Genomic DNA, 57,671 nt, shown 5'->3' on the forward strand with positions numbered 1-57,671 from the left:
AGTCTGCGTGATGATCGCGTAGCAGAATACCTCATCTCCAAAGGCTATGTCACTCAAGAACAGATTGATGAACTGCAATCCGCACTGAATCCAATGTTCTGTACCGATGTCACCCAAAAACAGGATTATATTGCTTAATCTGGCAATATATTCGCAATAAAAAAGACCTCAATTGAGGTCTTTTTTATTTTGTAAGTTAAATCCCTTACATTTTCTTTTCTTCAATATTCAAGGCATTGATAGCAAGCACCGCCTGGGTACGGTTTTGTACACCCAGCTTACGGAAGATTGCTGTTACGTGCGCTTTAATCGTAGCTTCTGAAACATCCAGTTCATAAGCAATCTGTTTGTTCAGCAGGCCTTCAGCTACCATCATCAGGACGCGGAACTGTTGTGGTGTTAGCGACTGAATCCGTTCTGCCAATGCAGTTTCGTCTGCAGCACGCGGATCGAAATTCATGTTGGCTGGCAGATTGGGTGGTAACCAGATTTCCCCTTCGAGGACTTCACGAATCGCTTCACCAATATGGCTTGGATGTGCAGATTTTGGAATATAGCCCATTGCACCATGTGCAATCGCACGCTGGATAATGCTGGCTTCTTCGTGAGCAGAAACGACAATAATTGGAATCGAAGGATATTGGGCGCGAACGTGGACCAGAGCAGAAAAGCCCGATGCACCTGGCAGGTTTAAATCCAGAAGGACAAGATCAGGCTCAGGACCATTTTCTAGACGTTCATAAAATTCATTGACTGCTGCAGTTTCATGAATCTGCGCTTGTGGCAGACTATAACGAACAGCTTGGATCAGAGCATGACGAAACAGTGGATGATCATCAACGATTAAAATATTCATAGGACGTGAGAGAGATCTTGTGCACAGTAGCTCCTATTCTAACCACACAAGCCAGTTTATGGATATGCAAGATCACCAATTTTTTAAATAATGTGGAGTTTTTCTTTAATTTTTTTAAATTTTGGCTTATTTCAATAATTCTTTAATTCTCATCACTTTTTTATATATGATTTATTCCTATTCTGCATAGCTTATCTTTATTCAATATAAATATAGTTATCAGCCATTTATCCAGCTCTCTATGTTTCAGAAGCACATTTTCCGCTTATATAGAAAAATCAGATAACTTTTCAGCATTTCGTTATTTTACACCTACTGCGGCAATCGGGATTAATAGGGTCATTCCGAGCTTAACCATTTTTAGGTACTTCACATGTCCCATTTTTCCGAGCAAAAACCTTTAAACATCGTGGCTGTTTCTGGCGGCCTGAATCACCCATCTAAAACCGAAGCATTGGTTCAAGCCATTCTGGATGAACTGGGTGAAGCGACGCCAATCAATGTACATTTCATTAAATTTAGCGAAATCGGCCAGCTTTTAGGTGGTGCAATTTACCGTAACCAGTTACCGCAACGCGTGCAGGATGAGCTGGCAGCCGTTGAAGCAGCAGATGCCCTGATTGTTGGTACGCCTGTTTACCGCGCTTCATTTACGGGCCTGTTCAAGCATTTCTTTGACTTCGTAGAACAAACGGCGCTGGTAGATGTACCGGTTCTTTTAGCAGCTTCTGGTGGTAGTGACCGTCATGCGCTGGTTCTTGAGCACCAATTACGCCCATTATTCAGCTTCTTCCAGGCACAAACCTTACCAATCGGGGTATATGCCACAGATCGTGACTTTACGCCTGAATATACTATTCACAGCGAATTACTTCGTGCCCGTATTACCCTGGCAGTGGCTCGTGCCTTACCGATCCTTGAATGGGCGCCAGCAAAGGGGCAGCGTGCTGAGGTCATTAAAGAAAAATCTCAGCAAGCCAACCAGAGCCTAGGCATCAACAAGCAAATCGAACAGGAAGAAGTTTTACCTTCAGCTGCAGTGCCAAGCCTGGATGCCGCAGAATCCCGTTTGCACAGCAAGAAAGTGCCAAAGACTCAAGTGGCTTAATGGCCACTTCATTCAGAGGGTAAGAATAATGTCACAAGATAAAAATATTGTATTTGCTTACTGGGTTCCAAATGTCAGTGGCGGTCTGGTGGTCAGCGATATCGAACAGCGTACGGACTGGAGCTATGACTATAACGTCCGTCTGGCGCAAACTGCTGAGAAAGCAGGTTTTGATTATGCCCTGACCCAGATCCGTTTTACTGCGGGCTATAACGCTGAAAACCAGCATGAATCAGTGAGTTTCAGTCATGGCATCCTGGCGAAAACTGAACGTTTAAAAGTGATTGCCGCGATCTTGCCGGGCCCATGGAAGCCTGCGCTGGCAGCGAAGCAGCTGGCCACCATTGACCATCTCACCAATGGCCGGATTGCGATTAATGTCGTAAGTGGCTGGTTCCGTGGCGAGTTTGATGCAATTGGTGAAGAATGGCCGGAACATGACGAACGTTATGCACGTTCAGAAGAATTTATTCGCAGCCTGAAAGGGGTCTGGACCCAAAACAATTTTAGTTTTGATGGTAAATACTACCAGTTCCAAGACTATACCTTGAGTCCAAAACCGGTACAAAAACCGTATATTGAAATCTTCCAGGGGGGAAGTTCCCGGGCAGCACGCGATATGGCATCTCGCGTGTCTGACTGGTACTTCACCAATGGCAATACGCCGGAAGAGCTGAAAAAACAGATCGATGATATTCGTGAAAAAGCCAAAGCGAACAATCACTCTGTGAAAATTGGCGTAAATGCATTTGTGATTGCTCGTGACACCGAAGAGGAAGCGCAAGCAGTACTGCGAGAAATCGTGGCCAAGGCCAATGTTCAGGCGGTGAAATCTTTCGGTGAGGCAACGCGTGAAGCGGGCGCAGCGAGTAAAGAAGGTGAAGGTAACTGGGCCAAATCCACATTTGAAGATCTGGTGCAATATAACGATGGCTTCCGTACCAACCTGATCGGTACACCTCAGCAGATTGCGGAACGTATCATCGAACTGAAAAAAGTTGGTGTTGATCTGGTTCTTTCAGGCTTCCTGCACTTTATTGAAGAAGTGGAATACTTCGGTGAAAAAGTCTTGCCACTCGTGCGTGAACTCGAAACGCAGCAAGCTGAACAGCAACAAGAAGAACAAGAAGCTGAGCTCGTTTAAACTATAATAATGCTCAGCATAACGATTCATTCCCTCAAGGCTCGGCTTGAGGGATTTTTTTTGTGCAATACAGTGTTCTCGGCATAGAGATAGCCGCCTGCTTCATTCTTGACTAGAATGAAGCCAAACCCGATGAGATAGAAATTTAAATTATGTATACCGGTATCGTACAAGGCTTGGAAAAAGTCGTGGATATTCGCCAGGGCAATGGCTTCATTACCATTATCGTGAGCAACGAAAATCAGTTTTTTCAGGATGTCTTTATTGGCGCCAGTGTTGCGATCAACGGCGTCTGCCTCACCGTAACGACTATTGATCAGAAGCTAAACCAGATTCACTTCGATATCTCCGATGTAACCCTTGCCCTCACCACCTTAAAATCTCTTCAAGTAGGTGATGAAGTGAATGTCGAACGCTCTGCCAAAGTCGGTGCAGAAAATGGCGGGCATAATCTGTATGGGCACATCGAAGGCACAGCAATCATTAAAAATCTGGAACATCGGGGTGAAACCTACCATATCGATATTCAGATCCCGGATGGCAATATCAAATACTTTTTCCTGAAAGGGTTTATTGGTCTGAACGGCTGCAGCCTGACCATCAATCGCGTCGATCGCGCCAATAGTGAAATTTCGATTGATCTGATTCCCGAAACTTTGCGTCTGACCACCTGGAAAAATGCCAAAGTAGGTGATGAAGTCAATTATGAAATTGACCAGACCACGCGTACCTTGGTGGATACGCTAGAAAATATTCACCAGCGTTAAAATGAAAGAGCCGCTTATACCATAGGCGGCTTTTTTAACTGATCATTCTGCCCATATCTACGTTTCTATACAGAATTTTCAGGTGGAATGAATAAAATAATCTGATTCCGATTCAGAACGTTATTCCCATGCAGTTGATCTGGTTCCGCCAAGACCTCCGTATACATGACCATGCCGCACTCTGGCATGCTACTCAGCAAGGACCTTGCATTGCGCTAGCAGTCCTCTCTCCCGAACAATGGCAACTGCATCAGGATGCCCGGATCAAAATTGATTTTTATCTGCGCCGGCTCAAATATTTAAAACAGCAGCTACAGCAACTGAATATCCCGCTGATCATATTGAATATTCCTTTGTGGGAAAATTTAGCGCCAGAAATATTGAATCTGTGTCAAACCCTGAAAATTGAAAGCTTGCATGCCAATATCGAAGTTGGCGTCAATGAACTGGAACGTGATGCTCAGGTACAGCAATTACTGCAACAGCAGCAAATCAGGGTCGAGTTCTATCATGATCGCATCCTGTTTCCCCTTGGCAGTATCCGGAATCAGTCTAATCAAGCCTATCAGGTCTATAGTGCCTTTAAGAAAAAATGCTATGAGCGGCTGATTCTGGATGTACCCGCCTGCTATCCTGAGATTGAAACTCAAGATCCAATCCAATTACCTACTGGGCTCACGGATTTTGATCTGGAAAAATTTTCGGCAGATTATGTGGTAGAGCATGCTGCCCAATTTTGGTCTGCGGACGATCAAACTGCCTTGGATCTGCTCGATGACTTTATCGAGGACAAAATGGCTCATTATAAAACCGACCGTGATCTGCCTGCAGTTGATGGCACCAGCCGTCTTTCCCCTTATCTGAATATCGGTGTTATTTCAGTTCGCCAATGTATGCAAGCTCTTTTTCAGGATGGCTATTTCCAGATTGAGGATGTGGGTCAGCAGACCTGGTTAGATGAACTCTTGTGGCGGGAATTCTATCTACAGACCCTGTTTGATTTTCCACGTGTCTCCAAACACCAACCATTTAAGCAAAATACCAATAAGATCCAGTGGCGTAATGCCCCCGAAGACCTAGCTGCCTGGCAGCAAGGCCAGACCGGAATTCCAATTGTCGATGCTGGCATGCGGCAAATGCTGGCAACTGGCTGGATGCATAACCGGGTCAGGATGATTACTGCGATGTTCCTGTGTAAGAACTTGCTGATCGACTGGCGACTGGGTGAAGCTTGGTTTATGCAGCACCTGATTGATGGCGATCTGGCTGCGAATAATGGCGGCTGGCAATGGTGCGCATCAACCGGCATGGATGCTGTGCCCTACTTCCGGATTTTTAATCCGGTCAGCCAGTCCCTGAAGTTTGATCCCAATGGAGACTATATCCGCCAGTGGGTGCCTGAACTGGCGCATCTGGATGCCAAATCCATTCATGAACCTTATGCCAAAAATCCTGATCTGGAACTGGATTATCCAAAACCGATTGTCGATTTAAAAGCCTCTCGTGTACGAGCCATAGAAGCCTTTAAGCAGATTTAGAAGAAACTATCACTTCATCTAATATGAAAAGCCTCCAATATTGGAGGCTTTTTATTTTCATATTAAGAATAAAAACTTGGATCAGGCACTTTCCCGGTCAATATCCATTCCCCAACTTCCTGATATTTATAATCTACCGGATCATGTAAGGTCTGGGTGCGAACATTACGCCAGAAACGGTCCAGATTCAGTTTGGCTGTGGTCGCACGCGCGCCCATCACCTGAAAAATATTCTGGGTGATATAGAGAGATGTATTGGTGGCCGCGATTTTGGCTGTAGCAATCGCCACTGAAACTTCACCACGCTGCTCGGCAGTGAGATCATTGCCCAGATCCCACGCGGCCTGTAAGGTTTGAATCGCTTTATCAGCCAGCAGACGTACACTTTCGAGCTGCACATAAAAATCGGCAAAATGCTTCTGGGTAAAAGGGTCATTCACAGCCTCTTCTACCAGTGATTTAGACCAGGCTTTTTGAGTCTGTACGGTTTGTTTGGCCACTTCAAACGCACCTTCTGCTACACCGAGGAACATGTGTACAAAGATCAGCTGGGCAATTAAAGGACGTAAGCTTGAATACGGTGTACTCAGTGGACCGGGATTTAACAGCAATTCATTTTCATGAATTCTGACCTGCTCAAAATGGCTGGTGCCGCTATCGGTCTGGCGTTGACCCATATTATTCCAGTCACCGAGAAAACTTACGCCCTTACGTGCTGTTGGAATCACCCCAATGAGTAATTTTCCAGCATCGTTATAGCCTGAGCACAGTAAAATATCGGAGTCAATGGAGCCCGAACAGAAGCTTTTATGTCCATCAAAAATATATTCTTTTTCAGCAATTTTTGTTGCGGTAGTTCGACGGTCCAGTGGATTTAAGGTATTGCCCCAGAACAGGTTTTCCCGAGCGGTCTGTTCAAACCATGGGCCATACTGTTCTGGTTGGGAAAATAATTGAACCGTTGCAATCAGCAAATGATGAAACCCATAAACATGTGCTAATGAACTATCGACTCGGGCAATAATTTGAATGGTTTTAAAAATTGTCTGCCAGTCTGCTTCCTGACCGCCGTACTGTTTCGGAATAGACAGACCCAGTAAGCCGCTCTGGCGAATCAGATCACGCTCGGCTTTAGGATTACCGCCCTGCTTGTCACGAACTGCGGCCGTTTGAGCAAAAGTTTCTGCCAATTGCTGGGCAATTTGCAGGGGAGATTGATCTAGATATTGTTGTCGTATATTCATTCTTTTGACCTAAGTTCAGCATGGTTTTAGCTTAGCAGATTGCAGCTTGGCACTATATTCGAAAGCATGCAGAGCTTATTCCTGAGACAAAAATACCGGCAAATAATGCCGGTATTTGAACGTCCCAAATTTATGCCTGATTACGCTGCACTTCAGCGATCAAGTGATCCACGACCTGTGGTTCTGCCAGGGTTGAGGTATCGCCCAGACTGTCCAGTTCATTGGCAGCAATCTTTCTTAAAATCCGGCGCATAATTTTTCCTGAACGGGTTTTAGGTAAAGCGGGTGCCCAGTGCAAGGCATCTGGCGTTGCCACTGGCCCTAAAATTTTACGTACCCAAGCTACCAGTTCACCGCGCAGCTGTTCAGTACTTTCAGTCCCTGCCTGCAAGGTGACAAAGGCACAAATCCCCTGACCTTTGATGTCATGCGGCATACCCACTACGGCAGCTTCGGCAACTGCCTCATGTGCAACCAATGCACTTTCAATTTCTGCCGTACCCAGACGATGGCCTGAAACATTGAGTACGTCATCGACACGACCGGTAATCCAGTAATAGCCATCTTCATCACGACGTGCGCCGTCACCAGTAAAATAGGTACCCGGATAGGTCGAGAAATAGGCGTCAATAAAGCGGTCTGGGTCACCCCAAATGGTGCGCATCTGACCTGGCCAGGAATCCTTAATTACTAGATTCCCTTCTGCCACCCCTTCAATTTCCTTGCCTTCTGCATCGACAATGGCGGGTTGCACACCAAAGAATGGCCGGGTTGCAGAACCCGGTTTCAGGTCGGTCGCACCTGGTAAAGGCGTAATCATGAAGCCACCGGTTTCGGTTTGCCACCAGGTATCAATCACCGGACAGCGGCTTTCACCGACTACCGAGTAATACCAGTTCCAGGCTTCCGGGTTAATCGGCTCACCGACCGAACCTAAAATTCTCAGGCTGCTACGATCACTTTCCCGTACATAGGCATCCCCCTCACGCATCATGGCACGAATGGCTGTCGGTGCAGTATAGAGAATGGTCACATTGTGCTTGTCGACGATATGTCCGGTACGTGCCCAGCTCGGATATTGCGGCACTCCCTCGAACATGACCGTAGTCGTACCATTAGAGAGCGGACCATACAGTACATAGGAATGCCCGGTAATCCAGCCGACATCGGCAGTACACCAGAACACATCATCCTGTTTGATGTCAAAAACTTCTCGGAAAGTACAGTTCACATAAGTCAGATAGCCGCCTGTGGTATGCAGTACGCCCTTAGGTTTTCCGGTTGAACCCGAGGTATACAGGATAAACAGCGGATCTTCCGCATTCATCGGCTCAGGCGGACAGATCTCATTGACGGTCATAATTTCCATGTGATACCAGAGATCACGCCCCTGTTGCATTTCCACCGGATTGCCAGTGCGATGTACAACGATGACATGTTCAACCGATTCGGTACCGGCGACTTTCAGGGCTTCATCCACATTGGCTTTCAGTGGAATGGCTTTGCCCCCACGCATGCCCGAATCTGCGGTAATCACCATTTTGGCCTGACTGTCTTCAATCCGGCTGGCCAGAGAATCAGGTGAGAAACCACCAAACACCACACAATGCACTGCACCAATTCGGGCACAGGCCAGCATGGCAATTGCGGCTTCCGAGACCATTGGCATATACAGCACCACCCGGTCGCCTTTTTTAATTCCGTTCTTTTTCAGTACATTGGCAAAACGGCAGGTTTCATCATAAAGCTCATGAAAAGAAATAATCTTGTGACGGGATGGATGATCCCCTTCCCAGATAATCGCCGGTTTATAAGGATGTTCCTTAAGATGGCGATCCAGACAGTTGGCACTGACATTGAGCTGGCCATCTGCAAACCATTCAATTTTAAAATTGTCTTTATCAAAACTGGTATTTTTAACCTGGGTAAAAGGTTTGATCCAGTCCAGGCGCTGTGCCTGTTCAGTCCAGAACTGATCCGGTTGTTCAATGGATTGCTGATAACGCTCAAAATACTCTGTATCAGTGGTACGTGCGGTTTTCTTAAATTCTACTGGTACTGGATAGATTTCTTTCATTGTTCGCTTCCTTGATCTTGTTCTATCTCATCACGAGAGCTTGATGGCATTTTGTTGATTGTTTTTTATGCATAATGGCAGTATGTACTGCATATTTCAAATCCGACAATCATGCTTTCGTCGTAGATTATTTATTCAAATTCAATCAGAATAACTTCGGATAATGCTCAGCTATGGCCAAAGTCAGCTAGATATTGCTATCGTCAAATAAAATGAGTCTCCCACTCTCGCTGTATTTTATACAGGCTTAGGATCTTGCCCATGAATTCAACTGAACCTTCCTATTTCCCTCCTCCTTTTCCTGCAGCAGATCATCCCTTATCGATCAGGGGCCGATTTGGACGTTTGAGTTTTATTGCCTGGTCCGCATTTTTACAGTTTATTTTCTTATGCAGCAGTATTGCGCTAGGTTTAAGTATTGATATTGTGAACATTGCCAGCCTATCGGTAGATTCAAACTGGCAAATTTCCCTGCACGGCCTGTCCAGCCTGTTTGCCTTGGCGATCATGCTGGTCTACCTGTATTTCGGTATTGTGATTACAGTACGGCGCTTACACGATCTGGACCGCAGTGGCTGGTGGATGCTGCTATTCTTCGTGCCTTTGATCAATCTGTTGGTCTGGATTTATATCGTACTTTTTCCAGGAACAAGAGGTAGCAATCAGTATGGTCCGATACGTACAAGCCCCGTCTGGGAAAAGATTGTGGCCTGGCTGGTGATCATTTTTACCGTACTCAGCCTGTTGGCGACGACTGCATTATTCTCTTATATGAGTGAAGGTGAGCCTTCAAGAATCCCAAGCGAAGTGAAACAAAAAACGACTGAGTTCTTTTAAGGCAGTTGTGTCTGTTTTGCATAAATATATTGTGTATAAATTTCGCTGTTGTTAATTTTTTGCTGTAGTTGAGGCAAAATAAGCGAAATTTAAATTGTGGAGTTTTTGTGGCTGAGCAAGAGAATACTTTAAGCCAGGTAACTGAAGGGACGACTGAGCTCCTGCATCAGGCGACTGAAAAAACTGCCCAAACCGTGATCGAACATACCTCCAAGTACAATGATGCCTATAGCACCATTGACAAGATCATGGAGGGTTTCTGGGAGCGTGTGCCTTATTTCTGCATCGCACTGACAGTCATTGTCATTTTCTGGTTACTGTCAAAACTGTTTAAGTTTTTTGTCCGTAAGACTTTAGAAAACCGTACTTATACCCGACAGAATCTGGTACTGGTGCTGAACCGTGTCGGTAGTACGGTGATTGTTTTCTTTGGCGTATTAATCGGGCTGGTGATTGCGATTCCAGGTTTCACCCCAGGTCAGCTGATGAGTGCGCTTGGGATTGGTTCGGTGGCGATCGGTTTCGCATTTAAGGATATTTTCCAGAATCTGCTCTCAGGTGTACTGATTTTGCTGGGTGAACCTTTCAAGATTGGCGATGACATTATCGTGAATGGTCTGGAGGGTACCGTGGAAGATATCCAGATTCGTGCAACCTTTTTACGCTCGCCAGATGGTCGTCGTATCGTGATTCCAAATGCTACGGTCTATACCAGTGCAGTCACGGTGAATACTGCTTATACCCGTCGCCGCTGTGAATTTTCGGTCGGGATCGGTTATGAAGATGATATCCAGAAAGCCAAGGATATTATTACTGCAATTCTGGATAAAGATCCGACCATCCTGAGTCAACCTGCATTTAGCGTCAATGTGATTGCACTGGCAGACTTCTCGATTACTCTCAAAGCCTTATGGTGGGTCAATACCACTGAAACAGGCATAGGCACCTCAATCAGTGCAGTTCAGGAACGGGTGATACAAGCCTTTGCTGAACATAATATTTCGATTCCATATCCGGTGCAGGAAGTGAAAGTCTATCGTGGCGATGGCCATGAAGATGCCTCAGCTCGCGCTAAACAGTCGACCTAAAACATATGAAATCGCCGTTTCAGTACGGAGAATACGGTTGCCAAGGCTCACTGCTTGGCAGCCGTTTTTTATGAGCAAATCAACTTCATACGGAATAAAGCCACCTTCGGGGCCAATGACAATCGTGCAAGGATGCTGAAGTGCATATGGCATCGGCTGTTCGGCATAAGGATGTGCAACAAAGGCTGGACAGTCTGCTGTAATGAGTCCCGGCAAAATATCTTCAACAAAAGGTTTAAAGCGTTTATACAGCTCAATTTTCGGAGCAAGCGTATCTCCTGCCTGTTCTAGCCCGAGATCGATATAATGATTCAGCTGCTGCAAAAATGGGGTCTGCCAATAGCTTTTATCCACCCGATAGCTATGCAATAAAATGATCTTTTCTACCCCCATGGTCACAGCATCCATGATCAGACGGCGCAAAACTTTAGGACGTGGCAAGGCCACAATCAAGGTAACAGGCAGCTTTGCAGGGACTGATTCTTCTTGAATCGGTTTCAATAAAACTGCTTTTTCAGAAATTTCGACAACTTCAGTTAAATACCGTTTCCCTTCCCGAATCCCAACTTTTAATGTGTCACCAACCTGAATCTCAAGATGCTGTTGCAAATGCTCCAGTTGTCGCTTTGAGCTAATCGGCCATAGTTCAGATTCGGTTTGGCGGGGATCAAGCAGGACGATATTCATAAAAAATTAACTCAACAAATCCATCACTGGATACGCGGAAACTTCATCCACAATTGTCCGAGGCAGGACTCTTTTTGCCTGATATAGGTTCTGCGATATCTCTGCAAAAAGATGGTATATGACGAGTTTTGTGGATGACAAATGGTTTTGTTACTTTTGCCGAAACAAAAGTAAAAGAAAGAAGAGCGCTAGCATTAAATCTATAAAGATAAGGCTTAGTTTTAACCTTATACAATCAATCCATGAAAATCAGCTTCTTCACAAATCAGAATATAATCAAAGATATTGATCAATCACCTGAATATGCCTTTCAAGTGAACCCTGATTTTGCTGCATAATCTTTTGTGCAGCAGTATTCAAGCTTTCAGCTTTAGCTGAATTATTCAGAATTTCTAGCAAAGTCTCAGCAGCCTGCTTAGCATCCTGCACCACTTCTACGGCATGCGCCTGGACAAACTCATCGACAATCGTCTGAAAGTTAAAATAGTTTTTACCCAGAATCGTTGGGACATTCAGCGCAACCGGCTCCAGAATATTATGCCCACCACCTGGTTCATTCAAAGAGCCGCCAACATAACAGGCTTGGCTCAAGGCATACCACAGCCACATCTCGCCCATGGAATCTGCCAGATAAACCTGAGTATCTTCTTCGATACGTTGCCCCACACTACGGCGCTGGGTTCTTAAACCTAAGGACTGTGCAGCCTGGAACACCTCATCAAAACGTTCCGGATGGCGTGGCACTACGATACAAACTAATGCTGGATCTGCATCCAGTGCAGATTTAAGTTCAGCCATCAATTGCTGTTCTTCAGGCGCATGCGTACTGGCTAGCGTAATGATCTTCCGGCCTTGCAAAGACCATTCCTGTTTCAATTGAGCCGCATGATCAATAAATTGCTGCGGTGCCGTAATATCAAACTTGATATTGCCCAAGACCTGAGTTTTTTCTAAAGCTATACCTAGATCAATATAACGCTGCTGGGTTGCGGTATCCTGAACCAAAAGACCTGTTAAATTCTTAAGCATGCCACGGGTTAGGCCTTTGACTTTGCCATAGCCTTTGGCAGATTTTTCAGAAAGACGGGCATTCAATAATAGGCAAGGCACATTAAAATTCGGTGCCTGGTCAATCAGATTTGGCCAGAGCTCAGTCTCCATCAATAACAGCAATTTAGGCTGATATTTTTGATAAAAATCACGAATCAGGGTTTTCTGGTCAGCTGGCAAATATACAGCCTGAAATAAGTCTAAATAAGGTTCTTTCAAGAAAAGTGATTTAGCACGTGCCTGCCCGGTCTTGGTGGTATTAGTCACTAGAACCGGATGCCCAAGTTTTAAATAATATTCAATTAAAGGTTGAGCAGCATTGGTTTCCCCTACGGATACCACATGAAACCAGATCGCCTGCAGGTTTTTAGGGGACTGGAAAGGGCCAAAACGTTCCAGCAGCTCTTGTTGTAATTGTTCCGGACTGGTTGCACGTTTACGTATACGGGATTGATAAAGCGGTTTCGCTAGCGCCAAGGCTGCGTTATACCAGAATGGAGTAGCCACATTGCGCCCCAAAACAGATTCAATCGGCAAAATATAACAGAGCCACATCGACATGTTAATCGATGTGGCTCTTATTTCGAATTATTCTATGGTGCTTAATACTCTAACTTCTGCCAAAGTTGGATAATCAATATAACCTTCAGCCACCTGACTGCCGATCATATTTTCCATTTTCAGCTCATTAAGCGGTGCATTATCAAGCAGACGTTCGTATAGATCAGGATTTGCAATGTAGGCTTTACCAAATGCGACTGCATCTGCCTTTTCAGCTGCCAATAGCTCAATCGCATCTTCACGACTCAGTTGCATATTGGCAATATAAGGTACTCCACCTGAACGCTCTTTCATATATTCGGAAATACTGTCTTCAGCCAGATATTCACGGGTAAAGAAGAAGGCAATCTTGCGCTTGCCCAGCTGCTCCATGGCATAGCCAAATGTTTCACGTGGATCATTATCACCCATGTCATGGTCATCACCACGCGGAGCAAAATGCACCCCTACACGATCCGCACCCCATACTTCAATCAGTGCATCAGTTGCTTCTAGCAGGAACCGTGTACGGTTTTCGACTGAACCGCCGTATTCATCTTCACGCTGATTGGTTTTGCTTTGCAAGAACTGGTCAATCAAATAACCATTGGCAGCATGTAATTCAACACCATCAAAACCGGCTTCTTTAGCACGAATCGCGGCTTGCTTGTATTGCTCGGTAATCGCGTGAATTTCAGAAACTTCCAAGGGGCGTGGCGTAACGTATGGACGCTTTGGACGTAATAAGCTGACATGACCCGCCTGTTGTACTGCACTTGCAGACACTGGTGTTTCACCATTTAACAGATCCGGATGTGATACACGACCAACATGCCAAAGCTGGGCAACGATTAAACCGCCCTTCTCATGAACCGCTTGAGTGACCTTTTTCCAGCCTTCGACCTGAGCATCGGTAAACAGTCCTGGAGTATTTAAATAACCGTTGGCTTCTTCGGAAATCACTGTAGCTTCAGAAATGATCAGACCAGCACTTGCACGTTGCGCATAGTACTCAACCATCATGGGGGTTGGAACACGATCAGCAGTTGCACGGCTACGGGTCAGCGGCGCCATGATGACACGGTTTTTAAGCTCTAACGCACCGAGCGTTAAAGGAGAATTTAATTCAGCCATCGTTACTCCCACCTGTTAAAGGTGTTGTTGTAGGTGTTCGATAAATTGCTGAATCAAAGTTTCATTGCGGGAGAAATATGACCACTGTCCATGCTTGGTCGCAGTGATCAGGCCAGCCTGCTGTAATACCGACAGGTGATTGGACATGGTGGACTGTGAAACCTGGCCTAAACGTTCAATTTGACCTGCACAGACCCCACGTTGAAAGCCACCACACTCTTCCGCAGACAGATATTGCTCCGGAGATTTTAACCATTCCAGAATTTGTCGACGGGTCGGATTGGCTAAGGCTTTAAAAATTAGATCAAGGTCCATAGGCACATCACAATCAGTGGCGCAACGAAACCTCATTCAGCATCTGCGACCATTATATCGTATTTTTTCGATTTATATATCGAATAATTTAGATATAAGAGTCACAGTCTGTTAAAGCTTTGTTACGCCAGCTTTTAAACGATTTCTTACAGGCCCTGTTTCAGGCTTGCTTCGATAAATTTGTCCAGATCACCGTCCAGAACTGCGCCAGTATTGGAATTTTCCACTCCTGTACGCAAATCCTTGATACGTGAATCATCGAGAACATAAGAACGGATCTGGCTACCCCAGCCAATATCGGACTTAGAATCTTCCAATGCCTGTGCAGCTTCATTACGTTTATTCATTTCCAGCTCATACAGCTTGGCACGCAGCTGCTTCCAAGCATGGTCACGGTTGGCATGTTGTGAACGCTGGTTCTGACACGCCACCACGATACCAGTTGGAATATGAGTCAAACGTACCGCAGAGTCAGTTTTGTTAATGTGCTGACCACCCGCGCCTGACGCACGGTAGGTATCGGTACGGACATCTGAAGGATTGATTTCAATTTCGATATTGTCATCTACTTCAGGTGAGACAAACACGGCAGAAAATGACGTATGACGACGGTTGCCCGAGTCAAATGGTGATTTACGCACTAAACGGTGTACACCAGATTCGGTACGCAACCAGCCATAAGCATACTCACCTTCGACACGAATCGTCGCAGATTTAATCCCGGCAACATCCCCATCAGATTCTTCCATCAGTTCAGCTTTAAAACCATGACGTTCGATCCAGCGCATGTACATACGTAGCAGCATAGATGCCCAGTCCTGTGCTTCGGTACCGCCGGAACCTGCCTGAATTTCCACATAGCAAGGGTTTGGATCCATCGGATTGCTGAACATACGACGGAACTCAAGCTTCGCCAGTCCTTCTTCAGCCGCATTCAGCTCAGCCTGCACATCTTCCAGCATGGCCTCTTCATCTGCTTCAACCGCAAGGTCAAGCATTGCTTGGGCATCTTCAAGCTGGGTCGTTAAGCCGTCCAGTACATTAAGTACATTTTCAAGCTCGCCTTTTTCTTTGGCCATGGCCTGAGCACGACTCTGGTCATTCCAGATCGCCGGGTCTTCTAATTCACGCAGGACTTCTTCTAAACGCTCTTTTTTCAGATCGTAGTCAAAGATACCCCCGTAGTGTTTGACCACGTTCGTTTAAGTCTTTTAATTGGTTTAGATACGGATTAATTTCCACGTGAATTACTCTCAATCAAAATTAGGTATAAATTCTTAGGTCAATATTATATCACAGTCTATTTCACCAATTTATAGCGATAAATCCATCTTTAAAGCTAAGCAAGAAAATGTCACTAGCACATTTTTTAATTACAAAATTTGTCAGCCCGATAAAATAGCTAAATATTATTTTTAATACTTTCTCATTCTATTCTTAAATATATTTCGCTATATTTTTATACTCAGTTTTTGATTCATTTTAAAACCCTAAAACCCCTACAAAATAAGATAAAAAATAGCATTTTCAATACATTCCACAATATCTACACACTTTTAATAAAACAAAACATTTTATTTTTAGTTTTTAAATTCAATTAGTTATTAAATGAAAATTACATAATATTACCTTACTCACAATGTAGTAACTTTCCTTTGATTGACGATTATTGGAATTGGTCTAGACTTAAAGTTGTAACAAAAAGTGTATTAATTTTAGCCATATTTTTCAGAGGGGAGTATCCGCATGAAAAAACTAGCAATCGCTTCAGCATTACTTTCAGCCGTAGCTCTTACAGGTACAGCAGCTCATGCTTATCAAGTAGAAGTGGGTGCATCTGCAGGCCTAACAGACCCGGATAATGGTAGCTCAAGCGGCTCTTTTGGTGTTGATGGCACATACTACTTTAATCCAGTTGAAACACGTAATGCACCATTAGCCGAAGCAGCTTTCCTTGATCGTGCAAGTAATGTGAAAGCTCAATATCAATATGATGATTACGACTCTTCAGAACGTCACCGTTATGGTGTAGGTGCTGAATACTTCGTACCAAACTCAGATTTTTATTTGAGTGGTAGCGTAGGTCGTGATGATTCTAAATACGACTATGCACCTGATTTTGACGAAACCGTTTATAGTGCTGAAGTCGGTTATTTACCTGCACCAGGTCTGTTAATTGCAGCAGGTGTGAAAGGTTATGACAATGACTATGATGACGGTGTAGATCCAACTTTACGTGCTAAATATGTGACTACTTTAAGTAATGGTAAAGACATTAACCTTGAAGCTGGCGCTGCCTTTGGCGACCTGGATGAGTACAACTTAAAAGCTGACTACTTCATCGACAAAACTTTAAGTGTTGGTGCTGATTATCAAAGCAAAGACAATGGCCCATATGACTCAAATGAATTTGGTGTAAGTGCACGTAAATTCTTTAATGAACAAGTGAGCTTGGAAGGTCGTGTAGGTTTTGGTGAAATTGGTAACCAAGACTACAACAAATTTGGTCTAGCTGCGAAATACCGCTTCTAATCCAAACTAAGAAATTTCATTCAAAAGAAACCCATCCTCGGATGGGTTTTTTTATTGCACTTTAAACAAGCATTTAGGTAGTTTTTGCACATTGACGGGGCGATTATTATCTGTACAATTTGTTACAACTGTTAATAAAACAGCCATATTTTATAACAAAGAGAGAAAATCTAAATGTTTAAGAAACTTGCTCTTGCTACAGCACTTCTTGCTAGCCTAGGAACTGCACATGCTTACCAAGCTGAACTTAATGTAGGGTATGAAAACACTGATATCGATAACCTTGGGGATCTAGATACATTTTTCATCAATGGAAAATATTATTTAAATGATGTTCAAGTTAAGAACTCTCCACTTGCAGAAGCGGCTTTCCTAAATAAAGCAAGCAATATTGGCTTAGGTTATGCAAATGCAAGCGGTGATGGCGATGAAGATATTGATGTGTTTGGTGTAAGTGGTGAGTTTTATATTCCAAATACTCAATTTTATGTAAGCGGTACTATTAACCAAGTTGATTTTGCAGGTGACGATAATACCGGTTATGCGCTTGAAGTAGGTTACCTACCAGTTACTGGCTTGTTGCTAGCAGTAGGTGCCGCAAATGAAAGCGTAGACCCAGTTCAAGTGGCAAACTATGGTTTCACCGCAAATCTTTCAAATGCACTTACTGTAGGTGATGACACTGCATTATCTTTACGTGCCAAATACGTGACTCAAATTGGCAATCATTTCACCAATTTTGAAGGTTTAACTTATATTGGTGATGAAACAACCTATCGCTTAGCTGCTGATCTTTATATCGATCCAACTCTCAGTGTAGGTCTATCTATTGCTGATTCTACTGCAGATGGTTCAGATACACTGTTCGGTATTAAAGCTCAAAAATTCTTTACGCCAACTATTGCAGCAGGTGTAAATTACCACACAACTGACGGTATTGACTCGTTTGGTATCAATGGTACTTTCCGCTTCTAATCTCTCCGATTAGAAGTCAAAAAACCGCTCACTCGAGCGGTTTTTTATGGCCTATTGCTCTAAATGGATAATCCGCATTTGCAGGCTAACATTGCCATTAAAGACATTTTTATCCAGTTCATAGGCCAGACGTACATGCTGCTTCATCGGATCAAACTTGTATTTATCGATAGCACTAAAAGCAATCGCATCCACAACCTGTCCATTCTCTAAGGCAACACGTAATTTCAGATGTACATCCTTGAGCCAGCTGTAATCCAGAATCTTAAAGATGCCTTCAAAAATCGGTTGAGGAAACTTTTGTCCCCATGGACTTAAGTTTTGCAGTAAATCGACCGTTTCAATTTGGAAAGCTGATGCCGGTAGTTCCCCATCAGTCCACAGCGTAGCGGTAAATAGGCTTTCATCCATCTGTGCAATCAGCTGTTCAAAGACCTGTTTAAATTCAGCAAAATGCTGTTTTTTAATAGTTAGTCCCGCTGCGGCCGCGTGCCCACCAAAATGGCTGACCAGATGCGGATACTGCTCTGCTATCCGTTCAATACTATCCCGGATATGAATCCCTTCAATGGAACGTGCTGAACCTTTGATATGAATCCCATCTTCATCTGCTGCGAACACAATACTTGGACGATGGAACTGTTCTTTTAAACGCCCCGCCACAATCCCGATCACACCCTGATGCCAGTGCTGTTCAAACATGATCAGCGCGGCTGGCAAAGTATTCTCATCCAGCTGGATTTTTTCCAGTTCAGTCAAAGCTTCCTGCTTGATTTTGCCTTCTACCTGACGACGTTCGACATTGAGTTTATTCAGCTGTTCTGCGAGTGGATAAGCGGTTGCCAGATCCGGAGCAAGCAAACACTCGATCCCGATATCCATGGTTTCCATACGACCCGCTGCATTAATGCGTGGGCCAAGCACAAAACCCAGATCCTGCGCTTTGAGCGTAGCTGCATCACGACCAGCAATCTCTAGCAAGGCACTGATGCCAGGTCGGCAAAGATGATGTTGAATCCGTTTTAAGCCGGCATCCACCAGAATACGGTTGTTATAGTCCAGACTTGCGACATCTGCATAAGTACCTAAAGCGACCAGATCCAGATAATTGGTAATAACCGTTGAAGATTTACCCAACTTTTTACGATGAGTCGATAGATTTGCCAGAACATAAAAAGCTACCCCTACACCTGCCAAAGCCTTACTTAGAAAATCACAACCCAGCTGATTGGGATTGACCACAGCCTCTGCTGCAGGTGTAGGCTTGGTAGTTAAGTGGTGATCGGTAATAATCACCTGCATACCATGATCTTGCGCCTGTTTCACGCCTTCATGACTGGAAATCCCGTTATCCACTGTGATTAAAAGATCCGGCGTAAAATTGGCAAAAGCCAGATCCGCAATCGCAGGTGTCAGGCCATAACCATACTTAAACCGGTCAGGAACCAGATAGTCGACATGAGCACCCATATCACGCAGAGCAAGTACCATCAGTGTGGTACTGGTCGCCCCATCAGCATCATAGTCACCGACAATTACGATTTTCTGGCCGGCATCTATAGCCTGATCAATCAGCTGGACCGCTTCCGTTAAACCTTTCATGGTCGGAGCCAGCAGATGCTTGAGTTTCAGCTCCAGCTCCTGTTCAGATTCCACGCCACGGCGTGCCAGAATGTTAGCTACAAATGAAGGCACGCCCTGAAAAGATTCAGGGCGTGTCAGTAAAGGTCTTTGCTTGATTTCAAGTTTAGGCATTGTTATGGCATCAATCGTTGTAGTTTCCACGCCCCATCGATTTTTTCATAACTCAGGCGGTCATGTAAACGGTTGGGGCGCCCCTGCCAGAATTCATAATAGTCCGGCTGCAAACGATAGCCGCCCCAGAATACCGGTTTATCCAGCTCTTCCTGATTGGCAACCTGCTGATGCAGATTCCAGAAACGTTGCTGTAGTTCTTCACGACTCGCAACCACACCACTTTGCGGAGTACTGATATGAGCAGCGATCTGACTTTCACGTGGACGTTTATGATAATAATCAGTCGATTCTTCTTCCGAAATTTTAACTACCTTACCGCTAATCCGGATCTGACGTTCCTGTTCCTGCCAGTAAAACAGCAATTCTGCATACGGGTTTTCGGCCAGATCCAGACCTTTTTGACTGTCATAATTGGTATAGAAATCATAACCCGCTTCAGTGGCACCACGCAGCAACACTGTACGCACATGCGGACGACCTTGTGCATTTGCAGTTGCCAATGACATGGCATAAGGTTCATGCAGCTGTGCAGCAAGGGCATGGTTAAACCACTGCAAAAACTGCATATGCGGATTGGGATTGACCTGATCTTCATGTAGCTCGCCTTTTTGGTAGTTCAGACGCAGTTCACTTAGATCCTTAATCAGATCGCTCATTCACTCTTCCCCCATTTAAGCGGCGTTGGCACGTACCGCATCAGCCAATGAATTTGCCAGTGTGGTTACCTCTGCAAGATCCTCGCCTTCCACCATGACACGGATCACCGGTTCAGTCCCTGATTTACGGATCAGTAAACGGCCACGGCCTTTGAGCTGTTCTTCAGCTTTGCTAAATTCTGCAGTCAAAGCAGGCACTGAGTACGGGTCAAACATGGTATTCAGACGTACATTCACCAAGACATTCGGCAATAATTTAAAATCAGCCACTAACTCGTGCAGTGCTTTATTCTGCTCGACCATCACGGTTAAGACTTGCAGCGCAGCAATAATCGCATCGCCTGTGGTGCTCTTGTCCAAAGTCAGGATATGGCCTGATGGCTCACCACCAATCGACCAGCCTTTTTCTTCCAGACCTTGCAGTACATAACGGTCACCGACTTTGGCACGTAGCAGCTCTACCCCAGCTTTCTCGAGGGCCAGTTCCAGCGCCATGTTGCTCATCAAGGTACCAACAATCCCAGCTGGCTTATTTTTTGCCTGAGTCGCAAGAATATACAGAATATGATCACCGGTAATTTGCTCACCGTTTTTATCGACCATAATCACGCGGTCAGCATCACCATCGAAGGCTATGCCTAAATCAGCACCATGCTCAACCACTGCTTTTTGCAGATTTTCCGGATGAGTTGAACCACAGTTCTCATTGATATTCAGACCGGTCGGTTCATCATAGATGGAAATAACCTTAGCACCCAGTTCACGGAAAACCGCAGGGCCAACGCTATAAGCTGCACCATTGGCACAGTCAACGACAATGGTTAAATCATTCAGGTCTAAATGGTATGGGAAAGTCGACTTACAGAATTCGATATAACGACCATTAGCATCTTTCACACGGAAACTTTTACCCAAGTTCGCGTTATCTTCAATTACTAGTTCTTTTTCCAGTTCCTGGTTGATCTCATCCTGCAAAGCATCAGGCAGTTTTTTACCTTCACTCGAGAAAAACTTAATGCCGTTATCGAAATACGGATTGTGTGATGCAGAAATGACAATACCGAGACTAGCATGCAAAGCACGGGTCAAATGGGCAATGGCCGGGGTTGGCAAAGGTCCAAGCAGATGCACATAAACACCTGCCGCATTGAGTCCTGCCTGTAGCGCAGATTCCAGAATATAACCAGATAAACGGGTATCTTTCCCCAGTACCACCAATGGTTTGTTTTTTTTGCTATTTCGTTTTAATACTTTTCCTGCCGCAAAACCTAATTTCAGGGCAAATTCAGGTGTAATCGGTAACTCACCAAATTTTCCACGAATACCATCGGTACCAAAATAACTCATGCTTTGTCTCACTTCTTAGCGGGTGATTTACATCATCCTTTTTCATTGTGCAACACTGTACACCAAAACAAAAAAGCCGTCATGAGGATGACGGCTTTTTTAGAGTAAACAATCAGCGAAAGTTAACCCATACGGTAGTTTGGCGCTTCTTTGGTGATGGTTACATCATGCACGTGAGACTCAGACATACCGGCAGATGTGATTTTCACAAACTTGGCATTTTGACGAAGTTCATCAATCGTTGCAGAACCAGTATAGCCCATAGAAGAACGCAGACCGCCCATCATCTGATGCACGATATTGCCCATTGGGCCTTTGTACGGTACGCGACCTTCAATACCTTCAGGAACCAGTTTTTCAGCACCGGCTTTAGAATCCTGGAAGTAACGGTCAGCAGAACCAGTTGCACCGGCCATCGCACCCAAAGAACCCATACCACGGTAAGCCTTGTAGTAACGGCCCTGGAAGAATTCAACTTCGCCCGGTGCTTCTTCAGTACCCGCCATTAATGAACCTACCATGATGGTACTTGCACCAGCGCCAATCGCTTTTGCCATATCACCAGAGAAACGGATACCACCATCAGCAATCAATGGAATCTGCTCTTTCAATGCACGTGCAACAGAATCAATTGCAGAGATTTGCGGCATACCAATACCAGCCACAATACGAGTTGTACAGATTGAGCCAGGACCGATCCCCACTTTTACGGCGTCCGCACCCGCATCAAGCAAGGCAAGCGCAGCATCACCAGTGGCGATATTACCGCCAATCACTTGAACTTGTGGGTAGTTCTGTTTGACCCAGCGTACACGCTCGATCACACCCGCAGAGTGACCATGTGCAGTGTCCACAACGATCACATCTACACCAGCATCAACCAGTGCTTCTACACGGCTTGGTGTTTCAGCGCCAGTACCAACTGCTGCACCTACACGTAGACGACCTAGATCATCTTTACAGCTATTTGGATAAAGTTCCGCTTTACGGAAATCAGTTACCGTGATCAAGCCTTTTAATTCATTGTTTTCGCCGACAACGATCACTTTTTCAATACGGTTTTTTTGCAATAAGGCCTGAATGTTTTCTTTCGATTCGCCTTCACGCACAGTCACCAGACGGTCTTGGCCAGTCATGATATTGCTAACCGGCTGTTCCAGATTGGTTTCAAAACGTGTATCACGACCTGTCACGATACCAACCACTTTACCGTCTTTAACCACGGGTACGCCACTGATGTTATTCGCTTGAGTTACAGCGATCAGTTCACGTACTGTAGTTTCTGGGGTAACTGTGATCGGATCTTTCACCATACCGGCTTCAAATTTTTTCACACGGCGTACTTCTGCGGCCTGGGCAGCAATATCCATGTTCTTGTGCAGAATACCGATACCGCCATTTTGTGCCATCGCAATTGCCATACGTGACTCAGTCACAGTATCCATAGCTGCTGAAACAAGTGGGATATTCAGGTTAATGCCGCGAGTCAGGCGTGTCTTTAGAGAGACATCTTTTGGGAGAACAGTAGAGTAGGCAGGGAGTAATAGGACATCATCGAAGGTTAACGCGTCTTGAACGATGGTCAACATAACAGTCTCACTGGTAATTTCCGTGCGCTATTATAAACAAATTTAGCTCTAAATTTCATTGCAATTGCAAAATTTATTTTGTCTAAATCTGGACTTAGATTTAATCCGAATATCTAAACCTGTAAATTTGACTATTCAATCAACAATTTAAATATGCCAGAGTAGTCATCATATTTATTTGCTTTACAAAATCCCTTACTAATTTTTTCTCCCATAAAAAAAGCAGAGTCCATACCCTGCTTTTTAAATCTTGAGTTTGAATTTAGCTCACCCGTTCGAAATTATCATCATTTTCGGCTTCATCCGGCTTAATCTGGATGAATGGAATCATATTGTGTGCCATCCGTGCTTTATTGCACTGGGCATCAGCGATCTGCACTTCTTTACAGGATGAGCTACGTAGCTCGTACATGCCGCAACTCACCTGCTCGCCAATCTTGCCTTCTAGCGCAACACAGCGCGGATTTTTCTGATTGGTTCCCGCCATGCATGAATAGACCGAGGTGACAGGCTCAGTATAGTGCTCAGGCATGGGAATCCCCTCTGCCCAATAAAATGAAACCCTGAAATAGGCGCAACATGCGCCACAACTTAAACATGCATCTTGTGTAGGAACTTGAGACAACATTTCTTATAAATTCTCGTCATCAAAAACAGTTTTTTTGCCGGCGGAAAATATAAAAAATGTTGTTTTTCTACTCAAGAAAAAATTTAAAATTTTCTTGAACTATTCAGGACAAGTAAAAACAGTTTCATCCATTAAATCAGTGCCACATTCCAGTGTTTCAATCCAGTCCAGAAACTGGTTAATCTGTTCTTTACCCACAAATGGTGTTCCATGTTGTGGCACAATCATGTCTACATCCATGGTACGTACCATCTGTACCCATAAACGAATCACCTTGTTATTGCACATATAGCGCTGGTGAAATCCTTTCATTTTCGGAATGTGCGCTGCAAAATTTTCCAGTGGCTTTGAAGCATCCTCGACCATTGACGCCCCCATATCACCAGAAAACAGGATCTTGGCAATCGGGTCATAAAACTGGAAATTACCGACTGAATGTAAAAAGTGCGCTGGAATAGCAATAATGCTGGATTGACCGAGTGGAATGATCTGACCATGATCCGGCAATTCAACCAGACGATCCAGCCAGTTACCTTTCATACGGTCACTCATAAAGGCTGAATTCAGATGCGGCAAGAAACGCGCCCAGAGCTTGGAAGCGACGACTTTGGCTTCGGTATAGACCAGCCAGCGCGGCATGGACGTAATAATGTCCGGATCCTGATGCGATGCCATCACATAATCCAGATTGCTTAACCGGGTATAGCGGTTCAGTTCCATGGTCAACGGTACATAAGTTAAATCACCGCCCGGATCAAGTACTGCAGCACGCTCATTGTCTAAAATCAGAAATTGGTTTGCCTGGACACCTTCACCTTTAACGAGACTGGTAAAACTAATACATTTATGTGTCCCATTATCAAACAAGACTTGCGATGTGGTGCGCTCGAAGGCCATCAGTAATCCCCAATTTTTTTCGTTTAGGATGGTTTTTCTATAGGCATATAACATATAGGGAATTAAATGAACTTACAATCAATAAAACTGGATATATCACTTTATTTATCAGTAAATTGAGCACAATTTCACAATAAAAAATCCCGAGTTTTTAGCTCAGGATTTATACGAAATTGATTTTTATTTTTAAAATAAATAATGTTGTGCCAAGGTGCCCACACCGATGATCAAGAAAATACTGGCGCCAATTTTATGAATCAGGCCGATTGGAAGTTTATTCGCCAGTTTATCACCGATAAATACCGCAGGTGCGTTGGCAATCATCATTCCGACGGTAGTACCCATCATCACCCAAAGCACACTGTCAAAACGTGCTGCCAGTGCCACTGTCGCAATCTGGGTTTTATCACCAATTTCAGCCAGGAAGAACAGCACAAAAGTCGCACCAAACACGCCGTACTTTTGCCATTTATTGATACTGTCGTTTTCATCCCCTAATTCATCCGGAATCAGCATCCAGATTGCCATCCCAATAAAACCGACTGACACGATCCACAGCAAAATTTCTGGCCCAATAACGGTAGTGACCCATTGCCCCAGGGCTGCTGAAAGACCATGGTTAATCAGGGTTGCCAGTAAAATTGCAATTAAAATCGGTGTCGGTTTGCGGAAACGTGCTGCAAGAAGCAAAGCCAGTAACTGGGTTTTATCACCCATTTCGGCAAGTGCAACGATGGCCGTGGAAAGCAGGAATTCGTACATGCGGTCTTTCTCTGGCTGGCATTTTCTACCGATGATTCACCCTTCCCGCCAGCCAAAATCTGCAGAATGGTAAATCAAAGGTCTTGCCAACAAAAGAAAGCTTCGAGAAGCTTATTTGGTTCTTTGCTATGATGACCATGCCCTGTTGAGCAAATATGTTGACCATCACCCTTCTGCTTTGCGCAAAAGGCGGCTACTCCCCAATGAAGTGCGCCCATTATAGCCAAGCGTGTTTATATTTACAAATTGTCATATAAAAAAACCCTGCCGGAGCAGGGTTTTTATTTTCATACATTCATGAATCAGATCAAGAGTGTACGAATATCCTTTAACAGCTTGGTCAGCTTATTGGTAAAGCGTGCAGCATCGGCACCATTAATTACGCGATGGTCATAAGATAGTGACAGTGGCAGCATCAAACGTGGATCAAAGCCCTCCCCATTCCATACCGGTTGCATGGTCGCAGGAGAAATACCCAAGATCGCCACTTGCGGCCAGTTCACCAACGGCGTAAATGCTGTACCGCCAATTGAGCCCAAGCTGGTGATGGTAAAGTTCGCACCTTGCAGATCTTTAGGTGATAATTTCTTATCACGCGCTTTCTGGCTTAACTCACCGAGCTCAATAGCGATCTTCTTGATCGACTTCTGGTCCGGGTTACGTAATACAGGAACAGTCAGACCATCTGGCGTCGCAACCGCAATGCCCATATGGATCTCATTCCGTAGCAATACCGATTTACCGTCATCAGACAGGTGACCGGCAAACTCACGCTCTTCTTTGAGCAGATAAGCTACAGCCTTGATAATGAAAGCCATGATGGTCAGGCCAATACCTTCTTTTTTGAAGTTGCCTTTCAGCTCATTACGCCAAGCTTCCAGCTCAGTGATATCGGCTGCATCAAACTGGGTCACTTGTGGGATGTAGTTATTTAACGATAACTGCGGAATCGAAACCTGTTGCAGACGCGTCAAGGCTTTCTCTTCTACCCCACCAAAAGCACTGAAATCAGGCAGTTTTGGCAAGCCAGCAGGAGCTGCAGCTACCGCAGGTGCAACTGTTGTTTGCGGTGCAGTCAGGCGATCTTTCACATACGCAAACAGGTCTTCTTTCATTAGACGCTCATGCGGACCAGAAGCTTTCACTTCTGCCAATACCACACCCAGTTCACGAGCCAGTTTCCGCACAGCAGGACCAGCATAAACTTTGGCATTGGCAGCGTTCTGCTCTTTGGTGAGCTTGTCTGCACTATGCGTTTCAGGCGTCGCAGCAGCAGTGTCAGCTTTTGGCGCTGCGGCTGGTGCAGGTGTAGCTTTGGCTACAGGTGCTTCTGATTTTGTCGCTGGAGCTGCAGCAGGTGATGCTTGTCCTTCAGCTTTAATCGTAATCAGTGCCACACCTTCAGAAACACTCTGGCCCAGCTCAACATGAATCGCCTTAATCACTCCGGCAGTCGTGCTCGGCACTTCTACTGTCGCTTTATCCGATTCGACCACGATGATGCTCTGGTCTTTCTCCACCGTATCACCGACCTGTACCAGAATTTCTGCTACAGCAGCCTTGTCTACACCCAAGTCAGGTACTTTTACTTCAATATCGCCTGCAGGGGATGCCACCTGTTGTGGTGCTGTTTCAGTTTTGGCTTCAGGTGTTGCTTGAGCTTTTGGCTTTTCTTCTGCTTGAGGCGCTGCTTGCTCAGCAGCTGGTGCTAAATCTGCAGTTTTCACTGTCAGAATCAGCACCCCCTCTTTGACTGAATCACCTTCCTGAATATGAATCGCTTCTACAGTACCTGCAACTGTACTTGGTACTTCAACTGTTGCTTTATCCGATTCAACCACGACCAGGCTTTGATCAACTTCAACTTCATCGCCAACCTGAACCAGAATTTCACCCACCAGGGCCTTTTCTACGCCAATATCCGGCAATTTCACTTCTACAGTAGATGTAGAAGCCGATTGAGAGGCCTGTTCACTTTGGCTAGAGGCTTTAGGCTGATGTGCCGCCACTTCCTGCAGGATTTCCTCATCAGGCAATTCAGTTGGGGTATTTTCCGAAGTTTTGTCAGCAGCATCAGCTTCCTGACTTTCTACCGTACCGACATCATCTTCAGCCTGCAGTTCAATCAGGACAGTACCTTCAGATACTTCATCACCCTGATTGATCAGGATGTTTTTGACCACACCTGCTGAAGTGCTTGGCACTTCAACAGAGGCTTTATCCGATTCCAGCAGCACAATACTCTCATCTACAGAAATGGTATCGCCCACCTTCACCAGGATTTCTGCCACAGTTGCCTTATCTACACCAATATCTGGAGTCGTAATTTGCATGATTAGTTCTCCTCTTTGTAGTCAGCAACAGCATGCAGTTCCGGGGTCGCCTGTGGCGCCCAAGCCACCGGACGATCAGTATCTAACTCAAAGCTAGAGATCGCATCTTTCACTAAACGTGCATCGACTTCACCTTCATCTGCCAGCTTCTTCAAGGTTGCTACGACAATATGTGCAGCATCGACACCAAAGTAGCTACGCAGGTTGCCACGGGTATCTGAACGGCCATAACCATCGGTACCCAAGGCTACGAATGGACGGCTATCTGGAAGATAGGCACGGATCTGTTCGCTATAGGCACGCATGTGATCGGTGGCCGATACCACAATACCGTCCTTGTCACGTAACTGCTGAGATACCCATGGTTCTTTCGCTTCTTCAGCCAGAGGATGCAGGCGGTTATATTCCTCACATGCCATACCATCGCGAGCCAGTTCATTAAAGCTGGTCACGCTCCAGACATTGGCATGAATCTGATATTCCTCACGCAGGATTTTTGCAGCCTTGACAACTTCACGCAGAATCACACCTGAACCCATCAACTGAACCGTCGCTTTCTCGTCTTCTTCCAGCAGATACATACCACGTTTGATGCCTTCTTCTGCACCTTGCGGCATTGGTGGATGTTCGTAGTTTTCGTTCATCAGGGTCAGGTAATAGAACACACGTTCCTGATTCACATACATACGTTGCAGACCATCATGCACGATCACGGCAAGCTCATAGCCAAAGCATGGGTCATAAGAGACACAGTTTGGAATGGTGTTGGCCAGAATATGCGAATGACCATCCTGATGCTGCAAGCCCTCACCATTTAAGGTAGTACGGCCAGCGGTTGCACCTAGCAAGAAACCTTGCGCCTGTGCATCACCTGCTGCCCAGGCAATATCGCCAATACGCTGGAAGCCGAACATTGAGTAGTACATGTACATCGGGATCATTGGCAGGTTATTGGTTGAATAACTGGTCGCCAAGGCTGCCCATGCACTCATTGCACCGGCTTCGTTAATCCCTTCTTGCAGCATGTGACCGTCTTTGGCTTCACGGTAATGCATCAACTGTTCCTGATCTTCAGGGGTATATTGTTGACCATGCGCTGCATAGATCCCCAATTGACGGAACATCCCTTCCAGACCAAAGGTACGCGCTTCATCTGGCACGATCGGCACCACACGGTCCTTAATTGCTTTCTCTTTTAATAATGCAGAGATGAGGCGAACCATGACCATGGTGGTGGACTGTTCTTTACCGTTTGAACCTTTAAGCACAGCATCAAATACAGAAAGTTCAGGAATCGGTAAAGATTTGCTTTCTTTGCGACGTGCTGGCAGATAACCACCCAGTGCCTCACGGCGTGCCTTCATATATTTAATTTCAGGCGAATTTTCACTTGGGCGGTAGAATGGAATTTCTTCCAGTTGTTCATCAGTAAATGGCAAGTTGAAACGGTTACGTACGTATTTCAACGATTCCAGCTGCATTTTCTTGATTTGGTGGGTCTTGTTCACCGCTTCAATTTCATCAGACAGACCATAACCTTTTACGGTTTTCGCCAGAATGACCGTTGGTTGACCTTTGGCCTTGGTCGCTTCTGCATAGGCAGCAAAGACTTTGTACGGGTCATGACCACCACGGTTCAGATTATCGATATCTTCATCGCTCAGGTCTTTGACCAAAGCTTCTGCTTCTGGATATTTACCAAAGAAATGTGCGCGTGCATAAGCACCACCTTTCACCTGATAGCGCTGATAATCACCATCTACTGCTTCTTCCATAATCGCTTTGAGTGCACCAGATTTGTCTTTATCCAGTAGCGGATCCCAATGACGACCCCAGACAACTTTAATCACGCGCCAGCCAGCACCACGGAACAATGATTCAAGTTCCTGAATGATCTTGCCATTACCACGTACCGGGCCATCCAGACGCTGCAAGTTACAGTTCACTACCCAGATCAGGTTGTCCAGCTTCTCACGACCCGCCAGTGAGATCGCACCCAAGCTTTCCGGCTCATCCATTTCGCCATCACCCAGGTACGCCCAGACTTTACGGTCTTCTTCCTTAATCAAGCCACGGTTCATCAGATACTTTTGAATATGCGCCTGATAGATCGACATGATTGGACCCAGGCCCATCGATACCGTCGGGAACTGCCAGTAGTCTGGCATCAAGTAAGGATGAGGATAAGAAGGCAGACCTTTGCCGCCGACTTCACGACGGAAATTATTCAGATGCTCTTCAGTTAAGCGGCCTTCTAGAAATGAGCGGGCATAAATCCCCGGGGCACAGTGACCTTGATAGTAAATCAGGTCGCCACCGAAGCTGTCGTTATTGGCACGGAAGAAATGGTTAAAACCCACATCGTATAAAGTGGCAGATGAAGCAAAGCTGGCCAAGTGACCACCTAAGTCATCACCGGTTTTATTTGCGCGAAGCACCATTGCCAAAGCATTCCAGCGGATCAGCGCGCGAATACGGCGCTCCATGTCCTGGTCGCCCGGCATCGCAGGTTGTTCTTCTACAGAAATAGTGTTTAAGTAGGGAGTATTTAAACGCTGAATAGGAACATGTTTGGCAATTGCGCGTTGATAAAGTTTTTCAAGTAAAAAGGCGGCGCGCTCGGTTCCCATGTGCTGCAAAACGGAGTCAAAAGCGTCTTGCCATTCTTGGGTTTCTTGAGCGTCGGTATCTCCATAAAACGCCATAATCTACAGTTCCTGAAAGCCAAATTGATCACTTATATGTATCATATTTACGGCTTATGCAGGTATGGCTCTGGCTGAATGCGGTTCTGGAGTACTATTTATTATCTAAATATCCATTGACACTTTCTTACACAAAGTAACAAAAAGAAGTCAATAATGGCGATTTTTTATACGACAGTTATAATTCTCGGTGATAATATAATATCTAAAAGCAATTAGACCGAACTCCTTCTCTACTCCCTAGAAGAAATGTTCAGCCTAATTGCCTTAAAAGCGGTTTGATTGATTTTTTATGAGTATCAAGTATCAGACGTATTAAAGTATTTCAGTTATTTTGAGCAAAGCTATGCTTAAGGCAACATTGCTAAATAAGTTGAAGGATTTTTACGTTGACCGTCTTTTACTACTTCATAGTGTAGGTGAGGACCTGTACAACGACCTGTACAACCTACATTCGCAATATGATCACCAGCTTGCACCTGATCTCCCACACGTGCAATCAAGCGTGAAGCATGGGCATAACGAGTAAGGTATCCATTACCATGGTTAATTTCGACATACTGACCATAACCTGTACCCCAACCCGATTTGGTTACGATACCAGGACCAGTTGCATAGATCGGTGTACCGCTTGCAGCCGCCAGATCTAGACCTGAGTGATTTTCAGCACGACCACCCATGGTACGGCCGCCAAAATTTGAGCTGACACGTTTCATGTCGGGTAATGGATGAGCCACTAACCACGAATAAGGATTATTTGAAGATGCAACTTTACTGGATGAAGAATTGCCATATTTTTGAGCAATGGTCTGATTATTCAGTTCAACCGGTTTTTCACGTAGCTGAACATTTAATTTAGTTTGTGCGGGAATATCAATATCTTCAGGATGGGTATAAGAACCCTGCGATAAAGTACGTGTTAACTGCTCAAGACGGTCAGGTGTAGCATCTTGTTGATTCAGATCCACTAAATCTGCAAAAGCTACTGAAGCAGCTGAAACCGAAATAGAAAATGCCAATAGGATACGTCGCATAGGCATATGCATAAAAAACCTCTCTAAACTGCTAATCGAGTTTCTTGAAGATCTCTTCCTTGATATCCACTTTAAGAAGCGCATAAGATTAAGACATAAACATGTAGGAATTATGTATGTCGGAACCTGTCAACGTCTTTCAAAAAACAAGAAAACAGATAAAAACAGGAAACTTTTCGTTTCTCTCATCACAAGTTTCTGCATGGCAGAAGCTTACGAAACTCGTACAACCGCTATTGCCTCAACCCGAACAATGGCAAGTTGCCTGCTATCAAAATGGTGTGTTAACGATTACTGGTGAAAACCAAGCCATGATTTCTCAATTGGCCTATCTTCAAAAGCAATACATCTCACAACTCTCTCAAATAAACGAATTAAAAGATCTCACTAAAATCCAGGTTTGCTTAAGGAATCCATCCCCTGTTCAACCGGTTCCAGAAAAATCTGAAAGAGCCTTGAGTCCAGAAACACAGGAATTACTTCGCGGTGCTGCTGACTTTATAAGCGACCCTAAGCTTAGCCAAGCTTTACTACGTTTGGCAAGCAATAAAAAGTAACATTGCAATGAGATGTAATAAATTCCAATGTTGTTTTTATGTGACAGGTGTCACATTAGATGCAGCTAAGTTATAACACAAAGACACAAAGACAAGGACTTATGTCACAGTTACATAACTAATTGGACATTGAGTTACGTCATCAAATGTTACAATTTCATAGCTGCTTGGGTCACTTTTCACGTTACGCAATAGTTGATTATTCAAAGCATGCCCTGATTTGTAACCATCAAATTTGGCAATAATCTGGTGGCCTAGCAGGTATAAATCACCAACTGCATCTAGAATTTTGTGGCGTACAAACTCATCCGAGAAACGCAAACCTTCTTCATTGACTACGCCGGTTTCATCTACACCGATGGCATTTTCCAAGCTTGCACCCAAAGCCAGATTATTGGCTTTCAAGTAGTCAAGGTCTTTCATAAAGCCGAATGTACGCGCTTCACTGACTTCATAAACAAAGGTTTCTGTAGAAAAATCGATGCTGGCAGATTGATGTTCTTTTTTAAAGGCAGGATGATCAAAATCAATAGTGAAATTTAGCTGAAAGCCGTCATGTGGGCTGAAAATCGCCCGTTTATCATCGATCAGGGCTTCAACAGGTTTAATAATTTTAATAAATTTCTTTGGTGCATCTAGTTCTTGCAAGCCGCCCTGCATGAGCAGATAAATGAAAGGTCCGGCACTGCCATCCATAATGGGAACTTCTGAAGCTGACACTTCAATAATCAGGTTATCAATACCCAGTCCCGCAATGGCGCTCATCACATGCTCAATCGTACCCACTTTGGCATTTGACTGAACCAGATTCGAACACATGAAAGCTTCCTGAATCAATAAGGCATCCGCAGGAATATCGACAGGTGGATCCAGATCAATACGACGAAACACAATGCCCCCATCGGCGTGGTGTGGCACAAAGTTAATCATAACCTTCTGCCCACTATGAAGACCGATTCCGCTCGCTTTCACGATACGTTGCAGGGTACGTTGTTTCAACATGCTTTTTATCATCTGTTCACCAATAAAACCGCTATACGTTAGCATATTTGGCCATTGATAAAAAACAAAAGGTGGCTCTAAAGCCACCTTTTCTGTGCAATCATCGTAAACACATGCTGTTACATATTATTTGCGCTGTTGATTTTTAAGATAATCTTGGATGCTCATTGGCGTTGGACGCGGACTAGAAACTGAAGCGGCAGGATTAGCTGCTGCACCTGCTTCATTTTGCTGGCGCTGAATTGCCGGTACATCATCATCTTCAACTACTGCCTGTGATGATGATGGACGTACTGCCTGTACATTCGCACGTTTAGTCGGCTCAACCGAATCTGCAGCATGGCGAGTCAAACCAGTCGCAATCACCGTTACACTGATTTCATCACGTGCATCCGGATCAAATACTGTACCGTAGAAGACCTGACCTTCATCCAGATCCACGATCTGGTTTACAACATCAGTAATTTCTTCGATTTCACCGAAGGTTACGTCATCACCACCCGTCACGTTAATCAGAATACCTTTGGCATTCATGATGGTGACGTTATCCAGTAATGGGCTGCGAATCGCCTGCTCTGCTGCCTGACGTGCACGGTTTTCACCACGACCCAAGCCTACCCCCATCATGGCATAACCACGTGTACTCATTGCAGTTTTCAGATCGGCGAAGTCAAGGTTAATGTGACCAGGACGTACCACCAGGTCAAAGATACTACGTACCGCATTCAACAGTACATCATCCGCTTTTTTATATGCATCCTTCATTGAAATATCACGGAAGACTTTCAATAGACGCTGGTTTGGAATGATGATCAGAGAATCTACATGCTGTTCTAGTGCTTCAATCCCCTTCTCAGCAGATTGCAGACGGCGTTTACCTTCAAAGTTGAATGGCGTAGTTACCACACCAACAGTGAGGATACCCATTTCTTTGGCAATTTCAGCAACGACTGGCGCAGCACCAGTACCTGTACCACCACCCATACCGGCAGTAACGAATACCATATCGGTACCTTCAAGCTGCTGGCGGATCAGTTCACGGCTTTCTTCTGCTGCCGCTTGACCGACCTGTGGATTTGCTCCAGCACCCAGACCACGTGTACTTTGCTCGCCCAGCTGAATTTTAAATTCGGCTTCCATGCGATCCAGTGCCTGTTTGTCTGTATTGGCACAGACGAACTTTACGCCCTGGATATCGGACTGCAACATATGCTGTACAGCATTACCACCCGCACCACCTACACCAAATACAGTGAAACGGGCTTGACCATTGCTATCGCTATGATCTTCTTCGAAAAATTCAAATGAGGCCATGACCTATAAAATTCCTAATTCATAATTGGCAGTCACTAAGCCCGTATACTGCCTTAATCTTGATAAAAATTGTTTTTAAGAATGCTGCTCAAGCAAGCACTTGTCAAGTACAAGCCCGATTAACTACAACTTCCCAACAATATTCACAATAAAAATCTCTTAAAAGATCGCTTTTAACGTTTCGTTAAAACCTGACCATGCCCGTTTAATGCGCTGTGTTACTGATAACTTGTCCCCGTCTTCGGTCTCAACGAGGGTTTCCTGGGTATCACTCTGGCTAAACATCAGCAAACCAGCCACTGTTGCGTACTGGGAACGACGTAAAGCCGCCTGGTGCTGTTCATCTGCATAGACCTGTACCGGCGGATTGCCCAGATGTGCAGATACACCCAAGGTACGGCGTACAAAGCTGACCATACCTTCAATCTGACTGGCATCACCAGTCAGCACCACACCATGATACAGTCCCTGCATCGCGCCATGGTTCACCAGTTCATCACGCACCAGACCCATGATTTCTTCATAACGCGCCATGATAATTTCAGTCAGTTCAATCCGGCTAATGGTTTGTGGTCCATCAATGCCCTGGAACTGAATCATATGCTCTGGTTTAACCACTTTTAGGTCAACACAGCCATAGAGCAATTTCAGACGTTCTGCTTCTTCTGTCGTGGTCTGTAAAACTGCTGCAATATCACGGGTCACATGTTCACCGCCACGCTGAATAGTATGGGTTAACGCCAAACGGCCATCCAAATAAACAGCAATATTGGTGGTTCCCGCACCGATATCTACCAGACACACGCCATATTCTTTTTCATCTTTCAGCAGGCTGGCTTCAGCAGTAGCCAGACAGGACACCACCATTTTCTCCACACCGATATTGGCCCCTTTTAAAGCGCGGTCAATATTCTGCATAGTGCTGATCGGTAACATCATCAAATGATAATGTCCCGTCATGCTATGTGCCGACATACGGATCGGGTTGAGTACCCATTCCGGCGCATCATCCAGCTCGAAGCCTAAAGGCACCGCACTGACCAGATAATGATCTGAGGTGACATGACTGGCTTTGGCCAGCTCAAGTGCCCGTACCACTTCACTGGTCGTAATTGAATGTTCACTATTATCAATGGTGGTACGACCCGAGGCATAAAAGCTTTTTAATTCAGCACTTGGGATCGAAATCCACGCAGAATGCACACGACATTCAGCCATATCTTCCGCTTCTTGTACGGCGTTTTTAATGGCGGTAATGACTTTATCGAGACTGACAATTTTTCCTTTATTCATGCCTCGGTTACGAGCGGTCGCCATCCCAATCACTTGGATATTGTCTGGCGCGTGTACCTTACCAATCAAAACTGAAACTTTGTGTGTCCCAATGTCAATCGCCACAACCGAGGGAACAGCTTCACTCATTATTAACTACTACCATTACGTGTTTGTTAGATTTATGGCTTTATAAGGCCTCTAGTTTTTAAAGCCGGTCATTATGGCTTTACTGTTACATTATTCTCAACGCCCGTGTCATTAATGGTTACAATAAATTGACCATTTACAATTTTAGGCGGAATTGAATTTTTCCATTGAATCGCCAATCCATTACGATAACGCAGGTCAATCGCTGAAATTTTTGACCATACCGGTTTTAGTTCGCTATAGGACAGATGACTCAAACGTTGCAACTTGCTCATGGTCTGGTCTTTATCGACAATCACACGCAAACCTGAATCAAACTGCATAAACCACGTCATTCGTTCAGTTAAATATAATTCTTTTAAACGAATACCTTGTGGTAAAAATAACTGATTGATTTCATTATAACGTCGCATCATGGTTTCTGCATGGCTCGCCGGCCCATGTAGTAACGGTAATGCCTGATAATTCTTGGGTGTGACTTCCGTAAAAATCACACCACTGTCACTTAGTAAACGCCCTGTTCCCCAACGTGCAATGGCATGATGCGGCATTACCCGCACATGAATTTTGTCTGGCCAGGCACGAGACACTACGACACGATCCACCCAAGACAATTCCAGTGCGCGGTCACGAATCGATTCCAGGTCCGAAGTAAAATAGTTTTCAGTCACAATCGGTGAAACGTACTGCATGACCTGACGCTCTTCAGCTGCTGTACGCGTTCCTGCCACTTTCAGCTCTGCTACCTGAGCATCCGTCATCACCTTGTATAGGCCAAAAATCCCAAAAGCCAGCACCACCAGCGCGACACACAACAAGGCCCAACCACCCAGGTTGGTTAGTTTCTCTTTGCGTGTCGGCGGCTTGTCGTGAATTGAGGTAATCGCAGCACGTTTACGGCGCATGGTTGCTGGGAGTTGAGCCATAACTTAGTGTGCCGCACCGTTTAATGTTTGTTCCAGAATCGCTACACAGAGCGCATCAAAACTATAGCCGACGGCTGCTGCCGCTTTTGGTACCAGAGAGTGACTGGTCATCCCCGGAACTGTATTCACTTCCAGCAACCAGAAATTACCCTGTTCATCCTGCATTGCATCAATACGGCCCCAGCCACTTGCACCCACTGCCTGGAAGGCACGTAGAGCCAAGGCTTGCAATTCTTTCTCTTCAGACTCGCTTAAGCCACATGGAATGCCATATTCCACATCATTACGCTGATATTTAGCTTCATAGTCATAGAAAGCCACATCTTCTGGCGGTTGCAGACGAATGACGGGTAGAGCCTGACCATTCAGAATCACAATGGTAAATTCACGGCCTGTGATCCATTTCTCTGCCATAACCACGGCATCATGTTCAGTCGCTTTGGCAATCGCATCGGCAAAGTCTTCTACTTTTTCAACTTTACTCATGCCAATACTCGAACCTTCATGTACAGGCTTAATGATCAGCGGCAAATCTAAAGCAGATACAATTTCTTGCGCATTCGAGTTCTTGGTCACGATACGGTATGGCGCAGTAGGTAATTCTGAACCCTGCCAAACCTGTTTGGTTTTGACTTTATCCATACCAATGGCAGAACCCTGTACGCCTGTACCGGTATATGGAATATTCAACCATTCCAGCGCACCCTGAATCTGGCCGTCTTCACCGCCACGACCATGCAATACCACAAACGCACGATCATAATTTACTAGCTCGGTAACACTACGCTCTTGTGGATCAAACGCTTCTGCATTGACCCCAGAACGCACTAATGCCTCAAGTACGGCGGTTCCACTATCTAGCGAAACCTCACGCTCTGCAGATTTACCACCCAGCAATACGGCAACTTTTCCGAATTTTGAAGCATTTGACACGTTTATATCCTTAAACTTTTTGAATCTGTTCAATCAGTCATAACATGACTATTTTACTTTACATATAAATGATTTTGAGCAAGTTCGATTGAGATTGCTCCAACATTACCTGCGCCTTGGGTTAATAACAAGTCATTTGCTTGCAATACCTTTTTCATCACCTGGCTCAGGTTCCCCTCAACCGGATCAATCAGGATTGGTTCAACTTCCCCACGTAAACGGATACTACGTGCCAATGCGCGGCTATCTGCACCTACAATTGGCTTTTCCCCTGCCGGATACACTTCAAGTAAGAGCAGCTGATCAACTTGTGAAAGCACTTCTACGAAGTCATCAAAACAGTCACGGGTACGGCTGAAACGGTGCGGCTGGAACATCATCACCAGACGGCGATCTGGATGGCTGGCACGAGCGGCTTTAATAGTGGCTTCTACTTCTTTTGGATGGTGGCCATAGTCATCGACCAGCTTCACATCGCCGCCTTCAAGTTCGAATTGACCTTGTACCTGGAAACGACGACCCACACCACTAAAGCCTTCCAGTGCACGGCAAATGGCTGCATCAGATACGCCTTCATCCGTCGCAATACCAATCGCAGCCAAGGCATTGAGTACATTATGCAGACCCGGCTGATTCACAGTCACACGTAGCGGCTCACGATCTTTACGTAATACGGTAAAGTGGCTGCGCATACCTTCCTGTACAACATCGACAGCACGAATGTCATTATCTTCATTAAAACCATAAGTCAGTAATGGACGACCAATACGTGGCATGATTTCACGGATATTGGCATCGTCACCACACACAACCGCTAAACCATAGAATGGCAGTTTTTGCAGAAACTGGATAAAGGTATCTTTTAAAACATCGAAGCTACCGCCATAAGTATCCATATGGTCAGCATCGATATTGGTCACCACGGCAGCCATTGGTTCTAGATACAGGAATGAGGCATCTGATTCATCGGCTTCTGCCACGATATAACGACTTGCACCCAAAGCGGCATTCACACCGGTACGGTTTAGCAAACCGCCGATCACATAAGTTGGATCCAGATTTTCTTCTGCCAGCATACAGGTGATCAGGCTGGTGGTTGTGGTTTTACCGTGAGTGCCTGCAACCGCGATCCCGTGACGGTAACGCATCAGCTCACCCAGCATTTCTGCACGGCGGACTACCGGTGTACGGGTTTCAAGAGCCGCCTTGATTTCCGGGTTTTCCTTATCAATCGCGGTAGATACCACGATGACATTGGCACCCTTAATATTGCTGGCTGCATGGCCGATATAGACCTTGATACCATTTTCTTCTAATTGAGCCGTAGTTTTAGAGGCCTTGATGTCTGAACCAGAAACTTTATACCCCTGGTTTTTTAGTACTTCCGCGATCCCGCACATCCCTGCACCACCAATCCCTACAAAATGGATATGCTTGATCCGGCGCATTTCCGGGACTTTAATTAATTTCTTTGCTTGGTCTGCTGGGGTTACTGGAGACATAATTTACTCGGATTACAATTCTTGAATTAAACGGACCACATGCTGGGTCGCATCGGGTTGAGCCTGACGGCGTGCTTTGATCGCCATTTCCATCAATACCTGACGGTCAAGCATCGGCTCTAATAAGGTTTTTAAACTGTCTGGCGTCAAAGTAGCCTGCGGGCAGATTTTGGCTGCCTGCTGATTGGCCAGGAATTTGGCATTCGCAGTTTGGTGATCATCAACCGCACTTGGTAGCGGTACAAAAATCGCAGCTACACCAGCAGTTGCAATTTCAGTAACTGTCAGTGCACCGGCACGGCAAATGACCAGATCGGCGTCGCTATAAGCTTGAGCCATATCTTCAATAAACGGCTGAACTTCAACCTGCAAGGAGGCGGGTTTGTCTGCATAACGTGCGCGCGTTGCTTCAGCATGATTTTGACCACACTGATGATAGACATTTAACGGTACATTCAACTGTTTCAAGGCTTCCGGCACACGTTCATTTAAGGCTTGTGCCCCAAGTGAACCACCAACAATCAGAATTCGTAGCGGCTGGCCAGCTTTTTCCCGCTCCTGATAACGCCAGGACGGATTTAAAATTTCTGTAATTTCTTTACGTACCGGATTACCGGTGGTTACTACTTTATCTTGTGCCGGGAAAGTATCAGGAAAAGCCTGACATACCGTTTTAGCGACCCGTGACAACTGGGTATTGGTAAAACCCGCGACTGCATTTTGCTCGTGAATAATTACAGGAATACCCAGGATCCGCGCTGCCAGACCACCCGGTCCTGCCACATAACCGCCAAAGCCTGCAACAGCTTCGACTTTGAGCTGTTTCATATGCTTCATAGCACTAAGAGTGGCTTTTAAAATTTTAAACGGGGCCAAGACTTTACGCACAAAACCATTGCCACGCACACCTTGAATATCGATTTGATAAATTGGAATATTATGGTTTTTTAATAATCGGTTTTCCATGCCCGCTGGTGTTGCCAACCAGGACACTTCAATTCCTTGTTGTTGTAGATCTTTTGCAACGGCTAACGCTGGAAACACATGTCCACCCGTACCTGCGGCCATCATCATGACATGTTTAGGCTGTTTTTGCTGAGCGTCGGTCACGGTCTAATTCTTCAATTAAAAAATGAAACAGGAGGTCTAATTTAAGTCATCAATTGTAATCACAAACGCTTGCCCTTGAAAGTTTATTTACCTTATTTCAACAAGCGTTTCATTGTTTTTTTCATACTAATTTGAAGTTTAAACTAGTTTTATTATAAGGTCTGCATTTTTCCTTAGACTTAAGTGAAATATAAGCATAATTTTTGAATATTTTTCATTTAATCTTTTTATAGTCATTCCCTAAATCTATACATTTTTCACTATTTACTGGCTATTTTTCCATTTAATTCATCCTATTAACTTATGCCTAAATCATATAAATCTGAATAAAATTTTATGTTATCCCTATCTCTATATAATTTTTTTCAAATTGATCCGCCTATTCCTTAACTGGACTCAAGCATTATAGATGTCAAAAATATCAATTCGTGATCTATGGATTATTTTAGCCGGTTATCTGGCGGCCCTGCATGTCGGCAAACTGTCTGCTATTATTCCTATTCTGCAACAGGATTTAGGCTTAAGTTTTACGCAAGCCGGGTTTTCCCTATCTTTAGTACAAGGGGCCGGGATGCTATTTGCCCTTTGTATTGGTGCTTTTTCGGAAAAAGTGGGTTTAAAGCGCTGCATGATTTTGGCGTTAATCATTTTAGGACTGAGCAGTATCGCTGGCCTTTGGATTCAGCATGCCACAGCCTTATATTTCTTCCGCTTTACCGAAGGGATTGGATTTTTAACTATTTCCTTGTGCGTGCCTGCAATTTTAAAACGGATCAGTCGGCCTGAAACACTGAATTTTAAAATGGGACTCTGGAGTTCCTATATGGGTGTCGGTGTCAGTCTTGCTGTTTTTAGTATTCCTGTTTTACTCGAATACCTGAACTGGCAGAATATTTGGGCTATTCTCGGCAGTCTATGCTTGATTATTGCAGGCATCATTAAACGATACCTGCGAATAGATTCAATGGCATTTGCATCTAACACAATTCCTCAACCAGTACCGTCAAATACTTCATTCTGGCAGATTGTCAAAGTTACCCTTACCCATCCACCCATTCTGTGTTTAGCTATTATTTTTGCCTGTTATACCAGTCAGTGGATTACCGTGACCGGGTTCCTGCCCAGCATGTATGTCGAACACGGCATTGATTTAAAAGTTGCAGGCGTTCTGGTTTCAATCGTGGTACTTGCCAATCTGGGCGGCACTTTTGGTGCAGGTATGTTGTTACAACGTGGCTGGAAACCCAAGACGCTATTCAGTACCGGATTTACAGCCATGCTGTGCAGCAGCTTTCTGGCTTTTGCAGCCAGTTCATGGCTCATGTTCGACTTACAGTTTATAAGTGCTGTACTGTTTTCACTGATTGGTGGAATTATCCCGACCACTGTTTTTGCCATTACTTTGCAGCATGCCCCGCGTGCCAATGCCGCAGCAGCCAGTGTGGGTCTGGTTTTACAGCTTTCAGCCTGTGCTCAATTTTTTGTGCCGCCTTTGAGCGCAGCACTGGTTTCGACTACACAGAATTGGGCTTATATCGCGGCAGTTACCGCCAGCCTCTCTATATTAGGAATCTTAATGACCCTGCTTTTATTCAAGCATTATGCCCAATAAAAAGAGCCTCAGACGAGGCTCTTTTTTATTATTGAAAGCTTAGGCTTGACCCAGACCGGCTTCCAGTACATCAAACAGGTCATCTGCAATGGAGGTACCAAACTGAGTATCAATTTCACGGATACAGGTTGGACTGGTGACGTTAATTTCAGTGACATAATTGCCAATCACATCCAGACCGACAAATACCAAACCTTTTTCTCTGAGATAAGGCCCCACTTGCGCTGCAATGGCTCTATCATTCTCAGTTAATGGACGTGCTTGACCTAAACCACCTGCTGCCAGATTGCCACGCACTTCACCATTTTGCGGAATACGGGCCAGACAATACGGTACTGGTTCGCCATTGATCATCAGGATACGCTTATCCCCTTCTACAATTTCAGGAATATAACGCTGTGCCATAATCGGCTGGTTACCATTGTTGGTCAGAATCTCAATGGTTGAGCCAATATTGATACCATCCTGATAGAGACGGAAAATTCCGGTGCCGCCCATACCATCCAATGGTTTTACAATCACATCAACATGCTCTTTTAAAAATTCACGGATCAGGCTTTGTTGCGACGTTACCAAAGTCGGAACTTGCAGGTGCGGGAACTGAGTAGCAAACAGCTTTTCATTGCAGTCACGCAGGCTTTGCGGTTTGTTGATAATCCATGCTCCTTCACGTTCTGCCTGTTCCAGAATATAAGTGGTATAGACAAAGTTCATGTCGAATGGCGGATCTTTACGCATCAGCACCACATCATAAGCCGCAATCGATTCTTTTTTCTTTTCACCCAGTTCGTAGTAATGGTTATAGTCTTCAAATACCTGCAAAGGCGAGATCAGACCAAAGGCCTTACCTTGGTCGATATATAAATCTTGCTGTAATGCATAACCCAGTTCATGTCCACGGCGTGCAGCTGCCCATAACATGGCCATGGTTGAATCTTTTTTCAGGTTTACATTTTCGATGGGATCCATCACAACAAGTACGCGCATGTCTCTGTGCTCTTTCTTAAAAATACATTAGCAAGGAGTATAGCCTGTGCAGTTTCTTTTGTTTATGGTGATTTTGCATGACTAATTTTGTATAAATGCTTAAATACTTTAATCAACAAGAGCATTTATCATGCAGCAGGCAATTGTCGGCTTTCATCTGGATGAAGAAAATCATTGGGTCGCTGAACTGGCCTGTGGTCATGGTCAGCATGTGCGGCATGATCCACCTTGGCAAAACCGTCCTTGGGTCATGACCGAACAAGGCCGTAAAGAAAAACTGGGCGTCTTATTGGACTGCAAAAAATGTGAAATACACGAGGATTAATATCTTCTAAATCAAATCAGTATATATACTCACCCTGAGTATTTTATCTCGTTTAGAAAATTGATTAAAACCTGAATAAAAATAATAATACCTTGCTTATAAATGCATTATCTTTCAACTAAATACATCTAATTTTATGATTTAACGATTATTTTTCGAAATCATGGTTCCCAGCATAATAATAAAGGTACTGACCCCGCCAATCAGTAAGCTCATCAGAGCAATTTCCAAAGTGATCTTATGATGCCAGCTCTGATCAGGAATCCAGGGCAAATTCAGATTTTCCCCAAAGATAAAGTTAATAGTACATATAATCAGAAAGCCAATCGTTGTAGAGATCAGTAAAGTCACCACCAGGTTTTTCCACATCTTGTAGCCTACCAGCATGACAATAATGGCTAAACCTACCACCGTTATAATCGATATAAATAAAACACTGTTCCAGTAATCCATTCCTAGTACTCTTATTTTAAATCAATTAAAATTATGAAATTCTTATAATTAATTACGTAATGTTTATTTCAATATAGGCGGATTACAATTTGTAAACAATGACCATAACTACCTTATTCATTTTATTTGTAAAGGGACTTTATGGGGGGTAATTCATTCTTTAATGAGTTTCTTTTAAAAATATTTTTCTTTTTAGATAAAATAATTTTGATCAAGATTTATATATTGAGAAGAATATTTATATAAAATTTAATTTTGAAGAAGATAATATAACTTATCAAATTTAAAGTTTATCCAGATCAGAATTTCTATCTTATTATTTATATTTCTTTTAAATACAGTCGCCTGAACAGAATCTTTCTTCCCATAAAAAGTAAAGCCTTAGATTACTAAGGCTTTACTTTTTATCTGGTGAATCAGGTTTTAGATTCCGTATTTCACACGATAAGCTTCCATTTTCGCCAATGCTTCGCTATCGCCTTTTGCATCTAGGTAATTCATTAAATCTTTCATGGTAATTAGTGCATGTACTGGAATTTCCAGTTCTTTTTGTACTTCCTGAATAGCAGATAATTCACCTTGGCCTTTTTCCTGACGGTCAAGAGCAACCAGTACACCAGCAATTTGCGCACCGGCATTTTTCAGGATAGTGACCACTTCACGAATCGCAGTACCGGCTGTAATCACATCATCAATGATCCAGACTTTTTTCCCTTCCACTGAAGCACCGACCAGCACACCACCTTCACCGTGATCTTTGGCTTCTTTACGGTTAAAGCCCCATGGCACGCTGACGCCATGATTTTGCGATAGTGCCACTGCTGTAGCTGCTACAAAAGGAATGCCTTTGTATGCTGGTCCAAAAATCACTTCAACATTGTCACATTCAGTTAATTTTGCAGCATAGCCAGAAGCCAGTAGTGACAAGGCTTCACCATCATTGAGCAAGCCAGCATTAAAAAAATAAGGACTCACACGTCCTGATTTTAAAGTAAACTCACCAAATTTAAGCACACCACGTGATAATGCGAGTTCGATAAAAGCTTGCGGGTTAAACTGAGCTGGCGTTGACATGAGGTGCTCCTAAATCCATTAATTAAGGGTAAGACTTGCGCATGATACCAAAGAGTAGCTATCCAGGTGATCAAAAAATTCTTCGTGTCGTTTCAATTAATGTCAACGGTTTACGTTCCTCTGTCAGCAAGGGCTTGCTAGAGTGGATCGAACAGTCTGATGCCGATGTGATCTGCATGCAGGAAAGCCGGATCACCCATGCGCAGTGGACTGATAAATTTAAGCCTGAAGGCTGGTATACCCACCTGTTCCCTGCCGAGCGTCCAGGTTACGCGGGTACAGCGATTTACAGCCGTCTGCCATTTGTTTCCATTACTGATGGTCTGGGTTTTGAACTGGCTGATTCTCAAGGCCGCTTTATCTCGGCAGAATTTGACTTGGGTCTGGAAAAAACAGCGCATATCTGTTCGCTGTATTTACCTTCAGGTTCTTCGGGCGATGAAGCGCAGGCACGTAAAGATCACTTTCTGGAAGAGTATAAAAAGATCCTGAAACAATGGCGCGATGAAGACAAATCCATCATTGTCTGTGGTGATTACAATATCGTGCATAAACGTATCGATATTAAAAACTGGTCTGGTAACCAGAAAGCATCGGGCTGCTTGCCGCATGAACGTGCATGGTTGGATCATATCTATGATGAACTGGGTTATGTCGATACGTTCCGCGAAGTCCGTAAAGAAGCCGAGCTATATTCCTGGTGGTCGAATCGTGGTCAAGCCCGCGCCAAGAACGTGGGCTGGCGGATTGACTATCAGGCCTGCTCACCGGACTGGAAAGACCGTACTGTAAATGCCTGGGTCTATAAAGATGAATGGTTTAGTGACCATGCACCCGTGATTATTGACTATAAAATCTAAAACTGACCGAAAGATTGAGTGAACATTCGTTCACTCAATTAAGGTTTATTACCTACACTACATGACGTATTTTCAGGTTTATCTTCAGACCCTAACAGCGCATGATACTCACACGGCACAGGGATATGTCAGGATGACACTATAAGGACAGGACGCCGTAGGAAGAAAATAAAACAAACTATCAGATTTAGCTTGTTTTTCATGGATGTGACAACGGACGTTGTATTGAGACCCGCATAATCAGGATGATTAGATGCGGGTTTTCTCATTTCAGTACCTTCATTTTTTTCTTATTCTTAAACTTTACCATTTACTTTTTAATACCCATTCTGCTCTTAAACGATGTCAATCGAATGACATGTCTTTTAAATATTGCTTAAAAACAAGCTTCTTGGAAGCACATAGGCGATCGGCATAAATTCAGCTAAGCTAAGCCATCAATAAATAAACTGTTTGGGATACAGCGAGCATGCTCAAGATTTATGGCATTAAAAACTGCAATTCGATGAAAAAAGCTTTTGATTTACTTGATGAACTGGGATTGGCTTACGAATTTCATGATTATAAAAGACAGGGAATTGACGCGGATACTGTTAAAACCTGGCTAGATGCTTTAGGTCAAGATGTGGTACTGAATAAGAAAGGCACCACCTGGCGTAAACTTACTATTGAAGAGCAGGAAAATTCCCTTGCCAGTGAAGATAATCTGATTACCGCCTTAACTACTCATACCAGCCTGATCAAACGTCCGGTATTACAGACTGCAACTGGTTTTATCGCTGGTTTTGATGAAGCCGCTTATCAAAAGCTAAAAGACTAATCATCCCAGATGAGCTGGAAGAATAAAAAAAGCCTGACTTCTGTCAGGCTTTTTTATGGTAGTTTTTAGAGAACGGTCATGATCTATTATTTGGCACGAATCCAGGTTTGGTTACGACCTAAAGCAGACACGCCGATATAACCGCGCAGCTCAAGCTTCTTGCCACCATCTGTCAGGTTGCCTTTCAGCTTATAAGTTTTACCAGATTTTGGATCTAGGATCGAACCACTGTCATAGCTGGTTCCGCCTGTATTTTTCAGGCCTTTCACAATCGTTAAACCTTTCAGCGATTTATTGTGATACGGACCTTCACATTTTGTACAAGCATTTTCTTCACCCGGTGTTAATACCGATTGGATGCTTGCAGATAATGTCCCATTTTTTTGCTCAGTAAATTTTACTATAGCCTTTGGTTGTTTGGTTTCGTCGTCAATCGTTTTCCAAACGGTACCATTTAAAGGATCTGCAGCATTGGCCAGCGCAGATAAGCCGAGTAGTCCTAACATTAGCGTAATTTTTTTCATTTTTCTTCATTTCCCTAGTCTGAGATAGACCGATGTAGTATTAAAAAGTCACAACATTTTTGCAATTTTTACCTGTGACTATTTAGTGTAACCTTGTAAATATTGTTGGTAAATAATCTACATAATCAATAAAAGCAGAAAAAGATGGAAAGAAGATGAAGATGAGCCCCGTGACGAAACAATTAATTACAGAAAGTCTTTTAAAAGCGACCATCCGCGCGCCTAGTCGGTTCAATCTTCCTCCAAGCTCCTTACGGGTCGCACTGGAGCAGATGTGCAAGATTTTTCCGCAAGATAAGTCCGTACAAATCCGTTCACTCCGACTGGCGGGTATACATGCCGAGGAAATCAAGCCGCAACAGGAATCCAGCCAGCTGATTTTTCATATTCATGGCGGTGCTTTTTATCTCGGTTCCTTAAATACCCATCGTGCCTTTATGACCCAGATTGCCGCTCGCACCCAGATGCAAGTACTGCATATTGATTATCCTCTGGCACCTGAATCTGCTTATCCTGAACCTTTGGAGGCCCTATTTGATGTCTATAATCTGTTATTAGATCAGGGCATTCAGGCCAAGGATATTATTCTGTCCGGAGATTCGTGTGGCGCTAATCTGGCATTGGCATTGGCACTCAAGTTACAGCAGGAAGACCTACCACAGGTGAGTGGACTGATTCTACTTTCCCCTTTCCTTGATCTGACCCTGACCAGTGAATCACTACGCTATAATCAGAAACATGATGCCCTGCTGTCGATTGAAACCCTCAAAACCGGGATTCAGTATTATGTACCGAGTGCAATGGATCGTGGCGATCCGGAAATTTCCCCATTTTTTGCCGATCTCCGTGGTTTGCCACCGATGCATATACAGGTGGGATCTAAAGAAATTCTGCTGGATGATGCCACACGCTTCAAGGAAAAAGCGGAACAGGCTGGTGTCGAGGTTGAATTCAAGATATATACCGGGATGTGGCATAATTTTCAGATGTTTAGTGCCTGGTTTGAAGAGGCCCGACAAGCGCTGGCGGATCTTTCAGAATTTGCTCATCGTCTAGATCAAGACTAGAAATTTAAAAGAAGCCATAAAAAAGGTCAGCAATTGCTGACCTTTTCTGTTCATTGATTATCTATCACTTTTTAGATCTGGCTGACCTGCGCCATCGCAGTTTCAATTGCCTGCTGTTTCGCTACATCACCCATATTGACGCCTTCAGCACGAATTACGTGCACATCAGTTACGCCAGTAAAGTTAAATACAGTTTTCAGGAAAGCTTCCTGGAAATCGACTGGGCTTTGTTCGCCATAAACACCACCGCGGCTACTGGCAATATAGACTTTCTTTTCACCTGCCAGACCCACTGGGCCATTTTCTGTATATTTAAAGGTACGTCCCGCCACACTAATGCGGTCAATCCAGGCTTTTAAGGTAGAAGGTAGACCGAAGTTATACATAGCGGCCCCAACCACCACGATATCCGCCTGTAAGTACTGCTGTAAAATCTGTTCTCCTAAAGCCGCCTGCTCAAGATTTTGACCCATCAAAATTTCGGCAGTTAAATGTGGAATCGGCTGTGCAGCCAAGTCCAGATATTCAAGCTCAACAGCCTCACCATGTTTCTGTTGAAGCTGTCCCACAATAGCTTGAGTCAACTGACGGGAAATAGAGGTATCACCTAAAATACTGGAATCAATCTGTAAAATTTTCATTGCTTAATCTGGTCCGTTCATTGTTCGGGAATGGACATAGCTTAATAAACTTTAAATAATGAAATAATGGGTTTAAATAAAACACTTCATTGCGTATTTAGAACAATAAATTTCCAGCTTAATTTTTCTCCTTTTTTTAATTTTTGATAAATATTACTGATTATCAATGAATTAATTTTATGTTATATTTCTGTAAATAATTAAAGCAATATTTTTCCATCTTTTAAAAACTTAGCAATAACAATAAAGGTCAGACCTGTTGTATGAAGCGAATGTCAGCAGTATTACAAAAATTCCAGAATCATCGACTCAAGAAATATCTGATCGAAGATGAAGTAGTGATGAACTGGGGGATTTTGAAAAAGTGTATCCTGATGCTGGCACTTGGCTGTGGCATACATATCAGCTGGCTAAGCTGGGACCTGTTTGTCCTGTCACATCCGCAATACTGGCAGCATGTCCATATTGATGTCGTTCGTTCAGAGATTCACATGAATGGCCTATTTTTACTGGCGCTGGTTCTTCTGATTTATCCCTGTTATAAATTTCAGGGCAATGCACTGATAGAACGATATTTTCCCTATCTGGCAGTGGGTATCTTTGTGGTTTCCCTGTGTCGGGATGCATATATCGTGGGCGTGATCAGCCCGGTAGCCACGATTGCCTATGTCTGCCTGATGACGGTAGGTCTGGTCCTGTTTCACCGGAGACTGGTCTATAGCATGCTGATTCCGGCCTCACTGTTTCTGGTGACTTGTGCCTATCTAAGCTTTAACCAGCAACTGCCTTATTCGCCACTCTTCAATATTCAGGATCAGTTTTTCCATAATAGCTTCTGGCTATTATCAATGCTGTATTTTATCCTGCCAATTCTTGCTGTCTGCATGATTTTATTTGAAATTTTACTCAGTCAATGGCGCTATCGCGAACAGCTAATTAACCATCTCAGCCAGATTGATCCTCTGACCAATCTATTTAATCGCCGTAGCATTAATCAATGTCTGGACCAGCTAAATAGTACTGCGACTTTTAATTATGCCCTGGTGCTGCTGGATCTGGATCATTTCAAAAAGATCAATGATTACTATGGACATCACAAGGGCGATGAAACACTGGTACAAGTCAGTGCGGTACTAAACCAGCAATTGCGTGAGAGTGATGTGGTGGGACGGTTCGGCGGTGAGGAATTTATTCTGGTCCTGAATAATTCCAGCCTGGAAAAAGCTCAGCAGGTTGCAGAGCGTTGCCGAAGCGCGATCCAGCAACTACAGATTTTTAGTGATGAAGGACAATTGATCCCAGTGACGGCCAGCTTTGGCATTGCTATTTCAAAACCTGAATTACGCCCGCAACAACTTTTAAGCCAGGCCGATCAAGCCCTTTATCAGGCCAAAGCTAGTGGACGGAATCAAGTGAAATCTTATCTGGAACCTTTGAAAGTTCAACCAGCCTGATATTTTTATCGGCCTTATTCACTTTAAAGCATGTACCAGAAAAGCCTTAAAGTGAATGCTAGAGCTGCTCTAAACGCTGTAGCTGTGCCAATAACTCTGCTTCACTAAATGCACCTGTCAAACGTAAGCTGCGAAGCTCCTGCTGCTTATTATCAAGAAATAAATAAGTCGGTGGTCCCAGAATTTCCCATCGGTTAAGCAAAGCCTGATGCGTAGCATCATACTGACTAAGATCAAGCTTGATCAGAAAATAAGGAGCTAAGGCCTGCTGGACAGCAGCTGCCTTTAATACTTTATGTTCAATCGGCTGACAGGCCACACACCAATCAGCATAGACATCAATAATGACCTTCTGCCCTTTCGGTACTGTAGCCAGTAATTGTTCAAATTCAGTGGCCGTTTTTGCTATATGCCAACTCGCCTGTTGTTGGGCAGTTTCAACAAAAAAACGCTGACTATGCTGATACTGACTATATGTAATATAAGGCACAGCGATAGCCAAACAGATGATATAGAGCCAGCGCAGTCCGGTATTTTTCCAGAATAATCGTGCCAGAACATAAACAACAAAGCTTAAGCCCAACCCTAGCGACAGCCACTGCAATGCAGCTTCTGAAATCAGCGGACGAATAAAATACAAGGCCAAAGCCAGCATGATGAAAGCAAAGAGTACTTTTACCTGATTCATCCAGTGCCCGGCTCGGGGCAGGATGCGTGCCCCCATAATACTGGCCAGCAGCAACGGGGTACCCATACCGAAACCCAACGTAAATAACAGCACTGCGCCTTGCCACTGGTTCTGAGTCTGGGAAATAAATAATAAAGCACCGGCTAATGGTGCCGTCATACAAGGCCCAACCAGCAAGGCAGAAACAGATCCCATGATCGCAGCGCTAACTAGAGTTCCCCCTTGCTGCATCGCCTGAACCCGGTCCAGACGCTGCGTCAGACGCTGTGGCATTTTAATTTCAAACAGGCCAAACAGGTTGAGGGCAAATACCACAAATAATGCACTAAATGCCATCAGGGTGGCAGGTTGCTGTAACCAGCGTTGAAAGTTGAGTCCGGCTGAAGACGCGATCAAGCCCAGTACCGCATAGACTGCGGCCATACTGCTTACAAAGCTTAGGGCAATCATCCAAGCTTTGATGCCTTTGCTATCACGAACAATCAGTGAAGTTAAAATTGGCAGCATCGGCAAAGAGCATGGCGTAAATGCCAGCAAAATACCCAAGCCAAAAAATAACAATAATCCATAAGCCAGCGAACTTTCAACGAGACGTGCAGACCATTGCTGATCCTGTGCTGAGTCGCTGCTGGATCGTGTAGAAATGACTTCAACGATTTTACTGTCTGTATTTCCTGATTCTAGATCATCAGCAGAATTTTCCAGAATTCGATTGTGCTGTGAGGAAGAGCTACTTAGATCCAGTAACCGTTTATTACCCGAGCCAGTAGATTCATATTGCACCAGACCGGATAAGTCAGTCTTGAATTCAATGGTTTGGGGTGGGTAACAAAGCCGGTCTTTGGCACAACCTTGCCAGCTGACCTGATACGTTTGACCCGCCTGTGTCGGAATCTGAACTTTTAATTGCTGATAATAAACCTGGGTATGACCATAGTTTTCATCATATAGATCTTCAGCGGGTGGTAATTGCAAGGTCATCGGCTGACTTCCCTGCTTTAGCTCTACCTTATGCTGATAAAGATAATAGTTTTGTGGAATTTCCCAGCTAAGTTCAGTCTGTTGCTGAGTGACTGAACTGATACTCAGAGGAAAAGCCTGCTCAGGCGACAATAAGGGCGCTTCTGCCTGAGCAATATTGCTAAGCAACACTGTGCCCAATAAGACTGGAGAAAATACTTTTCTCCCGATCTTAAACTGAAGTGCTTTGGTCATATCGAAATAAGAGCAGCTTAGAATAGGAACGATACGCCCAAGCCTGAGAAGTAACCTTTATTCTGGCCTTCCAGATCCACCCCGATACTGGCATCAAGTTGTACCTGATCATTCAATGCATACATGACACCAGTGCCTAGCGCATATTCATTATCCTGACTTTCGGCTTTGCGATAAATCAGTTCCGAATAACCTGACCAGCGCTCAGCAATCTGATAGCCTAAAGCTGGAATCGCAGTAATTGCCCAGTTGCTATCCTGCCATTCATAACGCATGGTCAGTGCAGTATTCACCAAATCATTATATTGATAAGCAACTGCTGAGCTCAGGCTATAAATATCTTCTTCATTACTAAAATTAGCATTACCTGTGGCAATAATAGCTTCAGCCATCAGCGCCATACTGAGTTTTTCATCATCCAGATCAATGGCTTTTTTCAGGCCAATACTGACATCGCCTAAACCATCATCCTCTTCAGTCTGACCATTGAACTTGGTTTGTGACCAGGCCGGACCAGCCCAGCCTAAACGTAATTCCAGATCATCAGTCAAACCGGTACGCAACAAGACGTCGGCATTTAAAGTGGTTTGTTTCAGCTTGCTTCCATCCACAGTCGCTTCGCTATAAGAGAAACTCGGTAAACCCTGTTCCCAAGCTAACTGACCCACTGGCACGGTACTGGTACCCAAACCTTCACCTGGTCGGTCAAATTCAACTGCAGCACAAAGCTGTGCACTTACACCCGTCAGTGCCATCAAACCCAATATTCTTAAAGTTGTCTTCATCTTGTTGGAGCTCTTTCTTAAAATTTAATGTAATTCCTTGGTCATTTTTGCGCCATGACTACGCAATAATTCTAGGGTTTGTTTTTCTTCTTCCAGTGCTTCTGCCCAGTTAATTTCATCAAAATCACAATCAAAGAATAAATCACTAATCGATGACAGAATGGTTAATCCTTCTTCATCCTTGCTGTTTGGATTGACTTTTTCTTCTAATAGGCGCTGCACTGCAGGTACACAGGCTGCACTGGCCGCATCCCAAAGCGGGCCATAAACTTCTTCAGCATCCCAGAGATGCAGATTCACTTTGGCCTGGATCAGCGCTTCCAGAATCTGTAAATGTACATCCAGACGTTGCTGTTTTTCTTCGGCAGTTAAGGGACTGCCCGCTTCATAAGCTTCGCACACTTCTTCCCACCATTTGAACAGGCCATCTGACCAGATGGAAATAACTGGGCCTTTTTCCAGATCAATAAAATTCGGGTTAAGTCCATCTGCCAAAAGCTGTTTGACCTGACCCAGATTAAGTTCTTCGAGTGCTTGCACAAAAAGCTGTTGTTGCGCAGTTAACATGATGGAGCTCACTTCAAATTCGTTTTTCACTATTATGCCGAATAAAGCGGGATTTGTTTTGTTCTCATTCGTTTATTTTATCTAAAATTGAAAAAAGCCCCGTAGGGCCTTTTTCATCTGCGAATTATTTATTGTTCTAGATCTGTACCTGTATCTTCTTCCGCAAGTTTTAGCGGAGTGCTACGTACGTTATCTTTTTTCTCAATCACATGTTCCAGACTGCGTTTTAAACGGTCAATGGCACCATGAATAGCAGTATCAACATTATGACCATGATGGTTCACGACAATTGGCTTCAAGCCAGCAGGACGTGCTTCGATCATGCAGCGAATATCGTCATCGCCTCCTTTGGCGGCATTTTCATCGCTAAGATGCACTGAGAAATGGGTAATACGCTCACTGTGGCGCTGAAATTCCTGATTTAATTCGGTACGAACGTAAGTAATTAGACGATCACTATTGCGAATGTTTTTATCGGTACGGAGTTCAATGTTCATAAAATACCATCCTCAAATCATTTTAACTTTTTAGTGCAGAATTTTTATCTTGGCACGTGTATAGCTTGCTGTTTTATATTGCATTTCAAATCTTCAAATCGCTTTGGATAAAACCCTCCAGATTGAATGATGAACACATTTTTGAGTCTGCAGAACCGTGTTCCTATACTTCGAATATCGGTCCTCTCTTGAAAATATGCAAGTGATATTTTGATTTTTTTAGCAAAAGGACAACCGATCGTGACAACTGCTTACTGGATCGTGATTGACCTTCCAGATTTGGAACAATCGAAATACTATTCACATGACCTTCCCAAAATTAAAGCAGTCTTTGCCCTGTTCATAAAAGATCTATGTAATTACTTTAATCAGCTTCAAAATTGAGTCTCAATTCTTAAAATTAATTTAAATATAAAAATTTAACTCGCTTCAAATATCCTATAAACCTTCTTCTCCCAATATCTCAAATTATCATCAGCTCAGGACGATGAAATATTTCTGTCAGTGATCAATTTTGACTTTATTTTTACTTATTAATCTGTAGTATCCTTAAGCTGCTTTCTCGGGGGAGATATTTAAATGAAATTTACACAAATCGCGGCACTTTGTGCATTGGCTTCAACAGCAGCTTTCACTCAGGCAGCAGTTTGGCAGGATTTTAGTTTGACAGGCCTATATGGCGAAAATTATGCACATCCTGTAGGTATGGTTGATGATTTAGAACAATCCACTATTACAGCTGAATATGCAGCTGGTTTAAAATATGGTGATTTCTTCGCCTTTGCTGACCGTACTAATAATGATATTAGTGGTAATGAAACTTACTTTGAAGTTTCACCACGTTTAAGTTTAGGTGCTGTCACTGGTCAAAAGCTTGAGCTTGGTCCAATTAAAGACGTACTTATTGCGACTACTTGGGAAGGAAATAGCGGCAGTCTTGACTTCAATAATTACCTATATGGTATTGGATTTGCTCTAGATGTTCCTTATACCAGCTATGCAAATATCAACTTCTATAAAGCTGATAATGATAAAGGGTCAGAAGATGACTATCAGATGACCATTACTTATGCCGTTCCATTTAAAATTGGTAGTGAAGAATTCCTGGCAGATGCTTTCCTGGATTGGTCAACAGCTGAGAAAAATGGTCATGCAAGTGAATTAAACTGGACTTCTCAATACAAATGGAATGCAGGTAAACATATTTCACCTGAAACCAAATTATACTTCGGTATTGAGCATTCAGTTTGGAACAATAAATATGCAATCAAAGGTTTAGACGAACATAATGTCAGCGCATTGGTGAAATACCACTTCTAAGTTTTTAGAATGAATAAAGCAGAACCTTGGTTCTGCTTTTTTATTGCCTAAATTCAAGTTATGGTTAGATATTCTCTTTCTTTTTGGCATCTGCTTATGAGCTTTGTTATTCGTCCTGCTCAAATTCAAGATCTGGAACAGATACTCCCGATCTACAATGCTGAAATCTTATACGGAACCTCAACCTGGAATAGCACGCCAAAAACGATCCAGGATTTTCAGAACATGCTAAGTGAATTAAATGCTCAGGGATTTCCTTTATTGGTGGCTGAGCATTCAGCGTCCAAGCAAATTGCAGGTTATGCGGATTATTCTACTTTTCGACCCATTCAGGGCTTTAAACACACTGTTGAACATTCTGTCTTTCTTCATGCAGACTTTATTGGGCAAGGTCTGGGTAAAGCTTTGATGCTCAAGCTGATTGAACATGCGCGGCAAAATGCTATCCATGTTATGGTTGGTGCCATTGACCATGAAAATCAGGCATCAATTGCCTTACATGAGAAATTAGGCTTTAAACAAACCGGTTATATGCCGGAAGTTGGACAGAAATTTGGACAATGGCGTGATCTGGTATTGATGCAACTCAACCTGAATTAAACCAAAATATTTTATTTTTTATGTAAAACTTAATCTAATTAGATCAATAATCTGTTAGAAAAATTGCGTAGAGATAAAATTTTCTATTAAAACCAGAATAATGTCAGTTGAGTAAAATTATGAATAAATGGTTTATCTTTATCAGTATTCTCCCCCTGAGTGGTTTCAGTTTCGCCAATTCAGACTTTGAAGCTGAACTCCGATCCGAATGTGCCAAGGTGAAAAGCTATGCCAACTCGGGAAGAAAATTTTATGATCAGAAACAGTATCAAAATGCGCTAGGACAATTTCAACAGCAAGCTTCCTGGTCTGCCTTTTGTGCAATGCATAGTGAAAATAGCGGTGTATCTTTTTCCGAGAATGCCATTACCACTGCTTTTAATAATGTTGGCTTAAGCTATTTTAAATCAGGAAAGCCACAATGGGCACGAGCCTGGTTTTCAGTCTTTCCTCAGGCCAAAAGCAGTCAATTTAATTTAAAACAGCTTCCTCCTCCGCAAAAAACTCAAAACTTGGCAGGCATTTATATACGGCATGCTGGCTTCGGTCACTGGAATACCATTCAAGTCAAACGGATTAAAAATTCTTATCAGATTCATTTTAATGGCCTCTATATGGGACTAAATAGCATGATTTATGGTCCAAATATAGGTGAATTTGAAACCACAATGCCTGTTAATAAAAATCAAACGACCTATCGATCAGATGACTGCAAAATTAATCTCAATTTTGCTTTTGATCCTAAACAGGGACAACAGGTGATTTTAAAACAGGACAATGGCAGTTCAGGTTGTGGCTTTGGACATAATGTCTATGCAGATGGACACTATTTAAAAGTTGAGTCTTAAATTGAGTTGTTAAAAAAGCCCGCGATTGCGGGCTTTTTAATAGATATTAGCAGCAAATCATTTTAAACAACGATATCCGCCAGATTACCTTTCTGTTCCAGCCAGTCTTTACGGTCACTGGCACGTTTTTTGGCCAACAGTTTATCCAGTAAACCTGAAGTCAGGTGCACATCATCCAGATCCAGTTGCACCAGACGGCGAGTATTTGGATCCAAAGTTGTTTCGCGAAGCTGGCTGGCATTCATTTCACCTAGACCTTTGAATCGGGTGATCTGCGGATTCTTAGTTTTACATTTTTTCAGGATGCCTTCCAGTTCATCTTCATCCAGCGCATAGTGCACATCTTTAGCATCATCGATACGGAATAGGGGTGGCATCGCCACAAACAGATGTCCTTCTTCGACCAGAATCGGGAAGTGTTTTACAAACAGCGCACATAACAAAGTCGCGATATGCAAGCCATCCGAGTCGGCATCGGCAAGAATACAGATCTTGCCATAACGCAGTTCAGACAGGTCATCTGAACCTGGATCGACGCCAATCGCGATTGCAATGTTATGCACTTCCTGAGAGGCCAGCACTTCATCCGAAGAGACTTCCCAAGTATTTAAAATTTTCCCACGAATTGGCATGATCGCCTGGAAATTCTTGTCACGTGCCTGCTTGGCTGAACCACCCGCAGAGTCCCCTTCCACAATAAACAGTTCAGACTGATCCAGATCATGTCCAACACAATCTGACAGCTTCCCAGGTAAAGTCGGACCAGCGACAATCTTCTTACGTTCAACTTTCTTGGCTGCTTTTAGACGGCGACCCGCTTTGGAAATGGCCATTTCTGCCAGTTGCATAGCGATGTCTGAATTCTGGTTTAACCATAGCGCAAACGCATCTTTGGCAATATTCTGCACAATGCCGGAGGCTTCACGGCTAGATAAACGTTCCTTGGTCTGACCAGAGAATTGTGGCT

55 protein-coding genes and 1 riboswitch (2 of these 56 running past the window's edge) are annotated in these 57,671 nt (G+C 44.0%); of the genes, 20 read left to right on the top strand and 35 right to left on the bottom strand.

The window, feature by feature from the left end; all coding sequences use genetic code 11:
* Window positions 1–138 carry the final stretch of a hypothetical protein gene (locus FTU03_RS01055; protein ID WP_179991934.1) on the top strand. It extends 630 nt beyond the left edge of the window, so the window shows 138 of its 768 coding nt (coding positions 631–768); its start codon lies beyond the left edge, outside the window; its stop codon occupies window positions 136–138.
* 67 nt (window positions 139–205) lie between these two features.
* Here FTU03_RS01055 and FTU03_RS01060 read toward each other — a convergent pair whose 3' ends face one another.
* Window positions 206–856 (bottom strand): response regulator transcription factor, encoded by a 651-nt coding sequence (locus FTU03_RS01060; RefSeq protein WP_004781530.1) that lies wholly within the window; start codon window positions 854–856, stop codon window positions 206–208.
* 373 nt (window positions 857–1,229) lie between these two features.
* On the opposite strand from FTU03_RS01060, the gene msuE reads away from it, so the two are divergent.
* The 4 genes from msuE (at window position 1,230) to FTU03_RS01080 (ending at window position 5,413) form a co-directional block, all read left to right on the top strand.
* The gene (gene msuE, locus FTU03_RS01065; RefSeq protein WP_179991933.1) at window positions 1,230–1,964 is read left to right on the top strand and encodes an FMN reductase; all 735 of its coding nucleotides are present in this window, start codon (window positions 1,230–1,232) and stop codon (window positions 1,962–1,964) included.
* Window positions 1,965–1,992: 28 nt separating this feature from the next.
* Window positions 1,993–3,108, top strand: a complete 1,116-nt coding sequence (gene sfnG / locus FTU03_RS01070) for a dimethylsulfone monooxygenase SfnG (RefSeq protein ID WP_179991932.1) — start codon at window positions 1,993–1,995, stop codon at window positions 3,106–3,108.
* 152 nt (window positions 3,109–3,260) lie between these two features.
* Window positions 3,261–3,875, top strand: a complete 615-nt coding sequence (locus FTU03_RS01075) for a riboflavin synthase subunit alpha (RefSeq protein WP_125279183.1) — start codon at window positions 3,261–3,263, stop codon at window positions 3,873–3,875.
* Between the two features lie 128 nt (window positions 3,876–4,003).
* A complete protein-coding gene (locus FTU03_RS01080) occupies window positions 4,004–5,413 on the top strand; it encodes a deoxyribodipyrimidine photo-lyase (protein WP_179991931.1) in 1,410 nt (469 codons plus the stop codon).
* A 62-nt stretch (window positions 5,414–5,475) separates the two neighbouring features.
* Here FTU03_RS01080 and FTU03_RS01085 read toward each other — a convergent pair whose 3' ends face one another.
* Both FTU03_RS01085 and acs read right to left on the bottom strand, forming a co-directional pair.
* On the bottom strand, window positions 5,476–6,657 hold the full coding sequence (locus FTU03_RS01085) for an acyl-CoA dehydrogenase family protein (protein WP_179991930.1): 1,182 nt from the start codon (window positions 6,655–6,657) through the stop codon (window positions 5,476–5,478).
* 130 nt (window positions 6,658–6,787) lie between these two features.
* Window positions 6,788–8,734: an acetate--CoA ligase gene (acs, locus tag FTU03_RS01090; RefSeq protein ID WP_179991929.1), complete on the bottom strand. Its 1,947-nt coding sequence runs from the start codon at window positions 8,732–8,734 to the stop codon at window positions 6,788–6,790.
* A 261-nt stretch (window positions 8,735–8,995) separates the two neighbouring features.
* On the opposite strand from acs, the gene FTU03_RS01095 reads away from it, so the two are divergent.
* On the top strand, window positions 8,996–9,571 hold the full coding sequence (locus FTU03_RS01095) for a DUF805 domain-containing protein (RefSeq protein WP_159123799.1): 576 nt from the start codon (window positions 8,996–8,998) through the stop codon (window positions 9,569–9,571).
* A 107-nt stretch (window positions 9,572–9,678) separates the two neighbouring features.
* A complete protein-coding gene (locus FTU03_RS01100; protein ID WP_159123798.1) occupies window positions 9,679–10,659 on the top strand; it encodes a mechanosensitive ion channel family protein in 981 nt (326 codons plus the stop codon).
* Here the strand turns inward: FTU03_RS01100 and FTU03_RS01105 are convergent.
* The 5 genes from FTU03_RS01105 to prfB form a co-directional block, all read right to left on the bottom strand.
* Entirely contained in the window at window positions 10,633–11,346 is a 714-nt protein-coding gene (locus FTU03_RS01105) for a 16S rRNA (uracil(1498)-N(3))-methyltransferase (protein ID WP_179991928.1), read from the bottom strand. The genes FTU03_RS01100 and FTU03_RS01105 overlap by 27 nt on opposite strands.
* A 276-nt stretch (window positions 11,347–11,622) precedes the next feature.
* Window positions 11,623–12,903: a 3-deoxy-D-manno-octulosonic acid transferase gene (locus FTU03_RS01110; protein ID WP_179991992.1), complete on the bottom strand. Its 1,281-nt coding sequence runs from the start codon at window positions 12,901–12,903 to the stop codon at window positions 11,623–11,625.
* Window positions 12,904–12,984: 81 nt separating this feature from the next.
* The gene (locus FTU03_RS01115) at window positions 12,985–14,070 is read right to left on the bottom strand and encodes an alkene reductase (RefSeq protein ID WP_166139484.1); all 1,086 of its coding nucleotides are present in this window, start codon (window positions 14,068–14,070) and stop codon (window positions 12,985–12,987) included.
* Between the two features lie 15 nt (window positions 14,071–14,085).
* Window positions 14,086–14,385, bottom strand: a complete 300-nt coding sequence (locus FTU03_RS01120; protein ID WP_121979733.1) for a helix-turn-helix transcriptional regulator — start codon at window positions 14,383–14,385, stop codon at window positions 14,086–14,088.
* A 146-nt stretch (window positions 14,386–14,531) separates the two neighbouring features.
* Window positions 14,532–15,627, bottom strand: a protein-coding gene (gene prfB, locus FTU03_RS01125) for a peptide chain release factor 2 (protein WP_153561931.1) whose coding sequence is annotated in 2 segments (ribosomal slippage) — window positions 14,532–15,554 and window positions 15,556–15,627 — 1,095 coding nt in all. Because the reading frame shifts where the segments join, the coding sequence is not laid out codon by codon here.
* Window positions 15,628–16,131: 504 nt separating this feature from the next.
* Between prfB and FTU03_RS01130 the strand changes: the two genes are divergently transcribed.
* Both FTU03_RS01130 and FTU03_RS01135 read left to right on the top strand, forming a co-directional pair.
* Complete coding sequence (locus FTU03_RS01130) at window positions 16,132–16,917, top strand: putative porin (protein WP_034703585.1); 786 nt, start codon at window positions 16,132–16,134, stop codon at window positions 16,915–16,917.
* A 174-nt stretch (window positions 16,918–17,091) separates the two neighbouring features.
* Complete coding sequence (locus tag FTU03_RS01135; protein WP_179991927.1) at window positions 17,092–17,892, top strand: putative porin; 801 nt, start codon at window positions 17,092–17,094, stop codon at window positions 17,890–17,892.
* Window positions 17,893–17,943: 51 nt separating this feature from the next.
* On the opposite strand, the gene recJ is transcribed toward FTU03_RS01135, so the two are convergent.
* The 10 genes from recJ to FTU03_RS01185 all read right to left on the bottom strand — a co-directional run bounded on the left by recJ (window position 17,944) and on the right by FTU03_RS01185 (window position 31,607).
* Window positions 17,944–19,647, bottom strand: coding sequence for a single-stranded-DNA-specific exonuclease RecJ (gene recJ / locus FTU03_RS01140; protein WP_179991926.1), 1,704 nt, complete (start codon window positions 19,645–19,647; stop codon window positions 17,944–17,946).
* 2 nt (window positions 19,648–19,649) lie between these two features.
* A complete protein-coding gene (pdxH, locus tag FTU03_RS01145; protein WP_159123794.1) occupies window positions 19,650–20,306 on the bottom strand; it encodes a pyridoxamine 5'-phosphate oxidase in 657 nt (218 codons plus the stop codon).
* A gap of 15 nt (window positions 20,307–20,321) precedes the next feature.
* A complete protein-coding gene (glmM, locus tag FTU03_RS01150) occupies window positions 20,322–21,653 on the bottom strand; it encodes a phosphoglucosamine mutase (protein WP_179991925.1) in 1,332 nt (443 codons plus the stop codon).
* A 122-nt stretch (window positions 21,654–21,775) separates the two neighbouring features.
* The gene (guaB, locus tag FTU03_RS01155) at window positions 21,776–23,242 is read right to left on the bottom strand and encodes an IMP dehydrogenase (RefSeq protein WP_179991924.1); all 1,467 of its coding nucleotides are present in this window, start codon (window positions 23,240–23,242) and stop codon (window positions 21,776–21,778) included.
* 262 nt (window positions 23,243–23,504) lie between these two features.
* Window positions 23,505–23,870 carry a YkgJ family cysteine cluster protein gene (locus FTU03_RS01160; RefSeq protein ID WP_179991923.1) on the bottom strand — a complete coding sequence of 122 codons (366 nt, stop codon included), beginning with the start codon at window positions 23,868–23,870 and terminating at the stop codon, window positions 23,505–23,507.
* Between the two features lie 99 nt (window positions 23,871–23,969).
* Window positions 23,970–24,767: an MBL fold metallo-hydrolase gene (locus tag FTU03_RS01165; protein ID WP_159123793.1), complete on the bottom strand. Its 798-nt coding sequence runs from the start codon at window positions 24,765–24,767 to the stop codon at window positions 23,970–23,972.
* Between the two features lie 186 nt (window positions 24,768–24,953).
* Window positions 24,954–25,529: a TMEM165/GDT1 family protein gene (locus tag FTU03_RS01170; protein WP_159123792.1), complete on the bottom strand. Its 576-nt coding sequence runs from the start codon at window positions 25,527–25,529 to the stop codon at window positions 24,954–24,956.
* Window positions 25,530–25,602: 73 nt separating this feature from the next.
* Window positions 25,603–25,743: riboswitch (yybP-ykoY riboswitch) on the bottom strand.
* A gap of 88 nt (window positions 25,744–25,831) precedes the next feature.
* Entirely contained in the window at window positions 25,832–27,862 is a 2,031-nt protein-coding gene (locus tag FTU03_RS01175) for a 2-oxo acid dehydrogenase subunit E2 (protein ID WP_179991922.1), read from the bottom strand.
* A gap of 2 nt (window positions 27,863–27,864) precedes the next feature.
* Window positions 27,865–30,567 (bottom strand): pyruvate dehydrogenase (acetyl-transferring), homodimeric type, encoded by a 2,703-nt coding sequence (gene aceE / locus FTU03_RS01180; RefSeq protein WP_179991921.1) that lies wholly within the window; start codon window positions 30,565–30,567, stop codon window positions 27,865–27,867.
* Between the two features lie 350 nt (window positions 30,568–30,917).
* Window positions 30,918–31,607: a M23 family metallopeptidase gene (locus FTU03_RS01185; RefSeq protein WP_034170247.1), complete on the bottom strand. Its 690-nt coding sequence runs from the start codon at window positions 31,605–31,607 to the stop codon at window positions 30,918–30,920.
* A gap of 110 nt (window positions 31,608–31,717) precedes the next feature.
* On the opposite strand from FTU03_RS01185, the gene FTU03_RS01190 reads away from it, so the two are divergent.
* Window positions 31,718–32,158: a DciA family protein gene (locus tag FTU03_RS01190; RefSeq protein ID WP_004781492.1), complete on the top strand. Its 441-nt coding sequence runs from the start codon at window positions 31,718–31,720 to the stop codon at window positions 32,156–32,158.
* 99 nt (window positions 32,159–32,257) lie between these two features.
* Here FTU03_RS01190 and lpxC read toward each other — a convergent pair whose 3' ends face one another.
* The 7 genes from lpxC to murG form a co-directional block, all read right to left on the bottom strand.
* On the bottom strand, window positions 32,258–33,160 hold the full coding sequence (gene lpxC / locus FTU03_RS01195; protein WP_034170289.1) for a UDP-3-O-acyl-N-acetylglucosamine deacetylase: 903 nt from the start codon (window positions 33,158–33,160) through the stop codon (window positions 32,258–32,260).
* Between the two features lie 126 nt (window positions 33,161–33,286).
* Window positions 33,287–34,474 (bottom strand): cell division protein FtsZ, encoded by a 1,188-nt coding sequence (gene ftsZ / locus FTU03_RS01200; protein WP_179991920.1) that lies wholly within the window; start codon window positions 34,472–34,474, stop codon window positions 33,287–33,289.
* Window positions 34,475–34,633: 159 nt separating this feature from the next.
* Window positions 34,634–35,896 carry a cell division protein FtsA gene (ftsA, locus tag FTU03_RS01205; RefSeq protein ID WP_159123790.1) on the bottom strand — a complete coding sequence of 421 codons (1,263 nt, stop codon included), beginning with the start codon at window positions 35,894–35,896 and terminating at the stop codon, window positions 34,634–34,636.
* A 71-nt stretch (window positions 35,897–35,967) separates the two neighbouring features.
* Window positions 35,968–36,822: a cell division protein FtsQ/DivIB gene (locus tag FTU03_RS01210; protein WP_179991919.1), complete on the bottom strand. Its 855-nt coding sequence runs from the start codon at window positions 36,820–36,822 to the stop codon at window positions 35,968–35,970.
* 3 nt (window positions 36,823–36,825) lie between these two features.
* Window positions 36,826–37,755 carry a D-alanine--D-alanine ligase gene (locus FTU03_RS01215; protein ID WP_179991918.1) on the bottom strand — a complete coding sequence of 310 codons (930 nt, stop codon included), beginning with the start codon at window positions 37,753–37,755 and terminating at the stop codon, window positions 36,826–36,828.
* Between the two features lie 53 nt (window positions 37,756–37,808).
* Window positions 37,809–39,257 carry a UDP-N-acetylmuramate--L-alanine ligase gene (gene murC, locus FTU03_RS01220; RefSeq protein WP_005232692.1) on the bottom strand — a complete coding sequence of 483 codons (1,449 nt, stop codon included), beginning with the start codon at window positions 39,255–39,257 and terminating at the stop codon, window positions 37,809–37,811.
* A 12-nt stretch (window positions 39,258–39,269) separates the two neighbouring features.
* The gene (gene murG / locus FTU03_RS01225; protein ID WP_159123787.1) at window positions 39,270–40,367 is read right to left on the bottom strand and encodes an undecaprenyldiphospho-muramoylpentapeptide beta-N-acetylglucosaminyltransferase; all 1,098 of its coding nucleotides are present in this window, start codon (window positions 40,365–40,367) and stop codon (window positions 39,270–39,272) included.
* Window positions 40,368–40,776: 409 nt separating this feature from the next.
* Here murG and FTU03_RS01230 point away from each other — a divergent pair, with 409 nt between their 5' ends.
* Window positions 40,777–41,979: a CynX/NimT family MFS transporter gene (locus FTU03_RS01230; protein WP_179991917.1), complete on the top strand. Its 1,203-nt coding sequence runs from the start codon at window positions 40,777–40,779 to the stop codon at window positions 41,977–41,979.
* A 39-nt stretch (window positions 41,980–42,018) separates the two neighbouring features.
* Here FTU03_RS01230 and gshB read toward each other — a convergent pair whose 3' ends face one another.
* Window positions 42,019–42,966 carry a glutathione synthase gene (gene gshB / locus FTU03_RS01235; RefSeq protein WP_159124190.1) on the bottom strand — a complete coding sequence of 316 codons (948 nt, stop codon included), beginning with the start codon at window positions 42,964–42,966 and terminating at the stop codon, window positions 42,019–42,021.
* A 130-nt stretch (window positions 42,967–43,096) separates the two neighbouring features.
* On the opposite strand from gshB, the gene FTU03_RS01240 reads away from it, so the two are divergent.
* Window positions 43,097–43,291, top strand: coding sequence for a DUF3565 domain-containing protein (locus FTU03_RS01240; RefSeq protein WP_004781474.1), 195 nt, complete (start codon window positions 43,097–43,099; stop codon window positions 43,289–43,291).
* A gap of 141 nt (window positions 43,292–43,432) precedes the next feature.
* On the opposite strand, the gene FTU03_RS01245 is transcribed toward FTU03_RS01240, so the two are convergent.
* Together FTU03_RS01245 and pyrE are read right to left on the bottom strand one after the other, a co-directional pair.
* On the bottom strand, window positions 43,433–43,744 hold the full coding sequence (locus FTU03_RS01245) for a hypothetical protein (RefSeq protein ID WP_159124191.1): 312 nt from the start codon (window positions 43,742–43,744) through the stop codon (window positions 43,433–43,435).
* A 423-nt stretch (window positions 43,745–44,167) separates the two neighbouring features.
* The gene (gene pyrE / locus FTU03_RS01250; RefSeq protein WP_125279724.1) at window positions 44,168–44,818 is read right to left on the bottom strand and encodes an orotate phosphoribosyltransferase; all 651 of its coding nucleotides are present in this window, start codon (window positions 44,816–44,818) and stop codon (window positions 44,168–44,170) included.
* A gap of 41 nt (window positions 44,819–44,859) precedes the next feature.
* Between pyrE and FTU03_RS01255 the strand changes: the two genes are divergently transcribed.
* Window positions 44,860–45,678 carry an exodeoxyribonuclease III gene (locus tag FTU03_RS01255; RefSeq protein ID WP_159124217.1) on the top strand — a complete coding sequence of 273 codons (819 nt, stop codon included), beginning with the start codon at window positions 44,860–44,862 and terminating at the stop codon, window positions 45,676–45,678.
* A gap of 469 nt (window positions 45,679–46,147) precedes the next feature.
* On the top strand, window positions 46,148–46,498 hold the full coding sequence (locus FTU03_RS01260; protein ID WP_179991916.1) for a Spx/MgsR family RNA polymerase-binding regulatory protein: 351 nt from the start codon (window positions 46,148–46,150) through the stop codon (window positions 46,496–46,498).
* Window positions 46,499–46,584: 86 nt separating this feature from the next.
* Here FTU03_RS01260 and FTU03_RS01265 read toward each other — a convergent pair whose 3' ends face one another.
* Window positions 46,585–47,022: a DUF2147 domain-containing protein gene (locus FTU03_RS01265; RefSeq protein ID WP_004781465.1), complete on the bottom strand. Its 438-nt coding sequence runs from the start codon at window positions 47,020–47,022 to the stop codon at window positions 46,585–46,587.
* Window positions 47,023–47,177: 155 nt separating this feature from the next.
* Between FTU03_RS01265 and FTU03_RS01270 the strand changes: the two genes are divergently transcribed.
* Window positions 47,178–48,089 (top strand): alpha/beta hydrolase, encoded by a 912-nt coding sequence (locus FTU03_RS01270; protein WP_179991915.1) that lies wholly within the window; start codon window positions 47,178–47,180, stop codon window positions 48,087–48,089.
* Window positions 48,090–48,160: 71 nt separating this feature from the next.
* Here the strand turns inward: FTU03_RS01270 and FTU03_RS01275 are convergent, their stop codons facing one another.
* Window positions 48,161–48,730, bottom strand: a complete 570-nt coding sequence (locus FTU03_RS01275) for an FMN-dependent NADH-azoreductase (protein WP_179991914.1) — start codon at window positions 48,728–48,730, stop codon at window positions 48,161–48,163.
* Between the two features lie 263 nt (window positions 48,731–48,993).
* Between FTU03_RS01275 and FTU03_RS01280 the strand changes: the two genes are divergently transcribed.
* Window positions 48,994–50,184 (top strand): GGDEF domain-containing protein, encoded by a 1,191-nt coding sequence (locus tag FTU03_RS01280; RefSeq protein ID WP_166137488.1) that lies wholly within the window; start codon window positions 48,994–48,996, stop codon window positions 50,182–50,184.
* 58 nt (window positions 50,185–50,242) lie between these two features.
* Here FTU03_RS01280 and dsbD read toward each other — a convergent pair whose 3' ends face one another.
* The 4 genes from dsbD to FTU03_RS01300 form a co-directional block, all read right to left on the bottom strand.
* Window positions 50,243–52,087 carry a protein-disulfide reductase DsbD gene (dsbD, locus tag FTU03_RS01285; RefSeq protein ID WP_179991913.1) on the bottom strand — a complete coding sequence of 615 codons (1,845 nt, stop codon included), beginning with the start codon at window positions 52,085–52,087 and terminating at the stop codon, window positions 50,243–50,245.
* Between the two features lie 17 nt (window positions 52,088–52,104).
* Window positions 52,105–52,872 (bottom strand): transporter, encoded by a 768-nt coding sequence (locus tag FTU03_RS01290; protein WP_179991912.1) that lies wholly within the window; start codon window positions 52,870–52,872, stop codon window positions 52,105–52,107.
* 24 nt (window positions 52,873–52,896) lie between these two features.
* Entirely contained in the window at window positions 52,897–53,439 is a 543-nt protein-coding gene (locus tag FTU03_RS01295; protein WP_004781453.1) for an ankyrin repeat domain-containing protein, read from the bottom strand.
* Window positions 53,440–53,567: 128 nt separating this feature from the next.
* Window positions 53,568–53,936 carry an HPF/RaiA family ribosome-associated protein gene (locus FTU03_RS01300; protein ID WP_005232722.1) on the bottom strand — a complete coding sequence of 123 codons (369 nt, stop codon included), beginning with the start codon at window positions 53,934–53,936 and terminating at the stop codon, window positions 53,568–53,570.
* A gap of 240 nt (window positions 53,937–54,176) precedes the next feature.
* Between FTU03_RS01300 and FTU03_RS01305 the strand changes: the two genes are divergently transcribed.
* The 4 genes from FTU03_RS01305 (at window position 54,177) to FTU03_RS01320 (ending at window position 56,704) form a co-directional block, all read left to right on the top strand.
* Window positions 54,177–54,320, top strand: a complete 144-nt coding sequence (locus tag FTU03_RS01305; RefSeq protein WP_179991911.1) for a hypothetical protein — start codon at window positions 54,177–54,179, stop codon at window positions 54,318–54,320.
* 195 nt (window positions 54,321–54,515) lie between these two features.
* Complete coding sequence (locus tag FTU03_RS01310) at window positions 54,516–55,256, top strand: outer membrane protein OmpK (RefSeq protein ID WP_179991910.1); 741 nt, start codon at window positions 54,516–54,518, stop codon at window positions 55,254–55,256.
* Between the two features lie 96 nt (window positions 55,257–55,352).
* Window positions 55,353–55,856 (top strand): GNAT family N-acetyltransferase, encoded by a 504-nt coding sequence (locus tag FTU03_RS01315; RefSeq protein WP_179991909.1) that lies wholly within the window; start codon window positions 55,353–55,355, stop codon window positions 55,854–55,856.
* 119 nt (window positions 55,857–55,975) lie between these two features.
* Window positions 55,976–56,704 (top strand): hypothetical protein, encoded by a 729-nt coding sequence (locus tag FTU03_RS01320; RefSeq protein ID WP_179991908.1) that lies wholly within the window; start codon window positions 55,976–55,978, stop codon window positions 56,702–56,704.
* Window positions 56,705–56,766: 62 nt separating this feature from the next.
* Here the strand turns inward: FTU03_RS01320 and parE are convergent, their stop codons facing one another.
* Window positions 56,767–57,671: the 3' portion of a DNA topoisomerase IV subunit B gene (parE, locus tag FTU03_RS01325; protein WP_166137506.1), read on the bottom strand. It continues 976 nt past the right edge of the window; only the last 905 of its 1,881 coding nucleotides appear in the window; its start codon lies off the right edge, out of view — the gene reads right to left on this strand; it ends in the stop codon at window positions 56,767–56,769.

This window comes from Acinetobacter sp. YH12046, from assembly GCF_013419905.1.
In the GTDB taxonomy this organism is placed as follows: Bacteria; Pseudomonadota; Gammaproteobacteria; order Pseudomonadales; family Moraxellaceae; genus Acinetobacter.

Coding starts and splice junctions, on each gene's coding strand:
- FTU03_RS01060 (WP_004781530.1), bottom strand. CDS start 856: ATGAATATTTTAATCGTTGATGATCATCCACTGTTTCGTCATGCTCTG.
- msuE (WP_179991933.1), top strand. CDS start 1,230: ATGTCCCATTTTTCCGAGCAAAAACCTTTAAACATCGTGGCTGTTTCT.
- sfnG (WP_179991932.1), top strand. CDS start 1,993: ATGTCACAAGATAAAAATATTGTATTTGCTTACTGGGTTCCAAATGTC.
- FTU03_RS01075 (WP_125279183.1), top strand. CDS start 3,261: ATGTATACCGGTATCGTACAAGGCTTGGAAAAAGTCGTGGATATTCGC.
- FTU03_RS01080 (WP_179991931.1), top strand. CDS start 4,004: ATGCAGTTGATCTGGTTCCGCCAAGACCTCCGTATACATGACCATGCC.
- FTU03_RS01085 (WP_179991930.1), bottom strand. CDS start 6,657: ATGAATATACGACAACAATATCTAGATCAATCTCCCCTGCAAATTGCC.
- acs (WP_179991929.1), bottom strand. CDS start 8,734: ATGAAAGAAATCTATCCAGTACCAGTAGAATTTAAGAAAACCGCACGT.
- FTU03_RS01095 (WP_159123799.1), top strand. CDS start 8,996: ATGAATTCAACTGAACCTTCCTATTTCCCTCCTCCTTTTCCTGCAGCA.
- FTU03_RS01105 (WP_179991928.1), bottom strand. CDS start 11,346: ATGAATATCGTCCTGCTTGATCCCCGCCAAACCGAATCTGAACTATGG.
- FTU03_RS01115 (WP_166139484.1), bottom strand. CDS start 14,070: ATGGCTGAATTAAATTCTCCTTTAACGCTCGGTGCGTTAGAGCTTAAA.
- FTU03_RS01120 (WP_121979733.1), bottom strand. CDS start 14,385: ATGGACCTTGATCTAATTTTTAAAGCCTTAGCCAATCCGACCCGTCGA.
- FTU03_RS01130 (WP_034703585.1), top strand. CDS start 16,132: ATGAAAAAACTAGCAATCGCTTCAGCATTACTTTCAGCCGTAGCTCTT.
- FTU03_RS01135 (WP_179991927.1), top strand. CDS start 17,092: ATGTTTAAGAAACTTGCTCTTGCTACAGCACTTCTTGCTAGCCTAGGA.
- recJ (WP_179991926.1), bottom strand. CDS start 19,647: ATGCCTAAACTTGAAATCAAGCAAAGACCTTTACTGACACGCCCTGAA.
- pdxH (WP_159123794.1), bottom strand. CDS start 20,306: ATGAGCGATCTGATTAAGGATCTAAGTGAACTGCGTCTGAACTACCAA.
- glmM (WP_179991925.1), bottom strand. CDS start 21,653: ATGAGTTATTTTGGTACCGATGGTATTCGTGGAAAATTTGGTGAGTTA.
- guaB (WP_179991924.1), bottom strand. CDS start 23,242: ATGTTGACCATCGTTCAAGACGCGTTAACCTTCGATGATGTCCTATTA.
- FTU03_RS01160 (WP_179991923.1), bottom strand. CDS start 23,870: ATGTTGTCTCAAGTTCCTACACAAGATGCATGTTTAAGTTGTGGCGCA.
- FTU03_RS01165 (WP_159123793.1), bottom strand. CDS start 24,767: ATGGCCTTCGAGCGCACCACATCGCAAGTCTTGTTTGATAATGGGACA.
- FTU03_RS01170 (WP_159123792.1), bottom strand. CDS start 25,529: ATGTACGAATTCCTGCTTTCCACGGCCATCGTTGCACTTGCCGAAATG.
- FTU03_RS01175 (WP_179991922.1), bottom strand. CDS start 27,862: ATGCAAATTACGACTCCAGATATTGGTGTAGATAAGGCAACTGTGGCA.
- aceE (WP_179991921.1), bottom strand. CDS start 30,567: ATGGCGTTTTATGGAGATACCGACGCTCAAGAAACCCAAGAATGGCAA.
- FTU03_RS01185 (WP_034170247.1), bottom strand. CDS start 31,607: ATGCCTATGCGACGTATCCTATTGGCATTTTCTATTTCGGTTTCAGCT.
- FTU03_RS01190 (WP_004781492.1), top strand. CDS start 31,718: ATGTCGGAACCTGTCAACGTCTTTCAAAAAACAAGAAAACAGATAAAA.
- lpxC (WP_034170289.1), bottom strand. CDS start 33,160: ATGTTGAAACAACGTACCCTGCAACGTATCGTGAAAGCGAGCGGAATC.
- ftsZ (WP_179991920.1), bottom strand. CDS start 34,474: ATGGCCTCATTTGAATTTTTCGAAGAAGATCATAGCGATAGCAATGGT.
- ftsA (WP_159123790.1), bottom strand. CDS start 35,896: ATGAGTGAAGCTGTTCCCTCGGTTGTGGCGATTGACATTGGGACACAC.
- FTU03_RS01210 (WP_179991919.1), bottom strand. CDS start 36,822: ATGGCTCAACTCCCAGCAACCATGCGCCGTAAACGTGCTGCGATTACC.
- murC (WP_005232692.1), bottom strand. CDS start 39,257: ATGTCTCCAGTAACCCCAGCAGACCAAGCAAAGAAATTAATTAAAGTC.
- FTU03_RS01230 (WP_179991917.1), top strand. CDS start 40,777: ATGTCAAAAATATCAATTCGTGATCTATGGATTATTTTAGCCGGTTAT.
- gshB (WP_159124190.1), bottom strand. CDS start 42,966: ATGCGCGTACTTGTTGTGATGGATCCCATCGAAAATGTAAACCTGAAA.
- FTU03_RS01240 (WP_004781474.1), top strand. CDS start 43,097: ATGCAGCAGGCAATTGTCGGCTTTCATCTGGATGAAGAAAATCATTGG.
- FTU03_RS01245 (WP_159124191.1), bottom strand. CDS start 43,744: ATGGATTACTGGAACAGTGTTTTATTTATATCGATTATAACGGTGGTA.
- pyrE (WP_125279724.1), bottom strand. CDS start 44,818: ATGTCAACGCCAGCTCAGTTTAACCCGCAAGCTTTTATCGAACTCGCA.
- FTU03_RS01255 (WP_159124217.1), top strand. CDS start 44,860: ATGATACCAAAGAGTAGCTATCCAGGTGATCAAAAAATTCTTCGTGTC.
- FTU03_RS01260 (WP_179991916.1), top strand. CDS start 46,148: ATGCTCAAGATTTATGGCATTAAAAACTGCAATTCGATGAAAAAAGCT.
- FTU03_RS01265 (WP_004781465.1), bottom strand. CDS start 47,022: ATGAAAAAAATTACGCTAATGTTAGGACTACTCGGCTTATCTGCGCTG.
- FTU03_RS01270 (WP_179991915.1), top strand. CDS start 47,178: ATGAAGATGAGCCCCGTGACGAAACAATTAATTACAGAAAGTCTTTTA.
- FTU03_RS01275 (WP_179991914.1), bottom strand. CDS start 48,730: ATGAAAATTTTACAGATTGATTCCAGTATTTTAGGTGATACCTCTATT.
- FTU03_RS01280 (WP_166137488.1), top strand. CDS start 48,994: ATGAAGCGAATGTCAGCAGTATTACAAAAATTCCAGAATCATCGACTC.
- dsbD (WP_179991913.1), bottom strand. CDS start 52,087: ATGACCAAAGCACTTCAGTTTAAGATCGGGAGAAAAGTATTTTCTCCA.
- FTU03_RS01290 (WP_179991912.1), bottom strand. CDS start 52,872: ATGAAGACAACTTTAAGAATATTGGGTTTGATGGCACTGACGGGTGTA.
- FTU03_RS01295 (WP_004781453.1), bottom strand. CDS start 53,439: ATGTTAACTGCGCAACAACAGCTTTTTGTGCAAGCACTCGAAGAACTT.
- FTU03_RS01300 (WP_005232722.1), bottom strand. CDS start 53,936: ATGAACATTGAACTCCGTACCGATAAAAACATTCGCAATAGTGATCGT.
- FTU03_RS01310 (WP_179991910.1), top strand. CDS start 54,516: ATGAAATTTACACAAATCGCGGCACTTTGTGCATTGGCTTCAACAGCA.
- FTU03_RS01315 (WP_179991909.1), top strand. CDS start 55,353: ATGAGCTTTGTTATTCGTCCTGCTCAAATTCAAGATCTGGAACAGATA.
- FTU03_RS01320 (WP_179991908.1), top strand. CDS start 55,976: ATGAATAAATGGTTTATCTTTATCAGTATTCTCCCCCTGAGTGGTTTC.